The following is a 57,671-nucleotide window of genomic DNA, read 5'->3' as shown; positions in this document are numbered from 1 at the left end:
AAATCAAAGCTGGCCGGGCTTTTACGGAAGAAGATGTTTCTGGAGATCGGCAAGTTGCCGTGATTTCTCCGCAAACCCTCGAAGAAGTTTTTTATGGGGATTTGAATCAGGCACTTGGAGCCGAAATTGACTTTACAACTGCCACGGGTGAAGCCACCTCATTTGTCATTATTGGTGTGTATAAAGATGATGACAGTGGCGGCCTAATAACAGGAGGATACAACCCATCAACACTCTATGTGCCGTGGCCTTCGGAGCAACGTATCGCAGACGTAGACGATGCCTGGGACACCATAAGTGTGCGACCAAGTGCTGACCTTAATCCAGAACAATTTAAAAAATCACTCCAACAGTATTTTGACGACCAGTACGAAAATAACGAGGACTACACAGCTAAAGTCACCGATTTGAGTAAGCAGCTCGCCGAACTTAATACCTTACTTACAACAATGAAACTGGTGGTTTCCGCTATTGGCGGTATTTCATTGCTCGTTGGCGGTATTGGCGTAATGAATATTATGTTAGTGACGGTCACTGAACGCACTCGGGAAATTGGTATTCGAAAAGCACTAGGTGCTACTCGCCGGGATATACGAATTCAATTTATTGTTGAAGCGATGATTGTAGGGCTTATAGGTGGAATCTTTGGCGTTGTCCTTGGCTCTGCTTTTGGCATGCTCGGAGCATACTTTATGAAAACAGTGGTTACACCTCCTATCAGCGGAATTATTATCGCGTTATTGTTCTCTGTGGGTGTCGGTTTATTCTTTGGCTACTATCCAGCCAATAAAGCAGCGAAGTTACATCCGATCGATGCACTACGCCATGAGTAGGTAATCTGCACAAAAGCACAAATACACACAAGGTCTGCCGAATGTATACACTCGGCAGACCTTTCCATTGTTATTTGCCTGAGGCAGCTATTGTTCTTGCGTTCCGGCTATATTCACCATCCACTTCACACCGAACTTATCCACCAGGTTGCCAAAATGATCTCCCCATGGCGCTTTGGCAAGCGGCATAATAATTGAGCCACCTTCAGCGAGTGCCTCAAACCATTGGGTCACTTTTTCCAGTTCAGAGAGTTTTCCGCCTATTGCAAGCTCAATACTGGTGTCAGGGTGAAAATCTTGGCCAGCATCTGCTGCCATAAAGGTCCAACCATCTGGGGTCTCTAAGTGAGAGTGCATAATAAGGTTTTCTTGCTCTGGCGCTTCTGCTGCACCAAACTCACCAAATGTAACCATGTCGAGTTTTCCACCAAAAATACCTTGATAGAAATTCATAGCTTCTCGGGCAGAACTACGGAAGGTCAAATACGGATTAATCCAGGTTTGCATGGCTACGGCCACTCCTTACTAACGGCATACTTGCAATCAAGTGTTGCGCGCAATGAACTTTTAGCGAGTATAACAATCCCCCTTAACTGATACTTGTGATGTGCTGTTTTCACAAAACTTTTTAATCCTATCCACGCTAATGCCAGGTCCGGGTATTTTAATAGGTAAAACAGCTTGCATTGCACGGAAGGCAGTATCGGCATGAGCGAACATTATCGTCCAAAATTTCACCTTTCCCCTCCAATTGGTCGGCTCAATGATCCTAATGGTTTGTACTACGATAATGGAATTTTGCATGCGTACTTCCAGCACGATCCTCAATGGCCGATCGCTCAGAAACGCACAGGCTGGGGGCATGCCATCGCCAGATTAGATAGCGATTTTCAATCCTGGGAACACTTACCCGACGCCCTCTACCCCGCGGTTGATTACGATTCCCATGGATGCTATTCAGGTTGCGCGGTTCTAGTTGACGGTGAGCTGGAATTGTTCTATACGGGAAATGCAAAAACAGATGGCGTTCGGCGCGCTACACAAAACCTCGTGCGGGTCACAGATCGGCATGCAAAACACGGAGGCACACATGTCCGCTCCGCCGATAATCCCCTTATTGATGGGCCCGCACCCGGATTTACCGCACACTACCGTGATCCACAAGTGTTCTTACGGGATGGTCAATGGCTCATGCTGTTGGGAGCTCAACGAGTGGATGAATCTGGCGCGGTGGTATTGTATCGCTCAAATGATCGGCGATCCTGGGAATTTCTCGGAGAAATTACTTTCGATTGTTCAAATGCTATCTTGGGCAACGCACCAGATATGATACCCGGTGGTTACATGTGGGAATGCCCAAATCTCATTCGCATTTGGGATGAAGTAGACCAAATGGAAAAAGATGTATTGATCATACTTCCTCAAGGTTTAGAACAACATGGTTACCACTATGCCAATAATCACCAATGTGGTTATATCGTCGGGCAGCTTGATGGCACGGTATTTAGTGTTGAGCGGGGCTTTAGTGAGCTCGATTACGGCACCGAATTTTATGCGCCGCAGATAGTACATAATGCACCCGAACCTTGGCTTATGGGTTGGATGGGATTGCCAGATCAAGATAATCAACCCACTAAGGATGCTGGCTGGGTTCATGCATTAACCGTTGTTCGCCGGTTGCAATTAGCTGGTGGCGCTTTATTGCAGCAACCGTTTGGGGAGCATCAGCGCATTGCCGTATCGCGTGGCTCAAACTTGCGATTAATCGACACTGCGGGAGAGGAAATTTTACGGTTTTATATCGGCCAAGATCATATTGAGCTGAACCGTTCAGCGCAAACATATCACGAAGGCGGAGATATTCGCCGCGCGCCACTTTCAGGCACTGGCCCCGTAGACGTCCAACTTCTTATAGACGGATCATGCATTGAAGCATTTTTTGGAAAAGGCAACATTGCCATGTCCGTTCGGGCATTTAAAAACGTGGCATTCTCACATATTTTAGTGACTTAATTCACAATATTTACTCTTTGCAACGCTCGCCACTTCCGATAATGTTGGTTTTACCAACATAAACCAACATTGGGAGGATGCAGTGAACCATGCAGACGTCGCCCGCAGAATGCTTGAAGCGCTCGGCGGCGAATCGAATATTAAGGCGGCGGCGCATTGCGCTACGCGTATGAGGTTGGTGGTTGATGATGAAGCGCTCATCAACCAAAATGCCCTTGACGATGACCCCGATCTCAAAGGCACATTTTCCGCTGGCGGAATGTTTCAGATTATTGTCGGGCCTGGCGATGTGGATTTGGTCTATGAAGAATTCACCAAGCTTACTGGCAATAAGACTGTAAGCACGGAGGAATTAAAAAATGTTGCGGCTCAAGGCGGCAATCCAGTAAGTCGCGCCATTAAAGTACTGGCAGATATTTTTGTGCCGCTTATTCCAATTTTGGTCGGCGGCGGTCTGCTTATGGCCATTAATAATATTCTCACTGCCGAGAATCTTTTTGGCCCAAAACCCCTCGTTGAACAATTCCCCGTTATTACAGACTTCGCGGCAATGATTAACCTTCTTGCCGCTGCACCATTTGCGTTCTTACCTGTTCTTGTTGGTTTTACTGCTACAAAGCGTTTTGGTGGAAATGAATTCCTCGGCGCTGGTATTGCAATGGCAATGGTCTTCCCAAGTTTGATCAATGGCTACGAAGTAGCCGAAGCCATTGCGGAAAATAAAATGGAGTACTGGGACCTATTTGGTTTGCAGGTAGCGCAGGCTGGTTACCAAGGCACCGTTTTGCCCGTACTTTTGGTGGCGTGGATCCTTAGCCGCGTGGAAAAATTCCTGCATTCTAAGCTTTCTGGCACAGTGGATTTCCTGCTAACTCCAGTGCTTACATTATTGGTGACTGGCTTTGCGACCTTTATTGCCGTTGGTCCCGCAATGCGTTGGTTGGGTGATACTCTCGCTCATGGTTTGCAATCTATATACGATACTGCCGGACCTATTGGTGGTTTCCTCTTCGGTTTGGTGTACTCGCCTATCGTTATTACCGGCTTGCATCAATCGTTCCCACCAGTTGAATTGCAATTATTTGCCACGGGTGGCTCGTTTATTTTTGCCACTGCTTCAGTTGCCAATGTTGCACAAGGTGCCGCAACACTTGCGGTAGCAATGACCACTCGTGATGAAAAACTCCGTGGTCTAGCGAGCGCATCTGGTGTGTCTGCATGTTTTGGTATTACAGAGCCTGCGATTTTCGGTGTGAATCTTCGCCTTCGTTGGCCGTTCTATATTGGCATGGGTACCGCTGCAATCACTGGTGCCATGATCGCGCTATTTAAGGTTAAAGCTGTGGCATTGGGAGCAGCTGGCTTTATTGGATTTGTGTCCATTAAGGCAAGCGATATTCCAATGTTCTTTGTTTGTGTGTTTACTTCCTTTGTTATCTCTTTTGCTGCTTCCTTTGCATGGGCGTTGCACCTCCGGCGCAGGACCCCAGCCGTAGTTGCCGATAAAACAGTAGACGTCCCTTCAGCAAAACAAGCTGTTTCGGCGCCGGTCCAAGACTCTGAGGTTATTGCCGAACTCGCAAGCCCTTTACACGGTGAGTTAATTCCTCTTGCGGAGGTTTCTGATCCGATGTTTGCTGGCGGAAAACTTGGACCTGGTTTTGCGGTGATTCCAAGCAAAGGTGTGTTGTATGCCCCCGCTGATGGCCGCGTCAAGGTGGCATTCCCCACGGGTCACGCTGTGGCTTTAGCAACAAATGATGGTGTGGAGGTATTGATGCATATTGGTTTTGACACGGTAAAGATGGAAGGCGAAGGCTTTGAGCTCAAGGTCCAAAAGGGCGATATTGTCCGCAAGGGAGATGTACTTGTTGAGTTTGATATTGCAGCTATAGAAAAAGCAGGTTTGGACCCAACGACTCCGGTTGTAGTGTCAAATCACCGGAAACGTGGACCGGTTGAAATCATCGCTCCTGGAACTATTTCCGCAGGTGATCATGCTGCGAAAGTACACCCAAAGTTGCTTGCAAAAGCTGACTAGTCGTGCACTATTCCCCGAGGATGTCTATCCTCGGGGGCATGAGTGAAGTGCAAAGCCTTCCTTTGGAGCGCCACACAATTTTTCAGAATTCCTTAATGACCGCATTGCTCGATGGCATCTATGACGGGGAAATGTCGGTTAGTGAATTACTGAGCTACGGAAATTTCGGGATCGGGACTTTTGATGCCCTTGATGGGGAAATGGTGATTCTTGACGGCGTTTGCTACCAGCTTCGGGGTGATGGTAGCGCCCAGATTGCCGAGCTTTCGCAACGATCACCGTATGCTGTGGCCACGAATTTTGTGCCCCGAATTACTGCACACTCACCAGTAGGTTTTACGCGCGACCAGATCTCAAAGTTTATTGATCAGCTTTTGCCAAGCAAAAATTATATGTATGCATTGCGTATTTCGGGTACCTTCCGCAGTGTCACCGTCCGCACGGTCACGAAACAACAAAAGCCGTATCCACCAATGCTTGAGGCCGTTGAAAGTGATGCAGAATTAACATTTCATAATATTGCGGGGGTGATGGTGGGGTTTAGAACCCCTGTATATGAGAAGGGCATTTCGGTACCAGGATGCCATGTGCATTTTATCGACTCACACCACACAACCGGCGGGCATGTTTTAGATTTCACGATCGATGAAGCCAATATCGCGATTTGCCCGGGCACAGACCTGCAGCTACGTCTTCCGCTTTCGCAGGATTTTTCTAACGCAAACCTGGACCCCACCGATCTAGACGATCAACTCCACGCCACAGAAGTCAAGGGTTAATATCATGCATCATCCGGAACTTCATGCAACTGCCGAACAAGGCATCTTAAACGCACCTGCGGGTATTTTGCGCAGCGCAGATGCTTGGCATTTGTTCCACCAATACCAGCCGAGTATCGACGCCCCCGCCCGCTGGGCTCACCAAGTATCTTCAGCCGCCCCCTATGATTGGGATATTTGTGATGATGTGCTTGCACCAATCGGGGATGAAACTCGACTACGTGCGGGTTCAGTTATTAGTGACAATGATGAGCTCGATCTATTTTTCACGTCAGTAGTTGGGGAACGCTCAAGCGTGCACGTGGCGTCGATACGCAATATTGCCGAAACCCTAGAAGAAGTATCTAATGATGCCCTCCATTTAGATGAGCACGTAGTGCGCCACGGCGAAATCCTTGGTGACACCGATAAATACACCGACTTCCGCTCCCCTTGCGTTATTGCCAAAGACGATGGTTGGCTCATGCTGTGTGTCACCGGGCCCAGTGAGCACCCCACCCTAGTAATTGCGGAATCCTTAGACCGCAGAACTTGGAATGTCCAAGGGCCGCTTACATTCCGAGGCACTACTAATATCGAAACCGAAACTCGGCTAGTAGCACCTCGCATTATTCGCCTGCGCGACGAGCTTTCCCCAAACGCTGATGAAGTATTCGATATCCTTATCGTCACACTCGAACGCGATGGCATCGACCACTCCGGGTACCTTGTTGGGGCCCTCCATGGAACTACTTTCCACGTCCGCACCCCGTTCCAGCGCCTCGACTTTGGCCACGACTTTACCCGCCCCCGCAATACAAATACCCTCGACCGCACCACCTACGGACGCGCCGCCCTTTTCGGCCTTATGAACGGTATCGGTCGATACGACGACCCCACAACCCACCCCAGCTTAACCACCGAACAATGGGCCAACTGCCTAAGCATTCCCCGCCTCACCACTCTTGAAGGCGGACTTCTCTTCCAAACCCCCGCGTTCGGACTCCCAAGCGCAGTTGCAGAATCCGACTATGCCCGCATGTGGACAGGACTCTTCGAAGCCAATGACGGCGAAGTGACCGTCACGCTTTACAATCCCGATGACAGTATCGCCGCCGTGATCCGCCACTCCGGTGACCACCTCGCCCTCGACAGATCTATGAACCCCCACCACCACGGCTCCCCTGTCGCCCGCGCCGAACTAATAGCCGCCGACACCGACGCCCTTACAATCCTTATCGACGGCTCAACAGTAGAAGTCTTTGCAGACGGAGGCATGGCCACTATGGCCAGCAGAATCTACTTCAACAACATCTGCTCACACCTGGAAATCGAAGCCACCGGCGGCGCCGAACTCCACCAATGCTATGAAGTCAAAGGAACCAAACTATAGCGGGAAACTCAAAAATGCCCTTTGGGCGCGGCTAGGTATCTGCGCTATACAGGGCTTTTGCATGCAAGCCGCGTGATTACAGCGCGGGCGGTTACTTCCATTTGCTTTGGCAGCGCAGCAATACGTTCCGCAAGCACGTCTGGATGGATGTGCCGGGCGGATGGGCTCATGCCAATTTGGTGAGCAATGGATTCTTGATCGAGGATCATATTGAATTCCACAGATTCAGGGTCACCTATTGGGACAAGGTGCCCTGCGGCCTGTTCGATCATGCGGTCAACTTTTCCGCGCTCGACGTCGATAATCCCAAGCGGTTCACGCAGCTGCGCAAGGTGGCCGGCGTCGTCAGTAAGCACTACTACCTGGCCGCCCGGTTTAAGCACGCGAGCGAATTCGGCCGCATTTCTTGGGGCGAAAACCACAGTAATAACGTCGATAGAATTATCGCGCAGCGGAAGCCTTGCCCACGCATCAGCAACTACAGCGCCGGCGCGCGGATGGCATCGAGCTAAGTGCTCAGCGGCGGGAACGGAAACATCAATGCCGACGCCGCGAGCACCAGCGACATCATCTAGCGTATGGGAAAGATAATAGCCAGTGCCAGCGCCAACCTCGCAAATCACCGGGTGGATATCATCAGTAATTGACGCGTCATCCAATGCGTGATGCACATGATTCGACACAGCCTCAACAAAAGGCCCATAATGTCCGCGGGAAAGAAAATATTCGCGGGATTGAATCATGGTCGCATCATCACCGGTATAACGCAGCCCAGACCCACCTACGAGTGTGACATAGCCTTCGTCCGCAATAGGATACTTATTGCCCGATGTTGAGATCAGTACGCCATTGCCCATAGAAAGTGCTGTGCCATCTATTGGATCAGCGAGAACATCAAGAACATCGGTCAACATATTTTCGAGCTCCTTACATAGTAAAAATTACCAAGGCACATGTGAAATGGTAACGCGAACTCGACAATAACAGGTACCCCAAAATTTAGGCGTGAAAAATACTCTTGTATGTACGTAAGGTATTTTACAAAAGACTACTACTGAGCTGCAGCAACCAATAGTGCGCCTAGTTCGGCAGCCTCTTCCTTATTAAGCTCCACCACAAGGCGGCCGCCGCCATCTGTGGGGATCCTCATAACGATCTTCCGGCCTTCTTCTGCCGCTTCCATCGGCCCGTTTCCGGTCCTAGGCTTCATCGCTGCCATCGGTGCCCCAACTCCAAACATTACTCAGGTTATTAATTGGTTTCTTCCAAGTCTAACCCTTTTATGCCCTGTTGTTTTAGCAAGTAAGCAATTACCTCATCAACTTGGTCTTGCCGATAGCCTCTCGGGACCACTTCAAAGCGCAGAGCATCAAAATCACCCCTATCAATTGCCGCACGATTGTGCGACTTAATTTCATTCGCTGGGGGCAGCGGCGGCAACGCCTCGCCTCGCCCGAACAATGCGGCGAATACAAAGGTAAGGATAATAACAATAGCCAAAACCCCTACCAAAAATAGCAACCAGAGTAGCATATACTTCCTATCTACCGTGGGCCGCAACAACAAAGTTCACAGCATCATCAACAGAATCTGTAAGGTGAAACAGATCCATATCTTTAGCTGAAATCATGCCTTCACCAACGAGTTGCTCACGAATCCAATCCACAAGCGGTCCCCAAAATTCCGTGCCAATCAGCACGATCGGATAGTTTGTAATTTTGCCAGTTTGCACCATACATAGCGCTTCGAACAGTTCATCGAGGGTACCAAAACCGCCAGGCAAACAAATAAATGCCTGAGAATACTTCAGGAACATAGTCTTGCGCACAAAGAAGTAGCGGAAATTTAAGCCCAGATCGACCCAATCATTAAGATGCTGCTCATGTGGTAATTCAATCCCCAATCCAATGGAAAGCCCTTCAGCTTCCACCGCTCCCCGATTCGGCGCTTCCATAAGCCCCGGACCGCCACCAGTAATCACCGCATATCCAGCCTGAACTAATTTATGACCTAAATCCACCCCCTGCTCATAAAATGGGTGTCCTTCCCGAATTCGTGCAGAACCAAAAACCGTAACGGCTTCGGGAATTTCAGCCAATGCACCAAACCCATTGACAAATTCACTTTGAATTCGCAATACACGCCAAGGATCTGTGTGCAACCAATCAGCATCATGCACTCCATCGAGGAGCCTTTGGTCGGTTGTGGTTTCTTCTGGGCGCGTTGAAAGCACCGGGCCACGCATATGGCGGACTCGCTTTTTTATCATCATATAATTTCCTATCAGATATAATACTATTATGTTGTTAAATACTGATGCAGCGTTTCCGATACTTCAGTAATCATGCTCACCGGACACTGCTCGTCTCGCTTATGGCAATATGCGGGGTCGCCTGGACCGAAATTCACGGCAGGAATTCCGAGTTCGGAAAACCTAGACACATCGGTCCAACCATACTTTGCACGGAACTTTCCTCCGGTAGCCGACACGAGTTCCGCTGCGGCTGGTTGTTGCAAACCAGGAAGCGCACCACCCACAGCATCATCGATATGATACGAAACACCTTCTGGCAGGTCGAGTACTTCAAGCATGTGGGACAGCGCTTGGTCTACACTACGGGACGGCGAAAACCTGAAATTCACAAACAACCAAGCTTCATCGGGGATGGTATTTGTTGCTACCCCAGACTCACAGTGCACAATATTGAGTCCTTCCCGATATATACAGCCATCAATGTTTTCCTCTTTTGCTTGATAGTTTGCGATCCGGGAAATCACCGGCGCGAGCTTATGCATAGCGTTTTCCCCCATCCATGCGCGGGCGGAATGTGCACGCACACCGGTAGCGGTAATTTTTAGACGTATGCTTCCTTGGCAGCCAGCTTCAATGATTGCACCGGAAGGTTCACCAAGAATCGCCACATCACCTTTGAGCCATTCCGGGTATTGTTTGGCAATATGCCCTAGGCCATTAAATTCATCGGCTACTTCTTCGCCCTCATAACAGATAAGGGTAATGTCACGCCGGAGCTCAGAGGATTGCGCGAGTGTTGCAAGGGCATGTAGAAATACCGCATCACCACTTTTCATATCTACCGTCCCACAACCGAACAAAATATCGCCTTCTCGTCGAGTGGGAACATTATCAGCGATCGGCACTGTGTCTAGATGCCCAGCAAGGATTACTCGGCTTGGCAAACCACGATGTGTGCGTGCAAGCACATTATTGTGAAACCGCAATACTTCTATTCCAGGAATGGCGCGTAAGGCAGTTTCAACAGCGTCTGCAATGGGGCCTTCATCGTGCGAAGGACTAGGAATATCCACCAATGCGGTAGTGAGTTCTACGGGGTCGGCTGCAAGATCTAAAAAAGTCACGCACCCAACTCTAGCCACCTAATCGCGGGTGGTGGTCACCCCGCACAGTACGATAAAGGTATGACGATTCAGGGTTTGCAAGGTATGGGCGCACACGCTGTAGGTATTGCGAATATTGCCATGGATGGCACAGTTCTCGATACTTGGTTCCCCCACCCAGAGCTGTCATCTGGGATCAACCAGACCGGCACAGTTCGTCTTGGGGCCCAGGATTTATCCCCAAAGATGCTCTCCTTGGTCAAGTTAGACGAAGATCGCATGGTCGAACAGGTAGCCGTAAAGACATCTATCGCTTCCTTGGCTAAACCAGCTATCGACGCCCACGATGCCTACCTACGGCTGCATCTGCTATCGCACCGACTAGTTCGCCCGCACGAGATCAATGTTGAGGGCATTATGGACCGGCTCGCCACCGTCGTATGGACTAATAAAGGCCCATGCTTGCCAGATAATTTTGAGTTTGTCCGCACTTCTCTACGATCACGCGGCCTGATCCATGTCTATGGAATTGATCGGCTTCCCCGAATGGTCGACTATGTAGTACCTACTGGAGTCCATATTGCGGAAGCTGAACGGGTACGCCTAGGCGCATACCTCTCCCCTGGAACTTCCGTAATGCGAGAAGGTTTTGTTTCCTATAATTCCGGCACCCTCGGTCCTGCGAAAGTAGAGGGCCGGTTATCTTCTGGCGTAGTTATTGGCGAAGGTACAAAAATCGGATTATCAGCCACAATCATGTGCGAGCGCACTCCGGATGGCGGCCGCACACCTCTTATTGTTGGCGAAAACTGTCGGTTTGGCGTCAGCTCGGGCGTTATTGGTATTTCGCTCGGCGATGGCTGCCAAATCGGAAATAATGTCATTGTTGAACCCACAACGCTGCTGTATTTCGCACAACGAGATGAACTGGCCCCTGCAGCACAAATCGCAGGCCAAAACAATTGGCGTCTAGGACTCGAACCATACCGCCATGAAATCGTTGCCCGACGTCCCTGACCAAAAGAAGTAATACACAAATCATGGAGAGCTCGCCACGCCGGATGAACTGCTCACTACTTGTTAGATTCTCTGACTGGTGTGGTCTTTGAGGCCGGCCTTGAGGATCCATTAAAGCCAGAGTGTCTATTGAGACCCTTGTGGTTTTGGTGCCGGGGATTCCGGTAGGTTGGCATGTCGAAGGGCTGGGTTTGGGCTGCGGCTGTGGGGTTTGTGGCTTGGTTTTGTAGCGGGGTTTGGCCCAGCTTTATAGCCGGTGGTTTGGTTGTGTGCTCAGTCTTTTTGGCCACCGGCCGGTCTTTTCTGGCGCTGGTTGGTCTTTTTGGGTGCTGGTTGGGCGTGTTGTCACAGATTCCATTTTTTCGGCCGATTTTATGGAATCTGCGACACGATAGGTAGGGAACCTGTCACGAATTCCATTTTTTTCGCTGTTTTTATGGAATCTGCGACAAACCCAAGGTCAACGATTGTGCGCAATGTTGGTTGCTGTCACAAATTCCATTTTTTCAAGCTGTTTTATGGAATCTGCGACAGTAGGGATAGAAACATCACTAGTTTGATAGGGTGCGCCTATTAAACCCCTGGAAACCAACTCGAAGACCCTGGAAATCAGCCGCCCCACTCCAAAAACTCGGGAAAAGCAGCCAACCCGCCCCGAAAATCAGGCAGATTTCACATCACCCACAACCCACCACCGCATTCCCCCAGCTCACACCCCCAAACCAAAAGCCCACAACACAAATCTGCCTTCCGTCGCCCACAACATACGTCAAATCTTCCTATTCCAGGCTTATTCCAGGCCCATTCCAGGCCTATTCCAGACTGACTCCATGTCTCACCCAGGCTTTCCCAAGCTTCAACCCAAGCCCACCCGCGCCAACAACCAGCTACTTCAAGCCCACCCGCGCCAACAACTAGCTGCTTCAAGCCCACCCGCACCATCACCCCGAATAGCCCCAAAACACCCTAGAACAAAAACCCGGTCTAACTTTTGGGAACGGGCCCAGAATTACCCCCGGATTATGGTTTTCCAGGTTGATAAACCTTAAAAATCAACACTCTCGGGGGCAAATGAAGAGTTTCTTGGGCCTCCGTAGCTCTATTTCAGTGATTTCAATATAGGGTATTCCCCATGACAAACGTGGATACTCCAGACACAAAGTTGGGGTCTGGCCTAAAAACACGCCACCTCACGATGATGGGGCTCGGCTCAGCTATTGGCGCTGGCCTCTTCTTAGGCACTGGCGTTGGTATTCGAGCTGCTGGCCCTTCTGTCCTTTTGGCTTATATGCTCGCCGGCGCGGTGATTGTGTGCATTATGCAAATGCTTGGTGAAATGGCAGCAGCGCGCCCTGCTTCTGGTTCGTTTTCAACCTATGCAGAAATGGCATTTGGGCGTTGGGCTGGCTTCTCCTTGGGCTGGCTCTACTGGTTTATGTTGACCATGGTGCTTGGTGCTGAAATGACCGGCGCGGCAGCACTAATGGGTAAATGGTTTGGGGTAGAGCCATGGATTCCTGCATTAATTTGTGTTGCGTTTTTTGCCGCTGTAAATCTTGCCCAAGTTGGCGGTTTCGGTGAATTCGAGTTCTGGTTCGCTTTTATCAAAGTTGCTGTAATTATTATTTTCCTAGTGATTGGCACGCTGCTAATTTTCGGTCTACTACCAGGCTCTGAGTATGTTGGCACCACGAATTTCTTGGGTGAAGCAGGTTTTATGCCGAATGGTATTTCCGGATGGGCAGCGGGTCTTTTGGCCGTTGCATTCGCATTCGGCGGTATTGAGATCGTTACAATTGCCGCTGCGGAATCTGATAATCCTAAAACCGCTATTGCCACCGCTGTTCGCTCCGTAATTTGGCGCATTTCGGTGTTTTATCTTGGCGCTGTGTTGATTATTACTTTCCTTTTGCCATATTCGCAGATTGATGGCGCAAAGTCCGCTGCGGAATCACCATTTACAATTATTCTAGGAAAGGCGAATATTCCGGGCATTGTCGGGATTATGGAGGCGGTTATTGTATTGGCGTTATTATCCGCATTTAACGCACAGATTTACGCCACTTCACGCTTGTGCTATTCCCTAGCTCAGCGTGGCGACGCCCCGGCTATGTTTGGCACTACGAATAAAAACGGCGTCCCAATTAATGCGGTATTGCTTTCTATGGTGTTCGCATTTGCATCAGTTGGTTTGCAGTATTGGAATCCAGAGGGGCTGTTAGATTTCCTTCTCAATGCTGTTGGTGGCTGTTTGGTGGTTATGTGGATTGCCATTGGTCTGAGTTACATTAAATTGCGGCCTGAATTGGCTCAAGAAAAAGATGTTCCAGTGCGCATGTGGGGTTGGCCGTGGTTGCCATGGTTAACGGTAGCCAGCTTAGTGGGGCTTATTATTCTTATGCTTTCTGACGAAGGCTCGCGTAGCCAGATTACTTCCGTAACGGTGATTTGCGTTGTACTGATCGGACTTTCGTTGATTCCGCGGCGTCGAAACGCTAATGCTCACGACGAAGTAGTGCACACACAAAAAGACGTGCGGTAGTTTATTATCCATGACTTCAGCTACCGGCATTGGCCTTGCAACATACGCCGAAAATGGCGACGTTCTCGATTGTTGGTTCCCCGAACCTATCCTCGGAGATAACGTCGCCACCTCAGGCACCGAACACATCAAAGATTCCGGCGAATACGCCTATTTAAGCGCCCTTGAGGGCGAGGATGAACTCCGCAAAACACGTCGTGTGCTTATCCGCACAAGCATTGCATCGCTTAGCGACGCCCCGATCGATGCGCACGATGCTTACCTGCGGCTTCATCTCCTTTCCCACCGCCTTATTCAGCCCCATGGGGCAAATCTCGATGGTGTGTTTGGCTTACTGACCAACGTTGTTTGGACCAACCACGGCCCATGCTCCGTCCAAGGATTCGAACGCACACGGGCTGCGCTACAAACTCGTGGCCCCGTCACTGTGTACTCCATCGATAAATTCCCCCGCATGGTCGACTACGTCACCCCCGCTGGTGTGCGCATTGGCGACGCCGACCGGGTCCGCCTTGGCGCTCACCTCGCTGAAGGCACCACTGTAATGCACGAGGGATTTGTAAACTTTAATGCCGGCACTCTGGGCTCCTCAATGGTAGAGGGACGTATTTCCGGGGGTGTTGTAATTGCCGATGGCACTGATATCGGCGGCGGCGCATCCATTATGGGAACCCTTTCTGGTGGCGGGAAAGAAGTAATCTCCGTTGGAAAACGGTGTCTTCTTGGTGCCAATTCAGGCTTGGGAATCTCGCTTGGCAATGACTGTGTAATCGAAGCTGGCTTGTATGTAACTGCCGGTTCAAAAGTAACCGTCTTTGGCGAAGTAGCCTCGGCCCTGGGCAAAAACAATGGCTACGCCGTAAAAGCAATTGAGCTTTCTGGCGCCAATAATGTTTTGTTCCGCCGCAACTCAATTACCGGCGCAATCGAAGCGACCGCCTGGAAATCTGAGGCCGTAGAACTCAACGCCGACCTCCACGCTAACTAAACCCCCCGAGCTGGACCCACCTGCATTCCGCAGCCTTTTAGCCCTGCCCCCTCGCTTGGCAGGGCTTTTACGCTCGCAATACTTCCAGTATTTACATCGCGATTGCGTGACTATTTCTTCACTTCTGGCATTTCTCGGTACCAGTACGCGCGTCCAGGTACTGGATCGCCAAGAAGTTCGGTCACGGTGGTGAATTTGTAGCCTTTCGCAGCGAGGCGTTCGATGATGCATGGCACGGCGTCGACAGACGTTGAGTGAACATCATGAAGAAGAATGATTGCCCCCGGATGGGCCTCAGTAGCGATGCGCTCGCACACAAGTGCGCTATTTCTGTCGGCCCAGTCGCGCGGGTCTATCGACCACAAAACCCCGGCCATACCAAGCCGTTCCATTTGCGCATATGTTACTTCGTCTGCCGCACCGTATGGCGGGCGAGCTGTTTTGGGGCGGCTTCCCGTGACCCCATATATGAGTTCGCTTGTGTCGTGCCACTCCGCATATACCTCCGCCGGGGAAAGCGTGGTCATTTCATAATGATGCATGCTGTGGTTACCAACTTCATGGCCCTCAAGCACCATTCTGCGGATTACACGTTCATCACCGGGAATACTTGACCCCAGAAGATAAAAAGTACTTTTCACGCCATAGCCCCGCAGAATATCGAGAAGTTTTGGCGTATATGGGCCCGGACCATCGTCAAAAGTTAGTGCAACACAATTATCTTTGGAGCAATTGAGTTCATGGTGTATCGAGCTAGTTTTTGAAGGCCGGTCAGTTTGCAAACCCACACTTGAGGGGCCTGTACTTGCCTCGGCCGATGGCACGGACCAAGCAATAATTGCAATTACACCGAGAATTGCAATACAAGCAATTTTAAAGGAGACAATTTTTTGCGATTCCAGCACGTCATAAAAACAGTTATTCATGCCTAAAACTGTATGTTGATACGCCATATTTTGTAAATGCACACCACAAAACGATGTTTGAGAACATACCCTTAAACTACCCCCGAAACATTTATTGTTTATTTACTATTGCGTTAATAGCCTATCTATTACGATCCCCGCCATTCCTCTGAACGGCTTGAAAGGATATAAGTTTTCTGCACCCGCCAAGTACATAAAGTGACGTTTCTTACATTTTGTTTTTAACGATAGTGTCCACCCCAGAATTTATTTAAGAAACTTTTATCACAGCTCGATTTTTTCAATTGCAGACGATCGCCTTGCAAAGATCACTTCTGGCATCGAGAAAGCTGACTAACGACGGGTTCAGCGATACGCCAAGAAAATAGCCGTTCCGCAAGCCACTCGGTGCAAGTGATGGAAGAAAATATTCAGATTCATAATGCCGTGGAAAATGCCGATTCCCCATAGAGTTTGTTCATAAGTTGCCACCAACAGGCAGCGGTAAAGGAAATTTGGGTTATTTCCTGAGCCGATATGCGTGCCCAGGTTGGGTTTCACCAAGAAGTTCGGTAACAGTGACAAATTGGTAATCTTGCGCACTGAGGTTTTCGATAACGCAGGGCACAGCGTCGACACTCGTGGAATGGATATCGTGCAGCAGAATGATTGCGCCGGGGTGGGTGTCGTGAATAATGCGCTGGCACACCGTTTCGCTATCTTTGTCGGCCCAGTCACGAGGGTCTACCGACCAGAGGATACTGGACATGCCAAGCCGACCCATTTGCTCATAGGTGGTGTTATTTGCGGCACCGTATGGGGGCCGGGCGATTGTGGGATAGTACCCGGTGACATTATGAATCATCGTACCGGCCCGCCACCATTCCAAATAAGTGTCCAGTGGTGAAAGGTATGTCATCTCATAGTGGCTGAAGCTATGGTTTCCCACCTCGTGCCCGTCGCGCATCATTCTGCGCACTACCCGCTCATCACCTGGCACTTTCGCGCCGATCAGGAAGAACGTTGCTTTGATTTGGTGATCGCGTAGAATGTCTAGCAATTTCGGCGTGTAATACCCAGGCCCATCATCAAACGTAAGGGCGATACAGCGTTCGGTATTGCAATCGGGCGCGGGACGCGATGGCAGGGGCATAGTGGGCGGTGTGGCATGAGCCATTGGGGCAAACCACAGAAGAATCACGACGACACTATATAGTGTGGCACCGCGAAGAATATGGCTCATTCCTACAACTTTATGTTGACGCACCCGCCTTTGCAAACATTCGCAGTGAAATATTAGGTTTGCGAAATAACTCGATGACCGCGGAAAGTCCACAGTTTATTTACCATGAAATTAATTGGCATTGCCACGATAATGGCAATCATATTTGCCCAGTAAATGCGGGTTCTAAAGCCTGTGGAATCATCCAAAATGTCTGAAGGTAATGCAATAGGTGATTCCGGGTTCATTAACGCGGTGGTCACCAATAGGGTCACTGCAAAAGCCCCAAGGCCGGTGAACAGGAACGGGAAAAAGCCGCGTATCCAGCTGCGTTGTCGGCTTCCGCGGAAAGTCCACATCCGGTTGAGTTGGTAATTCCAAGTATTGGCCACTAAAAACGCAATAGTGACCATAATGTGGTACCAGCGAATGTGGAATGGTGAGCCCAGCAGATTCAACACCGGGTCTACACTGGAAATATTAAAACCATGGTAGGCAATCCGCTTAACAATGGCCAGAACCACCATATTGACCAGAACGCCGGAACCACCAACAACACCAAATTTTATGAATTGCTTCATGCTATTGAGGTATTTATTGGTGTGACTCAATGCTTACTCCGTAAAAAAACTGTGCGGACTGACTGCTTAATCTTACTCCGGCTCAGTGTCATTTCACGCTATTACAAGTTCTTTTTTACGCTTTTGATACCCGGATATATTGCCCAGAATTATTTTGATTGTGCTGGTCAGCACGCGAAAGAAAAACCTAACGTGTCTTCGCACACATTTCGCTCAATTACTGGGACTTGGAGGCTTCTGCCAAGCGTTTTGCGGCGGCGTCGATACGCTCATCGGAGGCGGTAAGCGCTACCCGAACATGCTGGACACCGCGTGGACCATAAAAATCCCCTGGCGCCACAAGAATGCCGTGCTCAGCAAACCAGTCTACGGTGATGCGACACGGCTCACCGCGAGTCACCCACAAATACAGACCGGCCTCAGATTCATCAATGGTAAATCCGGCGCCACTAAGCGCGCGCATTAATGTGACACGGCGTTGGGCATAGCGTAGTTTCTGGGCAGCCTCTTGGTTATCATCCTGCAAAGCCGCAATCATCGCTGCTTGAATTGGGCCAGGAACCATAAGTCCAGCATGCTTACGAACCTCTAAAAGCTCCGCAATAAGTTTCGGATCTCCGGCGAGGAATCCAGCGCGATACGAAGCCAAGTTCGAAGTTTTTGAAAGGGAATGAATAGCCAAAAGGTTTGTATGGTCACCATCGCAAACCCGCGGATCCAGAATGGAAAGCGGTTCTTCCTCTCCCCAGCCAAGCCCTAAGTAGCACTCATCAGAAGCCAAAATAACATCGCGTTCCTGTGCCCAGGATACGACTTTGCGCAAGTGTTCAATCCCAAGCACCTTCCCTGTCGGATTTGCCGGGGAATTAATAAACATCAATGTTGGACGGGCAGGACCAATTTGCGTTAATGAATCCGCACGCTGTGGGGTAGCCCCGGAAAGCAGCGCAGACACTTCATATGTTGGGTAAGCAACTTCTGGAATAACCACCGTGTGACCAGTCCCAATACCTAAGAGTTTTGGTAACCAGGCGATGGCTTCCTTTGTCCCTATCACCGGCAAAACTGAATGAATATCCAGGCCAGAAACATGGTAACGGCGCTCCAAAGATGCCACAATCGCGGACCGCAGCTCCATCGTGCCAACGGTTTGAGGATACCCAGGGGCAGCCGCTGCCTCCGCTAGTGCTAATTGAATGCCTGGGGCTACCTCATCAACCGGAGTACCGACCGAAAGATTAACTATGCCATCAGGATGTTCCATTGCTTTTGCTTTCGCTTCCGCAAGGCTATCCCAAGGGAAGTCTGGCAATTGTGCAGGTGTGCGGTCAGGCATGGTTACTATTCCTCGGTACTTCTTTCGGTCAATGGGGTGATTAGGCCTGAGGTGGTAGACCCGCTACCAGCGGTGGGTCAAAATCCTGTGGGCCAAGCTTCGCCGCACCACCTGGTGAACCCAAATCATCAAAAAATGCTGCGTTTGCGTCGTTATATTCGATCCATTCATCAGGAACATCATCTTCATAGAAAATGGCTTCGACTGGGCACACTGGTTCGCAGGCGCCGCAATCCACACATTCGTCTGGGTGAATATAAAGGGAACGCTTGCCTTCATAGATGCAGTCGACAGGGCATTCTTCGACGCAGGCTTTATCCATGACGTCAACGCAGGGCTGTGCGATTGTGTAGGTCATCGGTGAACGGAAACTCCAAAACTAAGAAAACGGCCAGGGAGAGGTGAGTGCTTCCCCATGTATTGTGTCACTTCGCCCGCATAAGCGGCCAACCGCCGCCAATAACACCGGCAAACAAAAGAAGCATACTCCTTGCATTCTCCCCCACAAGAATATCCCCGGAAAAAGACACCCAAAATGTAAGTAGAAAGAATCCCCCTATCCAGGTAAACAGTGGGATCGCGGCATAGATAATTCGTCGGGTCCATAACAATGCCGTGCGGGTTAGCACACCAGTAAAGAAAAACGCGATAGGAATGGTATATGGAACAGCAATAGCTTTGCCACCAATATGAATCCAGGTACCCAAATACACGATTTCCAGCAGTACCGATATCAATGCGCCAAGACTTAACCAGGCTAATCCCCAAAATACTTCAGCTTTGGAAAAGTTCACCAGGATAAGCCTTCCATAGGGCATTGCGCAAGTGTTAACGGGGTACCCCAGCCGTACTGAAAATGCTCATAGCGCATAAGTGGCTGGGCGATTAGATTACTTAATGCGAACACCAGTGGGGCAGCATCAATATTGGAGGTACGTGCGAAAGCAGCTAAGGGGTTTACCGCGCTTACACTGCCATTGGCCACCCACAGTTGGGTTGCGTGAGCCTCAAAGGCTCGTACCTTGGCTGCATATGCGGCGTCGGAAAGCGCAATCCGCACATCCACATCCTGTTGCCGCGCAAGCTCATGATCGGCCCGCCGCCAAACCTGCGGAATTTCTTCAATTGCGGCCAAACCACGTTCGAAATCATTAGCGCCTGTTACAGCCCAAAGCACACGTTGTACAGAAGTACCGGCCACTGCAGCATGGGTAATTTCATGGGCACGGATATGGTCTGGGTGCCCATATCCCCCATCGGGCCCATAAGTAATAACCAAATGTGGACGCAAACGCTCCAAAATCTCTTTAAGCTGGTGGACCGCGGCTTCTCCAGAATGCACAAAAGCGCCGGGGCGATCGTTTGCGGGATCTCCAATCATGCCAGAATCCCGCCAGCAAGCCACGCCACCAAGAAATTCCCCACGTACACCAAGATGATCAAGTGAGTTTGCAAGCTCATGAATCCGAAAGCCCCCGAGCTGATCGGTACGCACTAACCCCTGATAGGGTTCGCCAATAACTTCACCTTGTTCTCCGAGAGTGCAGGTCACAACCGTCACTTCAGCGCCACGTGCGCTTAGAGTTGCTAATGTCCCACCGGTCCATATCGCTTCATCATCAGGATGGGCATGTACCGCAACAACACGCGCACCAACAAGATCACTCATCACTTCTCCTCCAGGTAGCCGCAGTGGCCAATGCGCCCGCAGGTTGGTGCATTGGCCACTGTTCCAAGGCTGGGTTTGGACCTACAATACCAACCCCAAGTACCTCAATTCGGGTGTCTTCAATCAGGGGTATGCCCAAAACTTGCTGCGAATAGAAGTTTGAACCATCAATATATTTCCCACTTGCCAACGCGGAAAGCAGTTCTTTATCAAAATCATGATCGCATGCACCGGCAAGATTTCCTGCCCGTTCCGCCGTGGGCAAACACATATACCTACTCGCAGATGTGATTGAAGACTGCGTAGTCCGCTGCCAAGATACCACTGCATCCACTCTGCCTTCTGGTAATAATCTGCCAGTAATTTCCTCAAAATCACTTAGGACCACTTCGGCATTCATATCCTTGCCGCGCAACATGTCCACGATGCTCGCAGCAGCCGAGGCCGCTGCATCATCAGCAGGATCGGCAGCTATCCGCACCCGCTTAGGCAATTCCTCTGCACCCATGCTCGGCGTAAAGTCTGGCACTGCTAACTCAGTTCGACGCCCCGCTGCGATCTCCGCAATAAGCTTCGCATCAATTTGCTTGGCGACGCCCCGTCGAAGTTCCGGCGTATTCAATGTACTTGCATTAAACGTAAGTTCGAGACGAGACTCTCGTTGAAATATTCGTAATTGGGTTTTCGGCATAAGCTCAAATACCGAAACTCCCACTTCAGATGGAGTAACATCAAGGAATCCCACCTGACCACTACGGACCATTTGCCGCCCTTGGTTCGCTGACCTTATTTCCCGGAAAATCAATGTTTCCGTTACCGCAGGCTTTTTCCCCCAATACCGGTCATTTCGAGTCAACGTAACCACTCCCCGATTTCGATCCACTGTGCGCACCATATAACGCCCTGCAGAAGCTGGAACTACATCTTCCAAGACCTGGTCAAATGAATCCGTACCCGTGCCAAATAAATGACTTGGCACCAAATTATTGAAGAGTAATTTCCAATCGGCTACTTTGCGGCGGAAATCCACATCGACAGTTTTGCCACTATTGGATGTTCGGATTTGCATAACCGATTCATAGCCAGCGGGATCAATAACCCCAGGTGTAGTTACCATATTGCGCCACAAGTACCGAAAATCCGCACCGGTAATTGGAGTGCCGTCACTCCACTGGGCTTCTTTGCGGATAATATACCGCACTGATTGCGCAACCCCAGGCTCCGTGACCGGTACTTCCTCGGCTTTTTCCAAAACCGCAGTATCCATTTCCCCCTGAACAAAAGTACTTGGAAGAACCAGGCTCGCTAGCGACTGCACGAACGCACTATCATCCGAAACCAAATGTGGATTTAAGCCATTTTTAATTGGATCAATCCCGATTTCTAGAGTGTTCGCAGTATTATTTTTCGGCTCAGCCGCCTGCTTTTGTTCTTCCCCCGGCTCAGCCACTGGTGGTGGCCCTGGCGAAGCCGCGCAACCAGCAAGCATAATGCAGGCTAACAACGAGACAAAAGGGAGGCGATTCACCCCTCCCTTTTTACCAGCATTACATACGCAAACGCTTACTTATTTCGTTGCTTCTCTCGGGAACGAGCACGCGCACGGTCCGTAGCATTAAGAAGAACTTTACGTACACGGATTGTTTCTGGCGTTACTTCAACACATTCATCCTGACCACAGAACTCCATAGCTTCATCAAGCGAAAGATTCCGTGCCTTAGCCAAAGTCACTGTAGCTTCAGATGTGGCGGAGCGCATATTAGTGAGCTTCTTCTCACGAGTGATATTGATATCCATATCTTCATCACGATTATTTGCGCCAACGACCATGCCTTCATAGGCTTCAGTGCCAGGCTCCACAAAGAAGCTGCCACGATCAGCCAATTGCTGCAGTGCATATGCTGTAATCTGTCCAGATCGGTCCGCAACCAACGATCCCGTAGCGCGATCTTTAATATCGCCAGCCCACGGCTCGTACCCTTCGGAGTAATGGTTCGCAATACCCGTTCCACGGGTTTCAGTCATAAAGGTAGTGCGGAAACCAATCAAACCACGGGCAGGGATTTTAAATTCCATACGAACCCAATCCCCACCAGAGTTATCCATAGAAACCATTTGGCCTTTACGTACAGCCATGAGCTGGGTGACTGCACCCTGGTATTCGGACGGGACGTCGATAACCACATGTTCAAAAGGCTCGTAAATCTTGCCATCAATAGTCTTGGGCACAACCTGAGGTTTTCCGACTGTTAATTCAAAACCTTCACGGCGCATAGTTTCAACCAAGACCGAAAGTGCCATTTCACCACGGCCCTGAACCTCCCAAGCGTCCGGACGTTCGGTAGGCAAAACCCTAATAGACACATTGCCAATCAATTCTTGATCCAGCCGTGCTTTCACCACACGAGCGGTGAGTTTATCCCCGCCACCACGGCCAGCTAATGGTGATGTATTCACACCAATGGTCATAGAAATGGCTGGTTCATCCACCGTAATACGAGGTAGAGCCACTGGATTATTTACATCTGCAAGAGTATCGCCGATCATAATTTCATCGATGCCAGAAATGGCGGCGATATCGCCAGCAATTACTTCGTCGGTTGGTACACGGGTCACACCAACAGTGCGTAAAAGTTCGGCAATCTTTGCGGTTTTGGTGTGGGGGTTACCATCAGAATCGTAATGAATCCAGGCGACCTGTTGACCTTTACGCAACCGCCCAGCATGGACGCGTACCAAGCCGATTCGGCCCAAGAATGAGGAAGAATCAAGATTGGTCACATGAGCCTGTAATGGGGCGTCGAGTTCTGCCGTTGGCTCCGGCAACACCTTATACAGCACATCAAAAAGCTCTTGCAAGTCTGACGCATCTGGAATATTGCCATTACCTGGGTTTTTCGTGGAAGCTTTGCCTTCCCTGCCGGATGCATACAGTACAGGCAAGTCCAAAAGATTTTCTGCAGCATCTGCTGCCTCAGGGTCTTCCAAGGAAGAAGCAAGTTCAAGAAGCAGATCGTGGGATTCTTCTACCACTTCATCAATTCGAGCGTCCGGGCGATCGGTCTTATTTACGGCGATAATCACTGGCATTTTTGCCGCCAAGGCCTTACCCAAAACAAAACGTGTTTGAGGTAGTGGGCCTTCGGAGGCATCAACAAGGAGCACAACTCCATCAACCATGGAAAGCGCACGCTCCACTTCCCCGCCAAAATCGGCGTGGCCGGGAGTGTCAATCACATTAATAATAAGGTCCTGACCGCTTTTACCAGCACCTTTACGGCGGATTGCGGTGTTTTTGGCGAGGATGGTAATGCCCTTCTCGCGTTCGAGGTCGCCCGAATCCATAATACGGTCGGTAACTTCCCCGTGATCCCCAAAGACACCGGACTGCTCCAGCATCGCATTTACAAGGGTGGTTTTTCCGTGATCAACGTGTGCGACAATAGCAACATTGCGGAATTCTGTTTGGGTCACTAGTGGCTTACTCCTGCCAAAATTGTGCGGATTTTTTATCGGTTACTGAATGTACCCCGCTACCCCCAGGGTAGGCGAATATTTTAATACTGGCGTAACACTGCCCACAGCATGTACGACTTGTTCTATAGCGACACACACGGGTGGTGTATATATGTTCATTCCACTAAGGTTTGTGACTGAAGTAAATTCAAGTTAACTAAAGTGACTAATGAGAAGGTCTTTGTGAAACTAGGTTCGAAGCGTCTAGCGGCAATTCTGACTGCTCTTGGTATTGCATTTGCATCGCCAGCACCGGCTTTTGCCAGCCCACCGTCGATTCCCCTCTCGTTTGACCACCTTGGGCGTCCATCCGCTGGCACGCTCGACCATATTCGTGGACTTGCGGACGCACCATGGCTTCCCGGCCCTGCGAGGGACACACTTCACTCGGCTATTATTTTTTTCGAAGGTTCAGGCGGGGGTGGCGTCCCATTGCCTGAGGATGCACCAAATTTCTCTCAATTTATTTGGCCCACCACGGCGGATCGCTGTATTAGTGGGCAGCACCGATCAACTGGCACCATGATCGCCGTCCCAGGCCCTGCCCCACTCCCCGTCCCTGGAGTTCCTGAAACCCAAGCCGCATTTATATTTACCGCCCTTGGCACTGGACCTGCTGATCAGAACCATTCTGGAATGACCATCCATTGGATGAATATAAATAATCTCCGTTTCGGCGCGACTCCGCTCACCGCCCAAGGCATTAATGCTGAAGGTCCAGCAACAGTAAGCGGTATTGCCAACACCGGACGCGGCACCGTAGTAGCAATCGCCATTGGTGGGGTTTCCACCGAAGGTCACCAATGCAATTTCATCCCCACAGCAGGAATGTTCACCGTCTAAGGATCAACCATGGCAGATTTGCACCCAGTAAAATGTGAAACCTTTGATACCACCACAAATGTGAACACGGACCCGAAAGGGTTCCACCGCCACGTGGATACTTTCAAAGAGACCGATTTCGGCCTCTATATGGCTCGCGGTGCAGATCACCCAAGATTTGGTTATTTGGAATCCTGGCTAATCCCTGATTTAAAACTTCGGGTGAGTATTTTTCATTTCCGCAAAGGCGCTGAAGAAGAACAAGATTTTTATGTTGATGTTGTAGATATCACCCATAAAGACGGCATTTGGCAAACACGTGATCTTTATATCGACCTTATCTGCAATATTGGCAAACCAGTCGATGTTTGGGACATTGATGAGCTTTCAGCCGCGACCGCTGCAGGAATTCTCCCAGCTGAAGATGCAGAAAAAGCGATTGAAGCAACACTTGCCGCAGTAGAAGGCATTACCCGTCACAGCGATAATATTTCCTTATGGCTTTCTTCGCGTGGCATCAACCTTACGTGGGCAGAAAGCGTTAAACTTTCTACAATTGAGTGACATGCAAGCAACGATCTACCACAATCCAGCGTGCTCCAAGTCCCGAGCAGCCCTCGATTTCCTTCGCGAACACGATATCGAACTGACAGTGATTGAATATCTGAAAAATGCCCCCACCAAAGAATCACTTACTGCCCTACTTAAATCTGCAAATCTTCAAGCCCATCAAGCCATTCGAACCAATGAGCCAATCTATACAGAACTTGGGTTGTCACAAGAAACCCCGGAAGAAAAACTCATTGCCACAATGGTTGCCCACCCAATCCTTATCGAACGTCCGATCGTAGTTACGAAAAAGGGCGCACGAATCGCCCGCCCAACTGCGGTTATAGAAGAAATCCTGTAAGTCCCCCCATTTCGCACAAAAAGATAGCCAGTTATACTGTTAACCCGAATTCCCAATTCCCCTAAAGGCAGTGCCAATGAAATTTAAGCGTCTCGTAGCCGCCCTCGCCATTTTTGGCAGTATTACCACCGCAACCCCAGCCGCCCATGCAGTTGTTGGCGGAAGGCCAGGAGGAACTGCCTCCCGTGTTATTTTGGGCGACATGAGTTGCAGCGGCACTCTGATTAGTCCTACATGGGTCTTATCCGCAAAACACTGTGTAGGAAATGGCGATGCTAATTCAATTTCAGTCAACAATGAGATTCGCCACGCAACGAATGTGTATATGCATCCGACCGTTGAGTTAGCAGTGATCGAATTAAACGCCCCTGTTGGCGCCGCACCAACTGCAATTTCTGGCGCCCATTTGTATCCGGGGACCGTCGGTGTGGTTGAAGGTTGGGGCGGTGTTGCACAGCATCACTTCCTACAACCACAAGCCGCAGATGCCACTGTGCAGCGTCGCGTGTTTAATGTTCCAGGCGCTACCCCGGACCAAAACCTCATTGAAGCTTGGGTAAACCGTGGGCGCATTACACATGGTGATTCCGGCGGGCCCTTTATAGTAAATGGCCAGCTCGCAGGTGTTACTGCTTACTCCAATCAGGGTAACGACCCAGCCGGCACCGTCGCCTGGTATGTACCGGTTGCAGAACATCTCGATTGGATTCAACGCCAAACTGGTATTCCTGTTCCTGGCCAAATCGGTGGACCAGCACCACTTGTCGACGCCGTGCAACACCCAACTCAGGCACCTGCAGTTGGCCCGGTTTTAGGAAGCTCCTATATCGATTCCTTAATTAACTACCCACTTGGAAGTAGTTAATTCATATACAAAAAGGACCCGCGTTTGCGGGTCCTTTTTGTATATCTTGGCGTTTAGAAGCCAACTCCGAGTTCGATTCCTAGACCAGGGACTGATTCAATCAGATCGCGGGTATAGTCTTGCTTCGGGTTTTCAAACACTTCATCGGTAGTGCCGGTTTCCACAACCTGACCTTGCTTCATTACTACAACGTCGTCAGCGGTTTGACGCACCACCGCAAGGTCGTGAGTAATAAACAGGTAACTTAACTCCAGTTCTTCTTGCAGATTCGAAAGCAATTGCAGAATCTGGTTTTGCACCAACACATCCAATGCCGATACTGCTTCATCCAAGACCACAACTTCTGGATCCAATGCCAATGCTCGTGCCACCGCAATACGTTGCCGCTGACCGCCCGAAAGCTCATTAGGGTACCTGCGCATTGCAGAACGCGGCATAGCAACCATATCCAGTAATTCCGCTACCCGTTTTTCTCGCTCGGCACGGTTGCCTACTTTGTGCACCTTTAAAGGCTCTTCAATACAGCGGAAAATCGAATAGGTGGGATCCAAGGACCCATAAGGATTTTGGAATACCACCTGCAGTTTCCGGCGCATTGCAAAAAGATCAGCTTGGCTTAGTTTTGAAAGGTCTGTGCCTTTGTAAAACACTTTCCCTTCCGTTGGGTCTAGAAGGTTCAACACAATATTGGCTACAGTGGATTTGCCAGAACCAGACTCACCTACTAATGCCAAGGTAGTGCCACGCCGTAATGTAAATGACACATTATCCACGGCCTTAAAGTGCTTTTTCACACCTTTTGCCCCACGAATATCGAACACTTTAGTGAGATTTTCTACGCGGATAACTTCCTCGTGAAATTCTTCTGACGTGGAGGTCAGCAATTCTTTCGATTCGATTCCTTGTTCCTTTGCGGATCGAATACGTGCCGATGCCAACGATGGTGCAGCTTTCACTAACCGTTGCGTATATGGGTGTTGAGGATCCCGCAAAATATCAAGCGATGGACCAGATTCAACAATACGTCCACGATGCATAACCACAAGGTGAGAAGCCCGTTCCGCAGCTAGACCAAGGTCGTGGGTAATAAACAATACCGCCGTGCCCAGTTCCTCGGTGAGCTCTTGCAGGTGATCCAGGATTCGGCGTTGCACCGTTACATCTAACGCGGATGTTGGTTCGTCTGCAATAAGGAGCTTAGGCTTGGCAGCTAATCCAATACCAATCAATGCACGTTGCCTCATACCGCCAGAAAATTCATGCGGATATTGTTTTGCGCGACGTTCAGCGTCAGGCAAACCAGCATTTTCTAAAAGTTCGGCTACGCGTTTATCCGCCTCGCTCTTGGGAACTACATTATTTGCACGCAAGGATTCTTTTACTTGGGTGCCAATTCGCCACACCGGGTTAAGGTTGCTCATTGGGTCTTGAGGAACCAAACCTATTTTCGAACCCCGGTACTCTTGCATTTGTTTTTCGGAAAGCTTAGTGATGTCTTTTCCTTCAAACAAAATTTGCCCACCAGTGACTCTGCCGGTGCCGGGCAGCAAACCAATAATCGACATCGCAGCGGTCGACTTACCAGACCCGGATTCGCCCACAATTGCGACGGATTGTCCAGGATAAATCGTCATATTAATGCCGCGGACTGCATCGACTGTTCCAGTAGATGAGGTGAAGGAGATTTTCAGATCCTTCAATTCAAGCAATGGTTGCATTTCTTGCATGATTATCGCTTCCTTGATTTTGGATCTAGCGCGTCACGGACCACATCACCCATCATGATGAAGCTCAAAACTGTAGCAGCCAAAGCCATGGCCGGGTAGAACAGCACCATTGGTTGCGTGCGTAAGGAAGTTTGTGCATTCGAAATATCTCCACCCCAGGACACAATAGTGGTAGGCAACCCAATACCTAGGAAGGACAGGGTAGCCTCAGCCACAATAAACGTGCCTAATGCCACGGTAGCGTACACAATAATTGGGGCCGCAGCGTTGGGCAGAATATGCGTCAAAAGAATTTTCGTTTTCGACGCCCCAACCGCGCGGGCGGCCGTAACATATTCCTCGTTTTTAACGCTTAAGACCGCTCCACGAGTAATACGAGCAATATTGGTCCAACCAAAAAGACCAAGCACAATAACCACGGTGAAAATCGTGCGGTGCTCTTTAAAAAGCTGCATCACCACAATTGCTGCCAGTACGAACGGTATAGCGTAAAACACGTCGGTGACACGGGAGAGGATGGCGTCGATAATGCCACCGAAGTAACCCGCAAGCGAGCCAAACACAACGCCGATAAATACAACAAGCAGTGTAGTAAGCACACCAACAGTAACTGAAGCGCGGGCACCATAGATCGTGCGGGCGTAAATATCACATCCCTGTCGATCAAACCCAAAGGGATGCCCTGACGAAGGGTCGTCCAACGAGCGGGAAAGCTCACATAACCGCGGATCAGTATTAGTAAATAGTTGCGGAACTAAAGCCAGAAGAATGGCAATCACAATAAGGGTTGCAGCGCACCAAAACAGTGGACGCTTACGGAGATACCGCCACGCTTCACCCCACACTGATGTAGGGGCGGATTCATCGGCCACAGCATCGACCGCGCCGAGACCGGTCTCATCTGTTTCAGCAATAAACCGTTCCTGTCCAGGATAAATTTTCTTATCAGGCATAGCGAATCCTCGGATCTAGAATTGCGTAAACCATATCCACCACTAAGTTCGCAAAGATATACACCACAACAAGCGCGGTGGTAAATGAGACGATTGTGGTTGGCTCACCCTTAAGAATTGCTTGATACATAGTGCCGCCCACACCATTAATTCCAAAAATACCTTCGGTCACAATAGCGCCGGCCATTAAGGTACCAAGGTCAGCACCAAGATAGGTCGCCACAGGAATAAGCGAATTGCGGAGGACATGTCGCCGCAACACCGAACCATTGGAAAGTCCCTTGGCACGAGCGGTTCGAACATAATCTGCAGAAAGATTCTCACTTACAGACTGTCGAGTAAGCCGCAAAACATAGGCAAATGATACGGCACCAAGCACTATCGCCGGCATAAGTAATGACGTAAATGAAACATTCGAGCCAACGGTTACTGGGAGCAATTTCCACTTCACACCAACGAGGAATTGGAAAACAAAACCGATTACAAATGAAGGAACAGCAATAACAAACAGGGACATTACCAATACCGTGGAATCGAAAATTCCACCGCGACGGATTCCGGCAAAGAAACCGAAGGCTACTCCTAGGACGCCTTCAAATACCAATGCCATTGTGGCAAGTTTGATGGTTACCGGAAAGGCATTTGCCATCGCTTCAGATACCGGGCGCCCCGAGAAAGTGGTGCCGAAATCTAGGAAGAAAATTCCTTTGACGTACAGCAAATACTGAATAATAAATGGCTGATCCAAATTATATTGGGCGCGAATTCTAGCCGCTGCGGCTTCACTGAGTCCGCGATCTCCGCCAAGCGCCTGGACCGGATCACCTGGCATTAAAAATACAAGGGCGTAAATAAGTAGCGTTGCCCCAAAAAATACGGGAATTGTTTGAAGCAATCGGCGCCCTACATAGCGCAACATAGTGGGAAATCCTAAAAATGAACGTTACAAAAAGAATACGAGTAGACACCGAATGCCCTGGTGCAAATTGTGCGACCAGGGCAACGGCATTATTAGGTATTCACGGCATTACTTCTTAGTAATGGCGTGCAGTTCAGGCTTGGATTTCCAGTTGAACTTCACATTTTCTACATTTTCGGACCAGCCCGCAGTCACATTGGAGTACCAAGTTGGAATAGCTGGCAAATCCTTAAGTAGAACTTCCTGTGCTTCATTGTAGATCTTGGTGGATTCTTCAACGGAATCAGCACCAGCAGCCTTCTTAAACAGTGCATCTACTTCAGCATTGGAGTAGTCACCATCATTGGAGCTTCCACCGGTGGCATAAAGCGGCACAAGGAAGTTGCCAAGGCCAGGGTAATCACCTTGCCAGCCGGTACGGAATGCAGAACCGATAGTGCGGTTAGTAATATCATCGCGGAATGACTTGAAGTCTGGGTATGGTGCGCCAACGGCTTCAATGCCCAATACATTTTTAATAGAGTTCACTACCGCGTCTACCCAAGGCTGGTGGCCACCATCAGCATTGTAAGCAAGGGAGAATTCGCCAGTGAACTTATTCATGGCGTCGGCTTTTGCCCACAGTTCTTTTGCTTTTTCAGGGTTGTATTCCAGGACTTCTTCACCTTTAAGGGAATCGGTGTGTCCATCGATAACTGGGGAGGTGAAATCTGTTGCAGGGGTGCGGGTACCTTGGAAGATCTTTTCAGTGATCTCCTTACGGTTAATTGCCAATGAAATTGCCTCGCGGCGGAGTTTTCCTTCTTCACCAGAGAAATGTTCCAGCTTTTCTGGAATGGTAAAGGATTGGAATACGGCAGCTGGCTGGTTTACCCAACGGTCACCAAGTTCTTCTTGGTAGTTAGCAAATGCGCTTTCTGGAACCGTATCCAGGACGTCCAAGTTGCCAGCCAACAAATCCGCATAGGCGGCATCTAGTTTTGGATAGAAGACGAACTTTACACCATCGTTTTGAACTTGGCGATCACCCTTATACTCGCCATTCGGTTCCAGTGTGATGTCTTGGTTGTGGTTCCATTCGCTGACCTTAAATGGACCATTACCAACTGGCTTTTCGCCAAAGGCTTCCATGTCTTCAAAAGCCACATCAGGCAATGGGAAAAATGCAGAATATCCCAAGCGTAGTGGGAAATCTGCCTCAGGCTGGGTAAGTTCAATGGTGAAGGTTTTATCATCAATAACCTTCAGACCTTCAAGAGGTTTGCCTTCTTCAAAGCCTTTGATTGATTCAAAGAAATGGGCATTATTCCAGGAGTTTTCAACCGCGTAATTCCAAGCTTTTACAAAGTTATCAGCTTTTACTTGGGTTCCATCAGAGAATTTCTGATCGTCTTTGAGCGTGACTTTATAGGTTTTTTCGCCCTCAAGTTCAACAGACTTTGCAACCTCGTTATGGATTTTTCCATCAGAGTCATAGTAGGACAATCCAGCAAAGATAACGTCAATAACGTTACCGCCACCCGTTTCATTTGTGTTTGCGGGATGCAGCGGATTTTGCGGTTCACTGCCATAGACAGTGATGTAATTTGCGCCACCAGTCGCACCACCGGAGCCACTGTCATTTGAGCAAGCAGCAAGACCGAATGTAAGAGCGGTTGCGGCGGTTACCGCGAGCGTCTTTTTCCAAGCCATGTTGAAACCTCCTAGAAATTCTGGGTTCTTCGTATCCTAACTGTGAGCTAAGTCAAAACATGAATCCGCTTACATAGAGTTAACATTTGCTTCATTTAAACATCCAGCATGAAAAGCGCGCGACCTTGGCAAATTGCACTAAAGCAAAGCGCACAATAGGAATTACACCCCCTCCCCTGCCCTTACCCCCTTTTTTACCCCTTTATTAGCTTGATGGCTTAAAGGCATCATTTCAAGCTATAAACACACAACCTGGGCTGTGCTGCTTCTCAAATATAGGGAAGCAGCACAGCCCAGGCATGTGTTGTGTAATCGTAGAGACCTTAGTTGACCACTGGAGCCATAAAGGCAAGTACGTTTGTTTGCAGGAAGATAAGGCAGCAAACCACGAGTAGAAGCACGAAGGACCAGCCAACTACTGCCTTGAAGATATCGGATTCCCGACCTTCCATCTGCACTGCAGTAGCTGCAATAGCCAAGGACTGAGGCGAGATCATCTTACCTACAACACCACCGGTGGTATTGGCGGCAAGCATAAGGTCTGGGTTAAGTCCAGCATGTTCTGCAGCTGTAACCTGCATCTTGCCAAATAGAGCGTTGGCAGAGGTGTCGGAGCCGGTAACTGCGGTACCAATCCAGCCAAGAGTTGGTGCAAGGAAAGCGTATACCGCGCCAAGAGAAGCAACGTATTGACCAATTGCAATCGTTTGGCCAGAGTAGTTCATCACATATGCCAAGCCGAGGACGAGCACAATGGTTACTGCTGACCAGCGCATGCGGTACCAGGTTCCGGTGAATTCATTCCATACCTGAACCGGGCTAAGAGAGTATTTGCCGTTTTCGTTGTAAATCATGTACGTGATTGCAACGATAAGGCCAGAAATTAAGAGCAGTGTTCCTGGATTAAACAGCAGGTCGAGATCGTAAGCGGTCTTAACTGGCTTCCCAGAAGCGGTCACCAGGCGATCCTTGAGCAATGGCCAATCAATGGTGATAGTTGCTGTTTTGAGCAAGCCCTTTACGGTTTCGCTGAGGTTGGCAATACCGAATACAACGGTCACTACAAAGTATGGCATAAGTGCCATCCAAACTCGGCCTACTGGAAGTTCTTCGTTGACGGCTGCTGGCGGCAAGTCCATACGCTTGCGCATTTCATCGATGCCACGTGGCTCCCAGAAACGGAGGAAAAGGAAAGCCGCACCAAGTGAGACGATACAGGCCACGACGTCGGTAAGCTGGTATGCAAAGTAGTTTGAGGTTGCCCACTGTGCGATTGCAAATGAAATACCAATAACGAATGCTGGGATCCATGCCTCACGGACACCCCGCATACCATCGAGGATAAACAGCAGGATTGCAGGTACGAATACTGCAATCAATGGTGCCTGATGACCTACGATTGCAGCAATGTTTTGGGTCTGCTCCAATGTACGATCCGACACATTACCTGCGGTAGTAATTGGAATAGCCACAGCACCGAATGCCACGGGAGCGGTGTTAGCGAGAAGTACCACAGTAGCGGCCTTGAGTGGCTTTACACCAAGCGCCAGAATCATGGTTGCGGTAATGGCAACCGGCGCACCGAAACCAGCGAGAGCCTCAAGAAGACCACCGAAACAGAATGCGATCAAGATGGCTTGGATGCGAACATCACCATCACCTAACTTGTCAAAGGTACGGCGGAGGTCTTCAAAACGGCCTGAAGCTACGGTGATCTGGTAGAACCAGATCGCCATAACGATTACCCAAACGATTGGGAAAAAGCCAAATACACCACCACGAAGCACCGACATAAAGGCAAGTTCGCCAGGCATATTAAATCCGGCGATTGCAACGATCATTGCGGTGAGGGTGGCCACAGCTGCGGATACATGGGCGCGAGCTTTTACACCAATCAGCATTACAAAAAATGCCAAGAGTGGAATACACGCCACAAGGGCGGAAAGACCAAGGCTCCCGCCAACTGAGTCAGTCACAGCGGTAAAAGTGTTCACTGCAACTCCTTACACGGTATTGATGGGTCGATTGAAATACGAAAACTGCTCAATGAACGAAACCAGCATAGAGCATGGAATTCTGTTGACTATTGTTATACAAACCACGTCCGATGAAAAATATCGGCTCCCGCACACGTTTTACGCAAACTATAAGTAGGCATGGTGAAATCCCCCCATTAAACACCCCCATATCTATGTTCGAACTGTATTAGTTACATAATGCTGGAAAAACAATATCCCTGCTCAAAGGTGCTAACTGGCGCGTTTCCTCAGTTAGGGAACACCACACACTTTCCACAATTTCCGCTCGCGCTCGCGGCAATATGTCTAGCGGTTTGGGGAGAATAAAAACATCGCAACGTACATTCCATCCGGGTTCATTTGCCGCTGGCGCCGTAAATTCACCGAAATATTCGAGTGTGTCTGGGTCGATCAGTAGTCCGAGTTCTTCTTGTATTTCCCGGCAGGCAGTGTGCCGAGGATCTTCTCCAGTTTCAACTTTTCCGCCGGGCAGCATAAATGCATGTGTTCCTTGTTTTCGCACGCTCAAAACATCACCAGCCGCATTACGGAGCACCATTGCCGCGATACGTATTTCCTTCACCGAACGATCATGTCAACTGGTACAAAATTTGCAAAATGTTCGTCTTCCTGCGCCGCCCACATATCCCAGTATTCTGCAAAGCCTGGGTCACGCCGTAACGCACGCGCTTTTCGAACTTCTACAGGCGCCTGCACAACAATGGTCAATACATCATCACCAGCGGCGCGTATCGACGCCGCAGTCACCGCTCCTACCCCTTCAATAATGAGGTCACCACGGGGTACATCAACCCATGTTCCAGCGATATTATGTTCCCAATCCCATCGCTGGAACCTTCGTTCTGTAATAACGGAAGGGACAGCAGCTCGCCCAGCGGCTAAACCATCCCACCCTGGATAAAAATCATCGAGATGCACTACTGGCCAATCGAGGTGCTTCCCAAGAGCATGAGCCAGTGTTGTTTTTCCTGATCCCGAACGGCCGTCAATAAGAATGATCACATCAGGCACCCAAAAAACGGAATGAACCCACAGCAATTGAAACACCAAGTGAGCAAACCGCGACCCCAATACAAATCAGTAGTGCCGCGGCGTCGATACGCGAAAGCCGAGATACCCGCGCCCACGTACGCTCGCTGGAACCAAAACCCCTGGCTTCCATTGCCGTTGCCAATGCAGCACCACGCCGCAACGCCAACACTAATAAACCAAACACCATAGTAAACGCGTATCGAATGCGGCTCTGATCCGCGATACCTCGCGCACGGCGCGCACGGCCCATTGCGTCCCAATCCTGACGGAATAGACTCACAAGCCGCACACCGGCAACGGCTCCAACCACAAAACGAGCAGGTAGACGCAAAATCTGCGCCAGGCCATCGCCTAAATCTGTGGGATCTATCTTTGCAGTAAGTACAACAACAGGAATGCCCACAGCGAGGACACGCACCATAATTGCTAGCGCAAGCTCAAGCGAATTATCGGTCACCCGTGCGAAAAGAAACGAGAAATATTCATGCCCCTCCGGGCGCCCATACAGTGCCATAGAGATCCCCGAAATCGGGGCTGCTAAAAATACTGGAATACTTCGGCGTGCAAGGACTATAAGATTCACTCCGGCTAGTGGCGCCAATATAATCGTCCACACCAGTGACACACCCGCCGAGACAACATCAACACTCAATAGCAGTGGGGTTGTCACAATAATCAACCCTAAAATCCTGGTCACCGGATTCATAGTGCAACCTCATAATCGCCAAGTGCCTGTAGAAAAAGCTCATCATGCGAAATTGAACAAATGCTAATACCGTCTTCTGTTAAGTCCCGAAGAATTTGTACAAGCTCCATAAAAGTACGGCGATCCTGCCCAAAGGTCGGCTCATCAAGAATCAATACTTCCGGCGAAGCTACCAATGCAGTAGCAACCGATAACCTGCGCTTTTGTCCACCCGAAAGGGTAAAAGGATTTGCCTGAGCAAGATGTTCCAAACGTAGCCGGTGCAATAACTCCTCAATGCGATTGTCTGCATTGACCCCCATCACCTTTGGACCAATCTGCAATTCTTCCCATACATTACGTGCCACAAACTGATGTTCAGGATCTTGGAACACATATCCAATTCTTCGAGCAAGCTCACGAGATTTCCAGGTATATGGCGGTGATGCAAAGCCCTTAATCGTTCCACCTAGAGGGCGAAGCAAACCAGCCAAAGTCAAAGCCAATGTAGTCTTACCCACCCCATTCGGACCGGTAATTACCGTCGACGTGCCCTGACGCAATGCAAGATTCCGAGGTTCTCCAATCGGTGAAGAATAACCAGTAATTAAATCCTGGGCAACCAAAACTTTAGTATCTGATTGCCGTCGTTCTAGCTTGGGCATCGGAGTATTAGGAAGCCACACCCCAGGTAAATCAAGCGACTCTAAAATCTCGGGAGGACCATCAGCAACCACGCCACCATCCCCCAAGACGATCACCCGATCAATAACATCCAACCACTGTGCAACACGATGCTCGACCACAATAAGTGTTGCACCTGTTTCTGTAATTGCCTGTTGCACAGCATGGACAACTTCCTCAACGCCGTTTGGATCTAAATTCGCCGTCGGTTCATCAAGCAAAATTAAGCCCGCATGCATTGCCAATACTCCAGCCAATGCTAAGCGTTGTTTTTGCCCTCCGGAAAGCCGCGCCGTCGGGTAATCCAATGGCACACCCAGCCCTACGGCATGAAGCGCAAACTCCACGCGTGGCCAAATCTCACATTTGGGCACACGGAGATTTTCACACCCAAAGGCGATATCGTCACCAACCCGACTTGAAATTACTTGAGAATCAGGATTTTGCAACACCATGCCAACGGGGCCGGGTTCAATAGATATCTCCCCGGCGCGTTCACCGTCATCATGGTCCCCAAGCACACCAGCAAGTGCAGCTAAAAGCGTTGACTTTCCGGAGCCAGATTCACCGAGTAAAAGCACTCTTTCACCAGGCCGAATCCGAAAACTTACGTTTTGCAATACAGGGTCTTTCCGCCCAGCATGACGCCAACCGAAATCTTTTGCTACAACTTCACTGCCTGCCATTACACTAAATGCTGCCTTTCTCGGCCTGCTGCAAAACGATCCAATGCTCCTGTGGCGGCTAATGCCCTCACAAGAATAAACGCCAAAATGCCAGCAAGGAATACCCCAGACAACGATGAAGACGCTAAATAAATAGCATTAAAAATAGCCCCCTTGGCATAATTCGCGCTTGTAACAAGTTCAAGGCACCAACCCCCCAGAGCCGCTCCCACACCTGCCAGTGCCGCCACAACGATGCCGAATCGCCGGTAACCGAATACAAAAAACACCAATTCCGCCCCAAGCCCTTGGGCAATACCCGAATACAACGTTTCAATTCCCCATTGATTGCCAATGAGTGCTGAAACTGTTGCCGCCACAACTTCCACAAAGATTGCGGCACCAGGTTTACGGATAATCAATCCGCCTAAAACGCCGCCAAGAAGCCACACCCCATTTGCAACACCCCCCAAACCGGGGGTAAAAGCATCTGCTGCGGTATACCAGGCATAGCCAATGGAATTCCAAACCCAAAAAATTAAGCCGCAAGCCACCCCTAAAACAGCAGCAACAACAATATCTACAACACGCCAATGCGTAGCCATTACCTGCATCCTTCCTCCGCCGGCGTTACCCGGTTCAGGTTCAAACGGTTCGTCGTATACGTCTCAGCCCAAAAGAAATTTGGACACCCGCGCTGCACCTACTATACGTTGCCCACAACCAGGGCTACTCTTAAGGTATGAGCAATCACAACAGTAACATCCATACCTTTAGTTACGCTGCCATGCTCATCGTCGCCGCTACACTTACCGCCTGTGAACCTTCCTCAATCCCGCAACCAAATCCGAACACACAAGCAGGCTCCCCAGAGCCAAGCACACCGCCACGCTCCCATGCCAAACGCACCAATTCCCCCAGTTGCTCTGCTCAACAACTCACTGCCGAAACCTCCGACAGTGAAGGCGCTGCGGGAAGCATGTTCCACACCGTAACGTTTACCAATACTGCAGACACCGAATGTTCACTCATTGGATACCCCGGCGTATCTCTTGTAGATGCAAAAGACAACCAGCTTGGCGCTCCTGCCGACCGTGAATCCGGTGACCCTGGAACACCAGTCACGCTATTACCAGGCGGCCAGGCCTCTTTTACACTACGAATTCAAAATGCACTGGCATACGATCCGAAAACCTGCTCTGCCACCGACACCGCAACTCACCTGAAAATCTACCCGCCGGAAGAACATGCTTCCATTCTTCTCCCCTTTCAAGCCACTACCTGCACTAATCCAGACATCGCCATTTTAAAAGTTAGCGGCGTTAGGGCAGGATAGTGACCTAGAAGGATGCTCAATTAATCAGTAGCAGACAATGATGCCATAAATAACTGCTGATCAATGCAGATACCAGCACATTGACCTTCACCTACACCAGCAGCAACAAATCCTAAGGGGGCGAAAGCATCCCGGTTCATTGAGCAATCTCCCACTGCATACACCCCGGGCACACTGCTCTGGTGCTGTGCATCAACCATGATCGTCTTCCAATCTTCGCTTATCTCACATCCGAGGCTTTCAGCGAAGCGATTACTTTGCACAGCATCAGGACGATAAAAGATTCGATTCCGCACAACAGTTTCGCCATTTTCAAGATGCAATAGTAATTCTGGCTCAGCCCCTGAAATACGAATTACAGGAGTGTCTACCGTGATCAAATCATCTGCTTCTACTTCTATTCCTTGTGTAAACACTATGACGTCTTGGCTAAAACGGTCGAGCAAATATCGAGCAATAAACACATCAAGTGGCCTGGAAACCAGTACCCCGATCGTAGCGTCGGTTGATTCAAATCCATGACAGTACGAGCAGTGATACACACCATTACCCCAGCGTTCGGAAAGCCCTGATAAACCACCAAGCTGATCATGTTGACCGGTGGCAAGGAGAAGGTACTTTGCAGTCGCAGTCCTCCCATTAAATGTAATCTCAAAATTACCCAACTCACCTGTAATGCGTTCCACAGTAGCTGTCCTACGTTCAATACCTGGATACTCGTTTAATTCAGCCCGTCCAAGACGCAAGAAATCATGTGGAGAAATACCATCCCGGGTAAGGTACATATGCATTTCAGGAGCAGGCGCATTTCGCGGGTCGGACGAATCAACTAGCAAAACGTGCCGCTGTTGACGCCCTAAGACCAATGCAGCCGATAAGCCAGCCGGACCCCCACCAATGATTGCTACATCAAATACTGTCATCTCAATGCCTTTCTAGTTCGATAGTTTGATCAGCCCAAGCGCAAACCTCAGGTTCATGGCTCACCGCCAACACGGCCATGCCTGTTTGGCAAAGGCTATCCACTTCGGCAAGGACTATATCCCGCGTCTCAGAATCGAGAGCGGATGTCGCTTCATCAAGAAACAACACTGATGGTTTTTGCAAAACAGCGGCTGCAATAAGCACACGCTGCCGCTGACCACCAGAAAGTTCTCGTGGTTTACGGTCAATATATTGTTCGATCCGTAATCGGTGAAGAATCGACATATCTTCTGTGCGAGCCCGATGACGCAACAATCGGCCAATCTTCACAGCAGGATTCAAGCTCAATGCCGCGTCCTGAGGCACCCAACCTATCTGCTGACGTTGCGTCAAGCTACGCTGCCAGAGTTGGGGTGGTAACTGATCACCTTGAAGGAATACCGAGCCACTATCTGGCCTATGGAGACCAAGCATGGCACGCAATAATGTGGTTTTTCCACACCCAGAAGGACCCGAAATCGCAATCACCTCGCCTGCGTGAAGTTTCAGATTTAGCGGATTCGTCCGAGGTACATCTCCATGCCCAGCAAGTAAGTCACAGACTTCAAACACCACAGTTTGACCATCTTGATTACCAGAACGTGTGTTTCTTACTGCGCCTGGTTTATATCCCAAATATACGATTCTATCTGCGAACGCTTGGGCAAATTGCTCGTCATGCGTGATTACTAATACCGACGTAGACTTCAATGCACTGAGAACTGACCCGACTTTGGAGAGCACTTTCGAATCTAAACCAGCCGTTGGTTCGTCGAAAATCACAATCTCGGGGGATGAGATAAGTCCACGAATAATTGCTGCTCTACGCCGCTGTCCACCAGAAAGTTGACTTGGTAATGCGTCGATCAGATGCTCGATTTCAAGCGCTGTTGCAAGCGGCATTGGATCCGCTTTAGTGCGCTCCGCAAATAATTGCCGCAATGTCATATGCGGAGTAAGCGAAGATCCAGGGTCTTGGTCAATATAAGAAATTCGCTGTCGGAATTGCCGCAATGCGCCACCAGAAAGCTTAAGCGGCGAATGCTCAAGCACAGATATTTCACCGCTTGACACCACTAGTCCACTCGGACATTCTCCAAGTAATAGTTTGGCAATAGTGCTTTTCCCAACTCCAGATTCGCCCATAAGCGCCACTGTTTCACCAGGTCTCACTTCAAGGTGAAAGTCATCGAATAAACACCGACCTGTAGTGGTCTTTACGCCAAGGTTTTTCGCTGAAATCATAAGGAATCCCCCTGATCCAGCAATACACTTGGCGGTACTGTTAATGCGATAATCGCTAACGCTGGTGCAGCAACACCCCATGGATTCAAGGTCACACCACTCAGACCTGAATGAATCAATGTTGCCCACGTATCATCACCATTGCCACCACCAAGAAATGATGCCGTAGCCGTGAGATACACAGTTGCGATAAACCGTAACGACATATCAGTGCCTATTGGCCGTGCCAGCACTGGCAAAACCTCATGAAGCAAAATATCCTGCCATCGCTGCCCAGAGCATAACGCAGTTTCAATAAATCCCGCAGCTAAGACCCGCTGCAATATTGATTCAAAGAAACGGCTCGAAAAAGGAAGCGAAAGCAAGACACTGCCAAACACCAACCAACCAGGAGACAACCCAGTTGAGGCAGCAATGGCAAGCATAAGAATAATCGGCGGGATGACCAGCAATGCATCAAGGAACATTCGGAATCCTGGCTTTGCATAGCGCACCGCAAGAGTACCAAGCAATAACCCTGTTGCAGTGGACAATACTGCGGAGATCAAAGGGACAACTACCAAAATGGCATTGCCCGCAAGCATACGGGCTGCTATGTCGCGACCAAGACGGTCTGTGCCAAAAATGTGCTCGGCAGAAGCAGGTTCGAATAAACCACCTATCGGTTCCTGGGGATTTGGCAACTCAAGCACGCCCGCAACCATAGGCCCCGCAAGTGCTAAAACAATTGCAACCGACCACACTGACCACATCACGCCACGGATCATTTTGCCACCACCAACCTCCGCTTCTGTTGGTCTGCAATTGCAAAACCTACAAGCGTAATCGCCGCAATCACAGTGGTCAGTGACGCCACTGCTTCGGTTTCCCGTTGAGAAACTAATCCTGTAAGCAATCCACCAATACCGGGATAACCGACCACAGATTCAATAACGACCGCTCCCGAAATTAGGTACGGCACAACTGCAGCAACAAGTTGCGCAATGGGGGCAGCAGCAACTGGCAACATATGTTTCCAAATCACCCGCCAAGGGTGAATGCCGGCCAGCCGGGCCGCCTGCACATGCGGCAGGTTAGCGACGTCGATAATGACTGAACACACCATTCGCAATAACCAACTACCTGCAGCAATGCCCAATGCTAGTGCGGGTATCACCAAGATGATTGGAGTTTCCAGTGGTGTACTACCTGGGCGTACAAGGGAAACCTGAGGCACAAGTTGCCATTGCACCGCAAGTAAAATCACTAAGAGCGTTGCCACCGCAAAATCCGGAATTGCAATAAATGTTTGAGCAACACCTTGGGCAACTCGAGAGTTGCGCACTCCAGCAAATACCCCGCCTGCCACGCCGATACATAGCACCAATGGCACAGCAACAGCAGCAAGGATTGCGGTATTACGTGCAGCTGGTAACGCTAACTCCACAACTGGCTTTCCAGAAACAAGCACATTCCCCAAGTCGCCCCGAAAGATGCGTACTAGCCATTCGGCAAGTCGTTCCCACACAGGTCGATCAAGACCCAGCTCTGTACGCCGAACCGATAATTGTTCAGCGTTCGCTGGGCCCAAGGACTGGGTTGCAGCATCGCCGGGCAGAAAATCCATAATTAAATAGATTGACACCGCAGCCAGAAACAGGGTAACGACACCACGGACCACGTGCCGCACAATGAACATCACTGAGCAACAAATACAGGTGCTCCTTGCGACATAATCACATCAGGAGTCCCCTTAACTCGACCATGCAGCGTATCCTGTACACCCCACAACACCGTTCCACCGTCTTTTGCATAGGTTTCAGCCAGCTCATTAACGAGCTTGGTACGCTCAGCGTCATCAACTGTGGCACCAATCTTGGCGAGTTTTGCATCCCACTCCGCGTTCTTGCCCCAACCGGACAAATTGAACGTACCGTTGGTTCCGGAAGTAAATTGCAACCCATATTCGGTTGGGAAATTCTGCAGGTACGTAGCAAACAACGGCAACTTCATGAGACCTGGAATATCACTGTAGTAGCTGGACGCATCACGCTCATCAACTTTGACACTCACACCTGCTTCCTTTAACTGCTCAGCAATAAGGTGTGCGGCATCATTCATTCCTGGGCTAACGTCTGCGGTTGTTAGCGTCAGCTCCTTCACATTCGCTTCTGCAAACAACTTCTTGGCTTTTTCGACGTCGCGCTTAGCTGCGAGGTTCTTGGGGTAGCTTTCCATGCCTTTACCCGGAACATCATCACCGGGTTTTCCGTGTCCATCGAAAATTGCTTTGGATAGTTTTTCACGATCGATTGCAAGTTTGAATGCTTGACGAGCATGCACATCATCAAAGGGCGCAACAGAGGTATTTAAAAACAGCCCCAGATTCTTGGAATCAGAAGGACCATAGGTCCAGATTTCAGCACTGTCTCCCAATGTCTTTGCCGCCACAACCGGCAAATCCAAAGCCAAATCAACTTCACCTGAGTTGACTGCACGAATACGCGCATCTGCATCTGCAATAACCCGAACCTCTAGTGTGTCAGAAATTCGCTTTTCAGCTGGGAAATGCTCATTGGCCTTAAACGACCAGCCATCAGCTGCGGAACCGTTTTCCAGTACATATGGCCCAGAACCAATACCTTTAGCGGGATCCCCGCCTTTAAATACCAAGCTAGACTTTGCCAACACACTTTCCACAAAGTCTGCTCGAGGCTGCTGCAGCGTAAACACCACAGTATTGTCATCTTTTGCGCTGCTCTTCTTTATATCAATGCTCGCTATCGTTGCACCGAGCATTTGGGAATCAGCCGTAAACTTGAATGAAGCTAACACATCCTCAGCGGTCACCGGAGAACCATCCGAAAACTTAGCTCCATCCCGCAATTTCACGGTCCACTCGGTAGCATCTTTATTCGGTTCAGCTGAAGCTGCCAGTTGCATGACTGGCCCTGTTGCACCAGTGACTACCAATGACTCAAATAGTGCATAAATGCCAGCCCAGGTTGCCGTACTCGATGCCGCTGAGGGATCTAACTGGTCACCAGGACTTCCGATAGCAGCAACTCGGAGTGCATTCTTTTTCTCCTCTGTGCCCGATGCATCACCCTGGGTACTCTCAGGTTGCGAACATGCTGCAAAGACCGGTGCAGCCGCAGCGACCGTAGCGCCAACTGCAAGTAACTTCATAAATTGACGACGCTTCATGGAAAACAGAACCCTTTCACGCAGCACTCCAAAAAACTGCAACAACGAGCACAGCAACTTTTTGATGATGACAAAACAATTTTTAACCTCATTGCGAGGTAATCAGCTCATGTAAGATTGGTTAGCCTAAACTAATTTACTACACTTTTGCCGAGAACTTGCCTACTGCCGGGATTCTACTATATTGAAACATATTTCCAATAAGCTTGACGCTAACCATAGGGAAATTGGCCCGCAATACATAAGGAAGGATTACATAATGTTCCAAGCTTGCCCATCACATGCAACGCAATTAGCGGTTAGGTCGAGCGCATTGACACCCCGGCGCACACCTTTACATATAAACCTTGACCATCCACATACCTGGCATACTCAGTGGGAAATCTAACGGGTTTAGACTCTTTCAATAGGGCTGTAAAACACTAATTGGGTAAGATACATCACAAAATAATTTTAAGGGCTAAGGGTGGAGCGCACCCTAGCCTGTCAATGTCACAAATTCCATTTTTTCGGGCGATTTTCGGGCGATTTTATGGAATCTGTGACAGATGCCTGGTGAATGGTTGCGCACTATATTATTTTTTGTCGCAAAATCTTGTTTTAGCGGATTTTATGGAATTTGTGACAAGTGTGCGCAACCTACCCAATTTCTATGACGTCGCCAGCCTTTTTAGCATAATGGACTTCGAAAATCCCGAACTAGGCTTCCTTAAAGATGTTATTTTGTCAGCAAACCTATGGGCATGGCTCTTTTAGCTTGTCAGCCCGCCTGGGATCCGCAACCACGTACTTTCGATCAAATAGCTACTCACACTGTTCGAAGAATGAGTTCACTACTGTGATGTCATCTGATTCTTTAGATGAGGTACATGTCAATGGATAACAAAGGACCAGACTATCGTTCCGCCCTTCGCTTAATACGAGACCATATGGATGGTCATTGGTTTCGTCTTACCCTTGCTGCAATTCTGGCTTTTTGTAGTGCGATCTGCGAAGTCTTAATAGCTTCCATCATTTGGCACGTGTTATCAACGGTTCTGCAACGTGATGCAATTATTACCGTTGAGATTGGTCAAATAGTGTTTATTTGCACAATACTCTCACTTGTACTAATCATTTTTCAGCAAGTATTTTTTGGGCTTTCAACTGCCGTATCGCATTTGGTGGCATTTGATGTGATTGCTGCTATTCGTAAACATCTTGGCAAGGTGTGGATTTCCACACCCGTGGGAAAACTCTCCAGCAAACATTCAGCAACTGCAAAAACCACAGCTATTGATCATTGTGAACGCTTGGAGATTTTCATTGCCCACGCGGTTCCTGAATCTGTGGCATCTATTGGCGTGTGGCTCATGGTTACTGTGTGGTTGTGTGTGATAAATCCTTGGCTTACGCTCGCCACTATTTCACTGGTACCAATCGCTTTCCTTACGATGCTCCACGCAATGCGTTCAAATAGTCATCGCATGGGCGATTGGGTAAGTGCGAATACAGCCATGAACGCTGCAATTATTGATTTCCTTACCGCTCTCCCCGTTGTACGAACGTTTAATCGCGTTGGCGACTCCCATGAACGAACTGCCCAAGCAATACGAAACAACGCAGAGCTACAAAGTAATTGGGGGCGAGCATTTGTTACATGGGGATCCCCGTTTTCCACATTCATTGTTTCAGGCTTGACAGTCATTGTCCCTGTCGGCGTCTTGTTGTATCAGTCAGGCAATGTATCTGCCGTTGACTTAGTGCTGTTTTTTATTGTTGGGCCTTTTTATACACTGCCACTAGTGAAAGTGTTTTATCGGCTCGTGGTGTTGCCAATTCTTGCCAACGGCGCTCAACAAATAGCCGCAATTCTTTCAGAATCAACACCGCAGAATAATAATCGTGAGCCTTTTCAAAGCACCAATCCAGACATCGAATTCATCAGTGTTTCATTCGAATACGAACCGGGCCAGAAAGTATTAGACGATATTTCGTTTACAATGCCGCATGGTACCACCACTGCACTCGTTGGACCGTCTGGTTCTGGAAAATCTACGTTGGCAGAATTGCTCATGCGTTTTCATACCCCTACAGAGGGAAGCATTCACATAGACGGCCGCGATATCGCAACATTGAGCGACGTCGATATGTACCAAAATATTGCGACCGTATTTCAGCGCCCGTTACTTCATGCTGGCACCATTCGAGAAAATCTTACGTTGGCACGCCCTGAAGCAACCACGCAAGAATGTGCGGAGGCATTGGAGGCTGCGGCATTGACTGATGTTATCGCTGCATTAGAGCAAGGACTCGATACACAACTTGGACAGGGTGGCGATGGTCTCTCTGGTGGGCAAAAACAACGCCTGGCTATTGCGCGTGCCTTCCTGGCGGATCGACCAGTAATCATCCTGGATGAACCCACCGCAGCAACAGATGCCGATACTGAAGTGCTTCTGCAGCAAAGTATGACTGAATTATTACGCGGCAAAACCAATCTAATTATCGCCCACCGATTACGCACGATTATTCACGCGGACCAGATTCTTGTGCTTGATCGAGGGCGAATTGCCGAGCGCGGTACTCACAATGAACTTCTAGCTGCTGAAGGAATATACGCCCGAATGTGGTCAGATCACATCTCTGCCGGTGAAATTGCACTACGCGGAACAGGGGAATAGTAATGACTACCTGGCAATTACTATGGAGGCTTTCTGGCTCCGCCCGAAACACAACATTTGGAGGCGTGATACTTCGTCTCCTGCAGTCTTTGTTCCTTGGTCTTGCTTATAGTGCCGCACTGATTGTGGTGATTCGGCTCGTTTCGTATGAAGAAATCACTTCTGCTGATGTCCGTGCAATTTGCATCTTGTGCGTTATGTCGCTTGTGGGGCAACTCACCTGTGGTTACTTTGCTTCACGATGCTCGTGGCTCGGCGCATATCAAGCTGTCGCTGAAATGCGGTTAGCACTGCTAGATCATATTCGTAACGTCCCAATCGCGGATATTAGTAAAACGCGCCGCGGTGACTTAGCAAATCTCCTCACGATTGATCTTCAAGCCGTTGAGGATTTTCTAAGTGAGAGTTTTCCGCGTTTAGGGCAAGCAATAGGTCTGCCACTGGCAGTTTCCATCAGTATCGGATTCCAAGATCCAGTGCTTGGTTTTTCCATTGCGGCAAGCATTATCGCCGCAATTCCTGTTGCTTCATGGTCGGGTAAACGCATTGGCGAACTCAGTGACGAACGGCAACAAACACAAGCCACCGCGACGTCGCAAATGATTGATACCTTCACTGGAATGCCCGTTCTTCGGGTGCTCTCCACGAAGGAAGCAGTTCGACATTATTTTGAACAGGCTGTGGAAAAATTCCGGCGCATCAGTATTGTGATGGTGCATCGAATTGTCATCCCTTCGGTCACAACATCACTTGTTGTATTCCTCGGGGTTCCCTTTGTATTAGGGGTTGTCGGTTGGCGTTCATTACCAAATCAAGAATTTGTACTCTCCGCAGTAATTCTGCTACTTGTCCTCAACGTCTATCAACCCCTCATTGGTGTGATCGGAACTGCAGAAAGTTGGCGGCTTTGCGAGGCTTCGTTGCGCCGCATCGATAAAGTATTACAAATTTCAACGCAGCCGCAGTCACAAACAAATGCACGGAAAATCCAAGACTACTCAATTCAATTAGATAATGTTTGCTATACGTACCCGGATGGCACTCAGGCATTAAAAGATATTTCGTTTACCGTTCAATCAGGCGATATGCTTGCCATCGTCGGGCTTTCGGGCGCTGGCAAAAGTACGGTGCTCCACCTTATCAGCAGACTCAACGACGCCACGGATGGCACTATCCGCATTGGCGGCGTTGATATCCGCGAAATTCCACAAGAACAATTGTTTGATCTCATCAGTGTTGTTTTTCAGGAAGTGCACTTGTTTCCTGGTACCGTCGCGGAAAATATTGCGATCGCAAAACCTTCTGCCACTATTGAGGAGATCATTGCTGCAGCCAAAGCGGCATACGCACATGAGTTTATTCAGGAGCTTCCACGCGGCTACGAAACAATTATCGGCGAAGACGGAGCTGGACTATCTGGCGGGCAACGACAACGGCTGTCTATTGCCAGGGCGCTTCTCAAAGACGCGCCAATCGTGCTTCTTGATGAAGCAACCTCCGCCGTGGATCCCGGCGCCGAACTCGCCATTAACAAGGGACTTTCCGCGCTTCTGACTGGTCGAACCGTCATTGTAGTGGCGCACCAACTCGCCACTATCACTGCGGCAAATCAAATCTTGGTGATGGATCATGGCTCGGTGGCGGAAGTGGGAACTCACACGGAATTATTGGCACAGCGAGGTGTTTACACGCACTTGTGGGAACGCTTGTCCAAAGCCAGGAAGTGGCAGCTTTAGGTTCATCGTTTCAATAGTTTCCAGAGTTTTGCGGCCGCATACAAGCCCACGCCATAACTGGCGTGGGCACGAAGACTGCCAATACGTGCCGAATCTGGATTCGGCAGCTTGTTTGCGGCAACACCAATCCCAAATGCTGGTTGCATCAATAACCATGGCGCGGCAGTAGTCATTAACCCCGCGGTAAACGCGGTACTGAACGTTGGATTATCAACCCATTGAGGTTTCGTTGCAATCAGCATTCCGGCAAAGCCGATTCCAATACCGTAATGCGCCGCCCAACCTAAAAGACGTTCATTCGGAATTGGTTCTGCTTGCATGATTGACGGATGTTTGATTACTCCTCTCGGCATATGCCCGATCCAGCGGCCAACAAGGTCAAGGTTTAACGGTTGCAATCCATACTTACGTTTGACCAGTTCTGCGGTGACATCCATGACCACAGTCGCCCCTACGCCAATAGCAATTGCATCTGAAATAAACGTTCTCGATCGAACCAAAGCAGCATCCCTCCTATAGATCACATGTACAGCTTTAGTGCGAACCTACAGAACCTGGAGACTTATTGCAAACTTTTTTCAATAGTTATTTTCGGTGCCACCAGCACTGGTGCCACGTCTTACAATCGGTGACGCAGCACCGCATAACTCAATGCAAACCGTGGTGCCACAACACCGCGCTGATCAGCCAACCGACTAATCGCACCAATTTGCGCATCCAGCTCAGCATGATTACCGGCAAGCAAATCTCGCTGTAATGATGATGTAGATTCAGGTGGCATTGCCGCTGCAAATTCCATCGTTCGATCAACAATGTCGTTCGGCATTTCTACCCCGCCAGCTTGTGCAACAAGTGCAATTTCTTCCACGAATGAGCGAAACTCTCGTGCCAGGACCTCATCAGCAAGCAAGGTTCCCAGCGGTTCAGCAGTCAACGCCCCCAACGCACTCAACGAAGAAACAAACATCGCTTTCGACCACACATCCAACCAGATATTCGAATGCACATGTGCCGCGATACCGGTAACTTCCAGCCATGATGCCAATTCGGTCAGCCGATCGTCCTTGTCCCCGGACCATGACCCAAATGTCAGCGATAATGGGCCGCCATGAAATTCCACCACGCCAGGCCCAGCATGGTGCAGAAATCCACGTACAACACCCGGCCACACTCGACGCCTATCGCCCACAATCTTCGCCGCGATTTCTGGCGCCTCGACTGAATTTTGCAACGGTACAACGATCGCATGTTCCGAGACACCAGCTAAAGATTCGAATGCATTAGTGCCATCCAATGCTTTCGTTGCCACCAAAATAACGTCGCAACTACCTACGTCCGCCAAGTGGCGAAACGCTGGCACTGGAATGCGGCGCGTGTCCCCCGGGACGTCGATAAGCGTTACACCAGATTGTTGAATTACGCGCAACGTTTCGCCGCGTGCTACCACCGCAACATCGGCCCCTGCCTGCGCCAACGCACCCGCAAAGTAGCCGCCGACCGCACCTGCACCAATAATCACAATTCTCATAGCATCAGTGTAACCGCCACCACATTTCCCACATGAAGCGAACATATGCATGAATGAAATTGTTGATATATGCGCCTAGCATGAAATTTATGTCTCCCACACAACCGTACCTTGTGGATATTCCAGTTATTTCACAGCAATTCAATGTAGATCCAAAAGTGGGACTTTCCGCTGCGTCCGCAACAACCCGGTTATCGGAATATGGCCCCAACGAGTTGCGCGCAAAGAAGCAAGTGCCATTGTGGCGGAAAATACTCAAACAATTCCAAGATCCTTTGGTGTACCTGCTGTTTGTGGCGATGGGCATCGCGGTCGCCGCTTGGTGGGCCGAAGGAGCCTCGGGATTGCCGGTGGACACAATTGTGATCGGTGCGATTGTAGTTGCGAATGCCGCGTTGGGATTCAGCCAGGAATCGAAAGCAGAATCGGCTGTTGCCGCATTGGCGGCGATGACGGCAGCTACCTCCACGGTGCTGCGCGACGGCCGGCAAGCACAAATACCATCCTCCGAACTTGTGCCAGGTGACGTGCTGTTATTAGCGGAAGGTGATGCTGTGGGTGCCGACGCCCGGCTCGTCACTGCTACTGGGCTCACAGTGCAGGAGGCTTCCCTCACCGGCGAGTCCGAGGCGAGTGTCAAAGACCCCGCAACACTCGATGGGACCGTGCCGCTTGGTGACCGTTCGAACATGGTGTTTAAAGGGACCGCAGTTGTCCAAGGCGTGGGTAGTGCAATTGTCACCAGCACTGGCATGCAAACTGAAATGGGATTAATCGCCGATATGCTCGACCGTGCCGAACAGGATGAAAGCCCGCTAGAGCGAGAAATTACTCGGGTTTCCAAACTCCTTGGAGTTCTTGTTGTCATTATCGCCCTCATCGTGATGGCAACATTGGCGCTGATCAATGGGGTGCATAGCGCCGAAGATTTGGTGAATATCCTCCTGCTAGGTGTATCACTGGCGGTGGCCGCGGTGCCTGAAGGATTACCAGCGATTCTCTCGCTAGTTCTTGCTATTGGTGTGCAACACCTTGCGCGGAATAACGCAATTATGAAAAATCTGCACTCGGTGGAAACACTTGGCGCAGCTAGTGTCATATGTTCGGATAAAACGGGAACGTTGACTCGAAATGAAATGACCATTCAACGAGTCTTGACGGACGCCGGCGAGGTAACCCTGTCTGGCATTGGTTACGATCCGCGCGCTGGCGGCGTCGAAAAGGGAGACGAATCAGCGCTGCAACTCGCGCGCGACGTCGTATATGCAGGCGCAGTGGCAAACAATGCGCAGCTTGATCCGGATGGCATTATCGGAGACCCCACCGAAGCCGCATTCTTGGTCGCATGGCCAAAACTCGCGGACAACCGCAAGCCAGAGGCGGAACAACGAACCGCGGAAATCCCGTTTTCCTCAGATCGAAAAATGATGTCCGTCATGGCAGGCAAACGGGTATTCGCCAAAGGAGCTCCCGATGTGTTGATCGAACGCTGCACCCGCGTGCTCACGATTACCGGCCCAGCCATGCTCGACCAAACACGCCGTCAAGCATGGGCACAAACAGTCGAACAACTATCCGCGCAAGGGTACCGCACGCTCGGTGTGGCTATCGGCGAATCAATCAATAACACCATCGTCGAAGAAAACCTCGTATTTCTTGGCGTCGTAGCGATTATCGACCCACCGAGAGAACAGGCGAAACCTGCACTTCAACAAGCACATGATGCGGGGATCCGCACCTTGATGATCACCGGCGACCACCCCGCGACCGCACACACGATCGCCACAGAACTTGGTCTTACTACTACTGGACGTGCACTCTCCGGCCAGCAACTCGACCAACTGAACGAAAAAGGATTCGATCAAGCAGTTCAAGAAATTGATGTATATGCGCGCGTTACCCCGGCCCACAAGCTTCGCATCGTCGATACTCTGCAAGAGCATGGCGCAGTAGTCGCGATGACTGGAGACGGTGTCAATGACGCACCTGCCCTGAAAAGCGCGGACATTGGCGTAGCGATGGGGATCACCGGCACCGAGGTCACTAAAGAAGCTGCCACCATGATCCTGGCAGACGATAACTACGCCACCATCGTCACCGCTGTCCGTCAAGGTCGCGGGATTTTCGATAACATCACGAAATTCCTTCGCTACCTGCTCAGTTCCAATATGGGCGAAGTAACCACCGTCTTCTTCGGCGTCGTTTTAACCAGTTGGATCGGGCTAAATCACCCCGAACATTCTGAAATCGCACTGCCGCTCCTTGCCACGCAAATTCTTTGGATCAACCTCGTCACCGATTCGGGTCCAGCGCTGGCCATGGGCGTTGACCCAACAGACGAAGACATTATGAAACGTCCACCCCGGGACCCCAAGAAACCGATCATCGATTCGGATATGTGGAAACGAGTGTTGTTTATCGGCACAATCATGGGAGCCGCAACACTGCTTACGATCGATATTTTTCTCCCCGGCGGCCTCATTGAAGGTACCGATTCCCTCGATACTGCCCGCACCGCCGGGTTCACCACCTTGGTATTCGCACAGCTTTTCAATGCTTTGAATGCTCGTTCGACGTACCGGTCGGCGTTTCACCACGCATTCAATAACCGTTGGCTCTGGGCGTCAATTGTATTGGGAGTTCTGCTGCAATTCGCTGTTGTTCATATCCCATTCCTACAAACGGCCTTTGGTACCACTCCACTGACGCCGCAGCATTGGATCGTTGCCTTCGCAATGGCATCAACCGTCCTATGGGCTGAAGAACTCGTAAAAATTATTCGCAGGAGCACCGGGAATCATCAACCAGCTCAGTACCATCACCAGCACTGAGCTTGTACACTTTTAACAGCTATTATTCCCAACCCCTTGGAGTTTCCTGATGCCTGGCGGACTTGCAGCACTACTAGACGACGTCGCTCTCATCGCGAAAGCTGCAGCCGCTAGCGTTGACGACGTCGCGGCCGCTGCGGGTCGCACCAGCGTCAAGGCCGCGGGCGTCGTCGTCGATGATGCAGCAGTAACACCACAGTATGTGCAAGGCGTCACCCCGGCCCGTGAACTTCCAATCATTTGGAGGATTGCCAAAGGCTCGTTATTTAATAAACTCATCATTATTTTACCGATAGCACTACTGCTAAGCTCGCTCGCCCCCTGGCTACTCACACCCATACTGATGATTGGCGGCGCCTATTTGTGTTTTGAGGGTGCGGAAAAGGTCATTGAAAAATTCTTCGGCCACGAAGAAAAAGAAGAAACCGCCATTGAAGCCGGTCCAGATGCAGAAAACAAACTGGTCAAGGGTGCTATTACCACCGATTTGATCCTGAGCGCTGAAATCATGGTGATTTCCCTCAATGAAATCGCAGCCGAGTCACTGGCGATGCGCGCAGCGGTGTTGGTGACCGTTGCGTTTGGCATTACAGCCTTGGTCTATGGTGCTGTCGCACTCTTGGTGAAGATGGATGATGTTGGGCTCAAGCTTGCCGCCCGCCCTTCGGCCGGATCCCAAAAACTTGGACGCGGCCTGGTTGCGGCCATGCCGAAACTACTTACGATTATCGCCATTATCGGCACCTTCGCCATGTTGTGGGTTGGTGGGCATATTCTCCTCGTAGGTGTGGCCGAACTCGGCTGGCATGCACCATACGATTTTGTTCACCATATGGAGGGGTATGTGGAGCATTTGGGGGGATTTGCCACCTGGGTTGTTAATACCTTCTTTTCCCTGATAGCTGGGGCAATTGTAGGCAGCGTTATTGCTGGCTTACTTCATGCGGTAAAGCGTCATTAATCCGAGACCTACTGTGCACTTCTCATGCATTAGACTCGTATTCGATGCTTTCCCAAACTCACCCCGACTAAGGACCGCAGCACGATGACGCAAGATACGCTGAGTTCACCGAGTACAGTCTCGGAAAACAAAAGCGGCTCGGATTTTTGGTGGCACGCAACATTCGGTGCGCTATTAGCAATAGCGTTTATTACCTTCGGATTGTGGGCCTACGGATCAATTGAGCAAAGCACACATTATTGGGTGCTCGGCGTCACCATCGTATTTGGCCTGTTTATGGCCTTTAATATTGGCGGTAACGACGTCGCGAATTCATTTGGCACCAGTGTTGGCGCAAAAACACTGACCATGAAACAGGCCTTAGTCATTGCAGCTATTTTCGAGGTTGGTGGTGCGGTCCTTGCCGGAGGCGAGGTCACGGAAACAGTGCGCAAAGGCATTGTTGACCTTGATGGTGTTGACCTCCAACCCATGGATTTTGTGTTTATCATGATGGCGGCCCTACTCGGCGCTGCATTGTGGCTCCTTATTGCCACGCAGATGGGCTGGCCAGTATCAACAACACATTCGATTATTGGCGGAATCGTTGGTGCTGCGGTCACCATTGGTTTACGCACTGGCACTGGCGGTTGGTCGATTGTTCAATGGGACCAAATCGGCGAAATCGCATTGTCATGGATACTCTCGCCGCTATTAGGCGGAATTGTTGCCTATTTCCTGTTCCTCGCAATTCAACGCGGAATTCTTGTATATAACGAACGTGCAGATGAGCAACTTCAACTCATCCGCAAAGAACGGCTCGAACACAAAAAACGCCATAAAGCATCATTCGAACGACTCAGCGAAATGCAGCAGCTTGCGTACACCACGGCCATGGTGCGCGACGCAGAAGTTTCACGACGCCAAGGCTTTGATCGCGCCGAACTAGAAAGCGATTACTTCCGCGAGTTATACGAGCTCGACGCACGCGAACAAAACATCAATGCGTATCGCGCACTGCAGCTTTGGGTTCCGCTCTTGGCCGCCATTGGCGCCATGATGATCACGGCAATGATGCTGTTCAAAGGGCTGAAAAACCTACACCTCAATATCGATAATGTTGGCAATATCATGATTATCGGCATGATTGGCGCAGGTGTTTGGATGGCGGTACGAGTATTCGCGCGCACCATTAGGAATCTGGAACTCGGACGCGCAACATTTCTCATGTTCAGTTGGATGCAGGTATTTACCGCTGCGGCATTTGCGTTCTCCCATGGATCGAACGATATTGCGAATGCAGTAGGGCCGATTGCTGCGATTCTCGACGTCCTTCACACCGGCACAATCAATGCAAAAGCAGCCGTCCCCACTCCCCTCCTCATCTGTTGCGGAATCGCACTTGTGTCCGGATTGTGGTTCATCGGCCGAAAAGTCATCACCACCGTTGGTACTGGACTCACACGAATCCACCCTGCCAGCGGTTTCGCCGCAGAACTCGCCGCCGCCACAGTGGTCATGGGGGCATCTGTGGTGGGCCTTCCGGTTTCTTCAACACACATTCTTATCGGGGCCGTGCTTGGCGTCGGCATGGTGACTCGCTCAGCGAACTGGAGTTTGATGCGTCCGATTGCACTAGCTTGGGTGATTACCATTCCGGCAGCTGCAGGTATCGGCGCGATTGGCGTGATCGTACTACGAGCTATATTCGGGTAAGTATGATCGAATGGCATGTTCTCCGATATACATCGACTCCTGGATTCAATCGAACGCCAGCTCGGAGAACTGCGCGCGCAGGTACAGCAACTTGAACAGGCGCAGGGCGTATCGACGCCGCGACACACACCCGAGGCGCCGCCGCCTACCGATGTTCACGCAAAGGCACCACTAGCAGCCAAAATTTCCCTATTTACCTCTCGATTCCGTGGTCGAACTGACGTCTATGCCTACAAATGGCAACATAGCGAGCGGAAAGGTTGGAGTCCTGCCACCCCATTCCGCGGCTCCGAGGAATACCTTCCCCTCACCGACAACGTGATCGACCAACATTTGCGTGGAAATCAATTCATCGGTGTGTATCCGATGTTGCCGGATGACTCAACCCATTTTTTAGCCTGCGATTTCGACGACGCACTGTGGCGCCAAAACGCCCGAGCATACGCTGACGCCTGCGCCGCACGGGGCGTCGATAATCTCGTTGAGATTTCTTCCTCCGGAGCTGGCGCGCACGTGTGGATTTTCTTCGAGGAACCAGTTCCTGCCCGTCAAGCACGCGCGCTGGGATTTCAATTATTGCGGGAGGCTATGGCGCAAGAACCCAATATGGACTTCACAAGCTATGACCGCTTCTTCCCAGCTCAAGACACACTTCCGATACGTTCAAAAGGACGTGGTCGGCTAGGAAACCTTATCGCGCTCCCACTCCAAGGTACGCACCGCCGCCAAGGCACGACGGTGTTTGTAGATCCGAATACCTGGCAGCCGTATGACGATCAATTTTCAGCATTATCTGCCGTCAAGCCACTCGATATCCAGTCGGTAGTTTTTGATGAACCGATTATCGGCCCAGCAAGCGAACTCACCGTTCCAAAACCACGCAAATCGGAACTACACACCACCGCGACCGTTGATATCAGCGTCGATTCGCACCTTCGTGTCCCCTTGGATGGTTTGCCCGCATCGATCATCGCCAGCCTGAAGCATCTCGCCTGCTTATCAAACCCGGAATTTTATCGCAGACAAGCGCAGCGATTTAGCACGTTCCGAATCCCCCGACTCATCATCAGATTTCACCAGGAAAACAACATATTACAACTGCCCCGCGGATTGACCGACGAAGTCATTGAACTACTGGAAACCGCAGGTGCCACGGTGCACACTAAACGGCAGCGCGCCCGGCAGCGGCTGCAACTTGAATTTACAGGTAAACTGCGACCACCCCAGCAACGAGCACTCCGAGACACAACGCCACATCGAACTGGTGTCATTGTGGCACCCCCAGGTTTTGGGAAAACTGTACTTGGATGCTCAATGATCGCCCACCGTAACGTGCCAACGGCGGTATTGGTGAATCGGAAAGAATTGGTTGATCAATGGCGCACCAGCCTTAGTGAATTTCTCGGCTGTACACCCGGCCAATTAGGAGCTGGAAAACGCAAACTGACCGGAGAAATCGACATCATTATGATGCAAAGCATTTCTCATCGTGATGCAAACACTAGCGTCCTTGATGATTATGATCATATCGTCGTGGATGAATGCCATTCGATCGCCTCTCCCGCCACTGAAGCAGCCATCACCGACGCACGGGCACCATATTGGCTCGGCCTGACCGCCACGCCGTTTCGCGCAGATCACATGGATGAACTCATCACCATGCAACTGGGCCCCATCCGACATCAAGCAATACATGAACGCGTCGCCCAACGCGAAATAGTACTCCGCACCACGAACTTCATTACCGAAGAACCCGCCACCGATGGCGCCTCCATGAACGCTATTTACAGTGAACTCACCACTGATACTGACCGTAATGCACTCATCATTGCTGATATTTGTTCAGCGGCAACTGAAGGAAGAACGTCGCTGGTGCTCAGTAATCGAATTGAACATCTACACCTGTTACAAGAGCTTCTGCAACAACAAGTAACCACACCCATATTCTTATTGCACGGCCAATTACCACCACAAGAACGAAGTTCCACGTTAGAAACTCTCCGTAAACTCGAAGGACCGTTTATCCTCCTCGCTATTGATAAAGTGGCTGGTGAAGGTTTTGATCTGCCACAATTAAACACACTATTTCTCACTATTCCAGTGTCGTTTAAAGGAAGAATCATTCAGCAAATTGGTCGGGTAACTCGAAGTGACCATCCTGCACTCGTATACGACTATGTGGATGAACAAGTTCCATGGCTACACCGAATGGCGCAACGTCGACGACGCATCATTGCTAAGGAAGGCTTTACACCGCGCCATGACACGCTAAAGTAGTAACGCTGGCGCCACGAACGCGGCGTCGAAACCGTGATTTTCAAGGAGAACTATGCGTACCCTGCTCTGTATCCCCGTGGCCGCAT

At 50.0% G+C, this 57,671-nt stretch carries 52 protein-coding genes and 1 riboswitch (2 of these 53 cut by a window edge); of the genes, 20 read left to right on the top strand and 32 right to left on the bottom strand.

The window, feature by feature from the left end:
- Nucleotides 1-833, top strand: the 3' portion of a protein-coding gene (locus CFREI_RS04750; RefSeq protein ID WP_027013362.1) for an ABC transporter permease. The gene continues 433 nt to the left of window position 1, outside the view; the window shows 833 of its 1,266 coding nt (coding positions 434-1,266); the start codon falls outside the window, past its left edge; the stop codon is at nucleotides 831-833.
- 87 nt (nucleotides 834-920) lie between these two features.
- Here the strand turns inward: CFREI_RS04750 and CFREI_RS04745 are convergent, their stop codons facing one another.
- Nucleotides 921-1,340: a VOC family protein gene (locus CFREI_RS04745; RefSeq protein ID WP_027013363.1), complete on the bottom strand. Its 420-nt coding sequence runs from the start codon at nucleotides 1,338-1,340 to the stop codon at nucleotides 921-923.
- Between the two features lie 201 nt (nucleotides 1,341-1,541).
- On the opposite strand from CFREI_RS04745, the gene CFREI_RS04740 reads away from it, so the two are divergent.
- The 4 genes from CFREI_RS04740 to CFREI_RS04725 all read left to right on the top strand — a co-directional run bounded on the left by CFREI_RS04740 (nucleotide 1,542) and on the right by CFREI_RS04725 (nucleotide 7,038).
- A complete protein-coding gene (locus CFREI_RS04740) occupies nucleotides 1,542-2,846 on the top strand; it encodes a glycoside hydrolase family 32 protein (protein ID WP_027013365.1) in 1,305 nt (434 codons plus the stop codon).
- A gap of 82 nt (nucleotides 2,847-2,928) precedes the next feature.
- Nucleotides 2,929-4,887, top strand: a complete 1,959-nt coding sequence (locus CFREI_RS04735; RefSeq protein WP_027013366.1) for a sucrose-specific PTS transporter subunit IIBC — start codon at nucleotides 2,929-2,931, stop codon at nucleotides 4,885-4,887.
- Between the two features lie 38 nt (nucleotides 4,888-4,925).
- Nucleotides 4,926-5,666, top strand: coding sequence for an acetolactate decarboxylase (gene budA / locus CFREI_RS04730; protein ID WP_027013367.1), 741 nt, complete (start codon nucleotides 4,926-4,928; stop codon nucleotides 5,664-5,666).
- A 1-nt stretch (nucleotide 5,667) separates the two neighbouring features.
- Nucleotides 5,668-7,038 carry a glycoside hydrolase family 32 protein gene (locus CFREI_RS04725; protein WP_027013368.1) on the top strand — a complete coding sequence of 457 codons (1,371 nt, stop codon included), beginning with the start codon at nucleotides 5,668-5,670 and terminating at the stop codon, nucleotides 7,036-7,038.
- Between the two features lie 44 nt (nucleotides 7,039-7,082).
- Here the strand turns inward: CFREI_RS04725 and CFREI_RS04720 are convergent, their stop codons facing one another.
- The 5 genes from CFREI_RS04720 to dapE all read right to left on the bottom strand — a co-directional run bounded on the left by CFREI_RS04720 (nucleotide 7,083) and on the right by dapE (nucleotide 10,416).
- Nucleotides 7,083-7,952, bottom strand: a complete 870-nt coding sequence (locus CFREI_RS04720) for a methyltransferase domain-containing protein (protein WP_027013369.1) — start codon at nucleotides 7,950-7,952, stop codon at nucleotides 7,083-7,085.
- A 137-nt stretch (nucleotides 7,953-8,089) separates the two neighbouring features.
- Nucleotides 8,090-8,257: a DUF3117 domain-containing protein gene (locus CFREI_RS04715; RefSeq protein ID WP_084170831.1), complete on the bottom strand. Its 168-nt coding sequence runs from the start codon at nucleotides 8,255-8,257 to the stop codon at nucleotides 8,090-8,092.
- 32 nt (nucleotides 8,258-8,289) lie between these two features.
- Nucleotides 8,290-8,571, bottom strand: a complete 282-nt coding sequence (locus tag CFREI_RS04710) for a hypothetical protein (RefSeq protein WP_027013370.1) — start codon at nucleotides 8,569-8,571, stop codon at nucleotides 8,290-8,292.
- 7 nt (nucleotides 8,572-8,578) lie between these two features.
- Nucleotides 8,579-9,310, bottom strand: coding sequence for an LOG family protein (locus CFREI_RS04705; protein WP_027013371.1), 732 nt, complete (start codon nucleotides 9,308-9,310; stop codon nucleotides 8,579-8,581).
- Between the two features lie 26 nt (nucleotides 9,311-9,336).
- Nucleotides 9,337-10,416, bottom strand: coding sequence for a succinyl-diaminopimelate desuccinylase (dapE, locus tag CFREI_RS04700; protein ID WP_035112418.1), 1,080 nt, complete (start codon nucleotides 10,414-10,416; stop codon nucleotides 9,337-9,339).
- Nucleotides 10,417-10,476: 60 nt separating this feature from the next.
- Here dapE and CFREI_RS04695 point away from each other — a divergent pair, with 60 nt between their 5' ends.
- From CFREI_RS04695 to dapD, 3 genes are all read left to right on the top strand, one after another.
- Nucleotides 10,477-11,412 (top strand): DapH/DapD/GlmU-related protein, encoded by a 936-nt coding sequence (locus CFREI_RS04695; protein WP_084170832.1) that lies wholly within the window; start codon nucleotides 10,477-10,479, stop codon nucleotides 11,410-11,412.
- Nucleotides 11,413-12,544: 1,132 nt separating this feature from the next.
- Complete coding sequence (locus CFREI_RS04690) at nucleotides 12,545-13,954, top strand: amino acid permease (RefSeq protein WP_051256080.1); 1,410 nt, start codon at nucleotides 12,545-12,547, stop codon at nucleotides 13,952-13,954.
- A gap of 10 nt (nucleotides 13,955-13,964) precedes the next feature.
- Complete coding sequence (gene dapD, locus CFREI_RS04685; RefSeq protein WP_027013375.1) at nucleotides 13,965-14,942, top strand: 2,3,4,5-tetrahydropyridine-2,6-dicarboxylate N-succinyltransferase; 978 nt, start codon at nucleotides 13,965-13,967, stop codon at nucleotides 14,940-14,942.
- A 110-nt stretch (nucleotides 14,943-15,052) separates the two neighbouring features.
- Here the strand turns inward: dapD and CFREI_RS04680 are convergent, their stop codons facing one another.
- From CFREI_RS04680 to typA, 9 genes are all read right to left on the bottom strand, one after another.
- Nucleotides 15,053-15,868: a polysaccharide deacetylase family protein gene (locus CFREI_RS04680; RefSeq protein ID WP_169719173.1), complete on the bottom strand. Its 816-nt coding sequence runs from the start codon at nucleotides 15,866-15,868 to the stop codon at nucleotides 15,053-15,055.
- A 499-nt stretch (nucleotides 15,869-16,367) separates the two neighbouring features.
- Complete coding sequence (locus CFREI_RS04675; protein ID WP_051256082.1) at nucleotides 16,368-17,090, bottom strand: polysaccharide deacetylase family protein; 723 nt, start codon at nucleotides 17,088-17,090, stop codon at nucleotides 16,368-16,370.
- 53 nt (nucleotides 17,091-17,143) lie between these two features.
- Entirely contained in the window at nucleotides 17,144-17,650 is a 507-nt protein-coding gene (locus CFREI_RS04670) for a GtrA family protein (protein WP_051256083.1), read from the bottom strand.
- Nucleotides 17,651-17,867: 217 nt separating this feature from the next.
- Nucleotides 17,868-18,986, bottom strand: a complete 1,119-nt coding sequence (gene dapC / locus CFREI_RS04665) for a succinyldiaminopimelate transaminase (RefSeq protein WP_027013378.1) — start codon at nucleotides 18,984-18,986, stop codon at nucleotides 17,868-17,870.
- A gap of 40 nt (nucleotides 18,987-19,026) precedes the next feature.
- A complete protein-coding gene (gene fdxA / locus CFREI_RS04660) occupies nucleotides 19,027-19,344 on the bottom strand; it encodes a ferredoxin (RefSeq protein ID WP_027013379.1) in 318 nt (105 codons plus the stop codon).
- Nucleotides 19,345-19,411: 67 nt separating this feature from the next.
- Nucleotides 19,412-19,804 carry a hypothetical protein gene (locus CFREI_RS04655; protein WP_027013380.1) on the bottom strand — a complete coding sequence of 131 codons (393 nt, stop codon included), beginning with the start codon at nucleotides 19,802-19,804 and terminating at the stop codon, nucleotides 19,412-19,414.
- A complete protein-coding gene (gene mshB / locus CFREI_RS04650) occupies nucleotides 19,777-20,655 on the bottom strand; it encodes an N-acetyl-1-D-myo-inositol-2-amino-2-deoxy-alpha-D-glucopyranoside deacetylase (protein WP_027013381.1) in 879 nt (292 codons plus the stop codon). Before mshB ends, CFREI_RS04655 begins: the two co-directional genes overlap by 28 nt.
- The gene (locus CFREI_RS04645; protein WP_035112421.1) at nucleotides 20,648-22,183 is read right to left on the bottom strand and encodes an ABC transporter family substrate-binding protein; all 1,536 of its coding nucleotides are present in this window, start codon (nucleotides 22,181-22,183) and stop codon (nucleotides 20,648-20,650) included. The genes mshB and CFREI_RS04645 overlap by 8 nt, the downstream gene beginning before the upstream one ends.
- A 35-nt stretch (nucleotides 22,184-22,218) precedes the next feature.
- A complete protein-coding gene (gene typA, locus CFREI_RS04640; protein ID WP_027013382.1) occupies nucleotides 22,219-24,129 on the bottom strand; it encodes a translational GTPase TypA in 1,911 nt (636 codons plus the stop codon).
- Nucleotides 24,130-24,333: 204 nt separating this feature from the next.
- On the opposite strand from typA, the gene CFREI_RS04635 reads away from it, so the two are divergent.
- The 4 genes from CFREI_RS04635 to CFREI_RS04620 all read left to right on the top strand — a co-directional run bounded on the left by CFREI_RS04635 (nucleotide 24,334) and on the right by CFREI_RS04620 (nucleotide 26,768).
- On the top strand, nucleotides 24,334-25,014 hold the full coding sequence (locus CFREI_RS04635) for an Rv1157c family protein (RefSeq protein WP_051256084.1): 681 nt from the start codon (nucleotides 24,334-24,336) through the stop codon (nucleotides 25,012-25,014).
- 9 nt (nucleotides 25,015-25,023) lie between these two features.
- Nucleotides 25,024-25,557 carry a ribonuclease FAU-1 family protein gene (locus CFREI_RS04630; RefSeq protein WP_027013383.1) on the top strand — a complete coding sequence of 178 codons (534 nt, stop codon included), beginning with the start codon at nucleotides 25,024-25,026 and terminating at the stop codon, nucleotides 25,555-25,557.
- 1 nt (nucleotide 25,558) lies between these two features.
- Complete coding sequence (gene arsC, locus CFREI_RS04625; protein ID WP_027013384.1) at nucleotides 25,559-25,903, top strand: arsenate reductase (glutaredoxin); 345 nt, start codon at nucleotides 25,559-25,561, stop codon at nucleotides 25,901-25,903.
- A 76-nt stretch (nucleotides 25,904-25,979) separates the two neighbouring features.
- Complete coding sequence (locus CFREI_RS04620; protein WP_051256085.1) at nucleotides 25,980-26,768, top strand: trypsin-like serine protease; 789 nt, start codon at nucleotides 25,980-25,982, stop codon at nucleotides 26,766-26,768.
- A 53-nt stretch (nucleotides 26,769-26,821) separates the two neighbouring features.
- Here CFREI_RS04620 and CFREI_RS04615 read toward each other — a convergent pair whose 3' ends face one another.
- The 10 genes from CFREI_RS04615 to CFREI_RS04570 form a co-directional block, all read right to left on the bottom strand.
- Nucleotides 26,822-28,495 (bottom strand): ABC transporter ATP-binding protein, encoded by a 1,674-nt coding sequence (locus CFREI_RS04615; RefSeq protein WP_027013385.1) that lies wholly within the window; start codon nucleotides 28,493-28,495, stop codon nucleotides 26,822-26,824.
- A 2-nt stretch (nucleotides 28,496-28,497) separates the two neighbouring features.
- On the bottom strand, nucleotides 28,498-29,448 hold the full coding sequence (locus tag CFREI_RS04610; RefSeq protein ID WP_027013386.1) for an ABC transporter permease: 951 nt from the start codon (nucleotides 29,446-29,448) through the stop codon (nucleotides 28,498-28,500).
- Entirely contained in the window at nucleotides 29,441-30,367 is a 927-nt protein-coding gene (locus CFREI_RS04605; RefSeq protein WP_027013387.1) for an ABC transporter permease, read from the bottom strand. Before CFREI_RS04605 ends, CFREI_RS04610 begins: the two co-directional genes overlap by 8 nt.
- Before the next feature lie 108 nt (nucleotides 30,368-30,475).
- Nucleotides 30,476-32,059, bottom strand: a complete 1,584-nt coding sequence (locus CFREI_RS04600) for a peptide ABC transporter substrate-binding protein (RefSeq protein WP_027013388.1) — start codon at nucleotides 32,057-32,059, stop codon at nucleotides 30,476-30,478.
- A gap of 323 nt (nucleotides 32,060-32,382) precedes the next feature.
- Nucleotides 32,383-34,053, bottom strand: coding sequence for an L-lactate permease (locus CFREI_RS04595; protein ID WP_027013389.1), 1,671 nt, complete (start codon nucleotides 34,051-34,053; stop codon nucleotides 32,383-32,385).
- Nucleotides 34,054-34,264: 211 nt separating this feature from the next.
- Nucleotides 34,265-34,660: an NUDIX hydrolase gene (locus tag CFREI_RS04590; RefSeq protein WP_027013390.1), complete on the bottom strand. Its 396-nt coding sequence runs from the start codon at nucleotides 34,658-34,660 to the stop codon at nucleotides 34,265-34,267.
- Nucleotides 34,657-35,109: a nucleoside/nucleotide kinase family protein gene (locus tag CFREI_RS04585; RefSeq protein WP_420834538.1), complete on the bottom strand. Its 453-nt coding sequence runs from the start codon at nucleotides 35,107-35,109 to the stop codon at nucleotides 34,657-34,659. Before CFREI_RS04585 ends, CFREI_RS04590 begins: the two co-directional genes overlap by 4 nt.
- Nucleotides 35,102-35,836 (bottom strand): energy-coupling factor transporter transmembrane component T family protein, encoded by a 735-nt coding sequence (locus CFREI_RS04580; RefSeq protein WP_027013392.1) that lies wholly within the window; start codon nucleotides 35,834-35,836, stop codon nucleotides 35,102-35,104. The genes CFREI_RS04585 and CFREI_RS04580 overlap by 8 nt, the downstream gene beginning before the upstream one ends.
- Nucleotides 35,833-37,185 (bottom strand): ABC transporter ATP-binding protein, encoded by a 1,353-nt coding sequence (locus tag CFREI_RS04575; protein ID WP_027013393.1) that lies wholly within the window; start codon nucleotides 37,183-37,185, stop codon nucleotides 35,833-35,835. Before CFREI_RS04575 ends, CFREI_RS04580 begins: the two co-directional genes overlap by 4 nt.
- Nucleotides 37,185-37,778 (bottom strand): ECF transporter S component, encoded by a 594-nt coding sequence (locus CFREI_RS04570; protein ID WP_027013394.1) that lies wholly within the window; start codon nucleotides 37,776-37,778, stop codon nucleotides 37,185-37,187. The genes CFREI_RS04575 and CFREI_RS04570 overlap by 1 nt, the downstream gene beginning before the upstream one ends.
- Nucleotides 37,763-37,870: riboswitch (TPP riboswitch) on the bottom strand. It overlaps the preceding gene by 16 nt.
- Nucleotides 37,871-37,906: 36 nt before the next feature.
- On the opposite strand from CFREI_RS04570, the gene CFREI_RS04565 reads away from it, so the two are divergent.
- Nucleotides 37,907-38,500 (top strand): DUF4232 domain-containing protein, encoded by a 594-nt coding sequence (locus CFREI_RS04565; protein WP_084170834.1) that lies wholly within the window; start codon nucleotides 37,907-37,909, stop codon nucleotides 38,498-38,500.
- A gap of 20 nt (nucleotides 38,501-38,520) precedes the next feature.
- Here the strand turns inward: CFREI_RS04565 and CFREI_RS04560 are convergent, their stop codons facing one another.
- From CFREI_RS04560 to CFREI_RS04540, 5 genes are read right to left on the bottom strand one after another with little or no spacing between them, the layout of a single operon-like run.
- On the bottom strand, nucleotides 38,521-39,423 hold the full coding sequence (locus tag CFREI_RS04560; RefSeq protein ID WP_035112426.1) for an NAD(P)/FAD-dependent oxidoreductase: 903 nt from the start codon (nucleotides 39,421-39,423) through the stop codon (nucleotides 38,521-38,523).
- A 1-nt stretch (nucleotide 39,424) separates the two neighbouring features.
- Complete coding sequence (locus CFREI_RS04555; protein WP_027013396.1) at nucleotides 39,425-40,708, bottom strand: ABC transporter ATP-binding protein; 1,284 nt, start codon at nucleotides 40,706-40,708, stop codon at nucleotides 39,425-39,427.
- A complete protein-coding gene (locus CFREI_RS04550) occupies nucleotides 40,705-41,475 on the bottom strand; it encodes an ABC transporter permease subunit (protein ID WP_027013397.1) in 771 nt (256 codons plus the stop codon). The genes CFREI_RS04555 and CFREI_RS04550 overlap by 4 nt, the downstream gene beginning before the upstream one ends.
- The gene (locus tag CFREI_RS04545; protein WP_169719174.1) at nucleotides 41,472-42,368 is read right to left on the bottom strand and encodes an ABC transporter permease; all 897 of its coding nucleotides are present in this window, start codon (nucleotides 42,366-42,368) and stop codon (nucleotides 41,472-41,474) included. Before CFREI_RS04545 ends, CFREI_RS04550 begins: the two co-directional genes overlap by 4 nt.
- 17 nt (nucleotides 42,369-42,385) lie before the next feature.
- Nucleotides 42,386-43,894 (bottom strand): ABC transporter substrate-binding protein, encoded by a 1,509-nt coding sequence (locus CFREI_RS04540; protein WP_027013399.1) that lies wholly within the window; start codon nucleotides 43,892-43,894, stop codon nucleotides 42,386-42,388.
- 875 nt (nucleotides 43,895-44,769) lie between these two features.
- On the opposite strand from CFREI_RS04540, the gene CFREI_RS04535 reads away from it, so the two are divergent.
- Entirely contained in the window at nucleotides 44,770-46,557 is a 1,788-nt protein-coding gene (locus CFREI_RS04535) for an ABC transporter ATP-binding protein (protein WP_240483238.1), read from the top strand.
- Nucleotides 46,558-46,559: 2 nt separating this feature from the next.
- Entirely contained in the window at nucleotides 46,560-48,293 is a 1,734-nt protein-coding gene (locus CFREI_RS04530; RefSeq protein ID WP_027013401.1) for an ABC transporter ATP-binding protein, read from the top strand.
- A 2-nt stretch (nucleotides 48,294-48,295) separates the two neighbouring features.
- On the opposite strand, the gene CFREI_RS04525 is transcribed toward CFREI_RS04530, so the two are convergent.
- Nucleotides 48,296-48,817, bottom strand: coding sequence for a DUF2938 domain-containing protein (locus tag CFREI_RS04525; RefSeq protein WP_205618472.1), 522 nt, complete (start codon nucleotides 48,815-48,817; stop codon nucleotides 48,296-48,298).
- Between the two features lie 95 nt (nucleotides 48,818-48,912).
- Nucleotides 48,913-49,821 carry a 2-dehydropantoate 2-reductase gene (locus CFREI_RS04520; protein ID WP_027013403.1) on the bottom strand — a complete coding sequence of 303 codons (909 nt, stop codon included), beginning with the start codon at nucleotides 49,819-49,821 and terminating at the stop codon, nucleotides 48,913-48,915.
- A gap of 89 nt (nucleotides 49,822-49,910) precedes the next feature.
- Here CFREI_RS04520 and CFREI_RS04515 point away from each other — a divergent pair, with 89 nt between their 5' ends.
- From CFREI_RS04515 to CFREI_RS04495, 5 genes are all read left to right on the top strand, one after another.
- Nucleotides 49,911-52,652, top strand: a complete 2,742-nt coding sequence (locus CFREI_RS04515; RefSeq protein ID WP_084170839.1) for a cation-translocating P-type ATPase — start codon at nucleotides 49,911-49,913, stop codon at nucleotides 52,650-52,652.
- 49 nt (nucleotides 52,653-52,701) lie between these two features.
- Nucleotides 52,702-53,613: a DUF808 domain-containing protein gene (locus CFREI_RS04510; protein ID WP_027013404.1), complete on the top strand. Its 912-nt coding sequence runs from the start codon at nucleotides 52,702-52,704 to the stop codon at nucleotides 53,611-53,613.
- A gap of 84 nt (nucleotides 53,614-53,697) precedes the next feature.
- The gene (locus CFREI_RS04505; RefSeq protein WP_027013405.1) at nucleotides 53,698-55,308 is read left to right on the top strand and encodes an inorganic phosphate transporter; all 1,611 of its coding nucleotides are present in this window, start codon (nucleotides 53,698-53,700) and stop codon (nucleotides 55,306-55,308) included.
- 15 nt (nucleotides 55,309-55,323) lie between these two features.
- Nucleotides 55,324-57,585: a DEAD/DEAH box helicase gene (locus CFREI_RS04500; RefSeq protein WP_027013406.1), complete on the top strand. Its 2,262-nt coding sequence runs from the start codon at nucleotides 55,324-55,326 to the stop codon at nucleotides 57,583-57,585.
- Nucleotides 57,586-57,637: 52 nt separating this feature from the next.
- On the top strand, nucleotides 57,638-57,671 hold the 5' end (the start) of the coding sequence (locus tag CFREI_RS04495) for a hypothetical protein (RefSeq protein WP_027013407.1). Its footprint extends 512 nt past the window's final position; 34 of the gene's 546 nt are visible here — the first part of the coding sequence; the start codon lies at nucleotides 57,638-57,640; its stop codon lies beyond the right edge, outside the window.

The sequence above is a fragment of the Corynebacterium freiburgense genome, assembly GCF_030408815.1.
Classification (GTDB): Bacteria; Actinomycetota; Actinomycetes; order Mycobacteriales; family Mycobacteriaceae; genus Corynebacterium; species Corynebacterium freiburgense.
Note: the sequence above shows the minus strand (reverse complement) of the source record. Positions and strands in the feature narration are given on the sequence as shown.

What these genes read in the sequence shown, in the direction of transcription:
- CFREI_RS04745 (WP_027013363.1), bottom strand. Translation starts at nt 1,340, where the DNA reads ATGCAAACCTGGATTAATCCGTATTTGACCTTCCGTAGTTCTGCCCGA.
- CFREI_RS04740 (WP_027013365.1), top strand. Translation starts at nt 1,542, where the DNA reads ATGAGCGAACATTATCGTCCAAAATTTCACCTTTCCCCTCCAATTGGT.
- budA (WP_027013367.1), top strand. Translation starts at nt 4,926, where the DNA reads ATGAGTGAAGTGCAAAGCCTTCCTTTGGAGCGCCACACAATTTTTCAG.
- CFREI_RS04720 (WP_027013369.1), bottom strand. Translation starts at nt 7,952, where the DNA reads ATGTTGACCGATGTTCTTGATGTTCTCGCTGATCCAATAGATGGCACA.
- CFREI_RS04715 (WP_084170831.1), bottom strand. Translation starts at nt 8,257, where the DNA reads ATGGCAGCGATGAAGCCTAGGACCGGAAACGGGCCGATGGAAGCGGCA.
- CFREI_RS04710 (WP_027013370.1), bottom strand. Translation starts at nt 8,571, where the DNA reads ATGCTACTCTGGTTGCTATTTTTGGTAGGGGTTTTGGCTATTGTTATT.
- CFREI_RS04705 (WP_027013371.1), bottom strand. Translation starts at nt 9,310, where the DNA reads ATGATGATAAAAAAGCGAGTCCGCCATATGCGTGGCCCGGTGCTTTCA.
- CFREI_RS04695 (WP_084170832.1), top strand. Translation starts at nt 10,477, where the DNA reads ATGACGATTCAGGGTTTGCAAGGTATGGGCGCACACGCTGTAGGTATT.
- CFREI_RS04690 (WP_051256080.1), top strand. Translation starts at nt 12,545, where the DNA reads ATGACAAACGTGGATACTCCAGACACAAAGTTGGGGTCTGGCCTAAAA.
- dapD (WP_027013375.1), top strand. Translation starts at nt 13,965, where the DNA reads ATGACTTCAGCTACCGGCATTGGCCTTGCAACATACGCCGAAAATGGC.
- CFREI_RS04680 (WP_169719173.1), bottom strand. Translation starts at nt 15,868, where the DNA reads ATGAATAACTGTTTTTATGACGTGCTGGAATCGCAAAAAATTGTCTCC.
- CFREI_RS04675 (WP_051256082.1), bottom strand. Translation starts at nt 17,090, where the DNA reads ATGAGCCATATTCTTCGCGGTGCCACACTATATAGTGTCGTCGTGATT.
- CFREI_RS04670 (WP_051256083.1), bottom strand. Translation starts at nt 17,650, where the DNA reads ATGAAGCAATTCATAAAATTTGGTGTTGTTGGTGGTTCCGGCGTTCTG.
- dapC (WP_027013378.1), bottom strand. Translation starts at nt 18,986, where the DNA reads ATGCCTGACCGCACACCTGCACAATTGCCAGACTTCCCTTGGGATAGC.
- fdxA (WP_027013379.1), bottom strand. Translation starts at nt 19,344, where the DNA reads ATGACCTACACAATCGCACAGCCCTGCGTTGACGTCATGGATAAAGCC.
- CFREI_RS04655 (WP_027013380.1), bottom strand. Translation starts at nt 19,804, where the DNA reads ATGCCCTATGGAAGGCTTATCCTGGTGAACTTTTCCAAAGCTGAAGTA.
- mshB (WP_027013381.1), bottom strand. Translation starts at nt 20,655, where the DNA reads ATGAGTGATCTTGTTGGTGCGCGTGTTGTTGCGGTACATGCCCATCCT.
- CFREI_RS04630 (WP_027013383.1), top strand. Translation starts at nt 25,024, where the DNA reads ATGGCAGATTTGCACCCAGTAAAATGTGAAACCTTTGATACCACCACA.
- arsC (WP_027013384.1), top strand. Translation starts at nt 25,559, where the DNA reads ATGCAAGCAACGATCTACCACAATCCAGCGTGCTCCAAGTCCCGAGCA.
- CFREI_RS04620 (WP_051256085.1), top strand. Translation starts at nt 25,980, where the DNA reads ATGAAATTTAAGCGTCTCGTAGCCGCCCTCGCCATTTTTGGCAGTATT.
- CFREI_RS04615 (WP_027013385.1), bottom strand. Translation starts at nt 28,495, where the DNA reads ATGCAAGAAATGCAACCATTGCTTGAATTGAAGGATCTGAAAATCTCC.
- CFREI_RS04610 (WP_027013386.1), bottom strand. Translation starts at nt 29,448, where the DNA reads ATGCCTGATAAGAAAATTTATCCTGGACAGGAACGGTTTATTGCTGAA.
- CFREI_RS04605 (WP_027013387.1), bottom strand. Translation starts at nt 30,367, where the DNA reads ATGTTGCGCTATGTAGGGCGCCGATTGCTTCAAACAATTCCCGTATTT.
- CFREI_RS04600 (WP_027013388.1), bottom strand. Translation starts at nt 32,059, where the DNA reads ATGGCTTGGAAAAAGACGCTCGCGGTAACCGCCGCAACCGCTCTTACA.
- CFREI_RS04580 (WP_027013392.1), bottom strand. Translation starts at nt 35,836, where the DNA reads ATGAATCCGGTGACCAGGATTTTAGGGTTGATTATTGTGACAACCCCA.
- CFREI_RS04575 (WP_027013393.1), bottom strand. Translation starts at nt 37,185, where the DNA reads ATGGCAGGCAGTGAAGTTGTAGCAAAAGATTTCGGTTGGCGTCATGCT.
- CFREI_RS04570 (WP_027013394.1), bottom strand. Translation starts at nt 37,778, where the DNA reads ATGCAGGTAATGGCTACGCATTGGCGTGTTGTAGATATTGTTGTTGCT.
- CFREI_RS04565 (WP_084170834.1), top strand. Translation starts at nt 37,907, where the DNA reads ATGAGCAATCACAACAGTAACATCCATACCTTTAGTTACGCTGCCATG.
- CFREI_RS04560 (WP_035112426.1), bottom strand. Translation starts at nt 39,423, where the DNA reads ATGACAGTATTTGATGTAGCAATCATTGGTGGGGGTCCGGCTGGCTTA.
- CFREI_RS04555 (WP_027013396.1), bottom strand. Translation starts at nt 40,708, where the DNA reads ATGATTTCAGCGAAAAACCTTGGCGTAAAGACCACTACAGGTCGGTGT.
- CFREI_RS04550 (WP_027013397.1), bottom strand. Translation starts at nt 41,475, where the DNA reads ATGATCCGTGGCGTGATGTGGTCAGTGTGGTCGGTTGCAATTGTTTTA.
- CFREI_RS04540 (WP_027013399.1), bottom strand. Translation starts at nt 43,894, where the DNA reads ATGAAGCGTCGTCAATTTATGAAGTTACTTGCAGTTGGCGCTACGGTC.
- CFREI_RS04535 (WP_240483238.1), top strand. Translation starts at nt 44,770, where the DNA reads ATGGATAACAAAGGACCAGACTATCGTTCCGCCCTTCGCTTAATACGA.
- CFREI_RS04530 (WP_027013401.1), top strand. Translation starts at nt 46,560, where the DNA reads ATGACTACCTGGCAATTACTATGGAGGCTTTCTGGCTCCGCCCGAAAC.
- CFREI_RS04520 (WP_027013403.1), bottom strand. Translation starts at nt 49,821, where the DNA reads ATGAGAATTGTGATTATTGGTGCAGGTGCGGTCGGCGGCTACTTTGCG.
- CFREI_RS04515 (WP_084170839.1), top strand. Translation starts at nt 49,911, where the DNA reads ATGTCTCCCACACAACCGTACCTTGTGGATATTCCAGTTATTTCACAG.
- CFREI_RS04510 (WP_027013404.1), top strand. Translation starts at nt 52,702, where the DNA reads ATGCCTGGCGGACTTGCAGCACTACTAGACGACGTCGCTCTCATCGCG.
- CFREI_RS04505 (WP_027013405.1), top strand. Translation starts at nt 53,698, where the DNA reads ATGACGCAAGATACGCTGAGTTCACCGAGTACAGTCTCGGAAAACAAA.
- CFREI_RS04500 (WP_027013406.1), top strand. Translation starts at nt 55,324, where the DNA reads ATGTTCTCCGATATACATCGACTCCTGGATTCAATCGAACGCCAGCTC.